Origin of the sequence: Janthinobacterium sp. DSP2-3-3, from assembly GCF_049897325.1 — a bacterium.
Taxonomy (GTDB): Bacteria; Pseudomonadota; Gammaproteobacteria; order Burkholderiales; family Burkholderiaceae_D; genus Janthinobacterium.
In genome coordinates, this window is record NZ_JAFCWA010000021.1 from 1 (window position 1) to 57304 (window position 57304).

49 protein-coding genes and 1 pseudogene (1 of these 50 cut by a window edge) are annotated in these 57304 nt (G+C 63.2%); 26 read left to right on the forward strand and 24 right to left on the reverse strand.

Translation table 11 applies throughout. The annotated features are described in order from the left end of the window. A partial coding sequence (locus tag ACP7DE_RS26915) for a hypothetical protein (protein WP_426074972.1) occupies positions 1-235 on the forward strand: 235 nt, incomplete at its 5' end. Positions 236-354: 119 nt separating this feature from the next. Here the strand turns inward: ACP7DE_RS26915 and ACP7DE_RS26920 are convergent. Then, positions 355-2508: a TonB-dependent receptor gene (locus tag ACP7DE_RS26920; protein WP_426074973.1), complete on the reverse strand. Its 2154-nt coding sequence runs from the start codon at positions 2506-2508 to the stop codon at positions 355-357. 364 nt (positions 2509-2872) lie between these two features. Here ACP7DE_RS26920 and ACP7DE_RS26925 point away from each other — a divergent pair, with 364 nt between their 5' ends. Beyond that, on the forward strand, positions 2873-5104 hold the full coding sequence (locus ACP7DE_RS26925) for an NADP-dependent isocitrate dehydrogenase (RefSeq protein ID WP_426074975.1): 2232 nt from the start codon (positions 2873-2875) through the stop codon (positions 5102-5104). Positions 5105-5199: 95 nt separating this feature from the next. On the opposite strand, the gene ACP7DE_RS26930 is transcribed toward ACP7DE_RS26925, so the two are convergent. The 6 genes from ACP7DE_RS26930 to ACP7DE_RS26955 all read right to left on the reverse strand — a co-directional run bounded on the left by ACP7DE_RS26930 (position 5200) and on the right by ACP7DE_RS26955 (position 16586). Continuing rightward, entirely contained in the window at positions 5200-5643 is a 444-nt protein-coding gene (locus tag ACP7DE_RS26930) for a DUF411 domain-containing protein (RefSeq protein ID WP_426074976.1), read from the reverse strand. A 100-nt stretch (positions 5644-5743) separates the two neighbouring features. Continuing rightward, positions 5744-6121 (reverse strand): hypothetical protein, encoded by a 378-nt coding sequence (locus ACP7DE_RS26935; RefSeq protein ID WP_426074977.1) that lies wholly within the window; start codon positions 6119-6121, stop codon positions 5744-5746. A gap of 47 nt (positions 6122-6168) precedes the next feature. Then, positions 6169-7512: an HlyD family efflux transporter periplasmic adaptor subunit gene (locus tag ACP7DE_RS26940; RefSeq protein ID WP_426074978.1), complete on the reverse strand. Its 1344-nt coding sequence runs from the start codon at positions 7510-7512 to the stop codon at positions 6169-6171. Positions 7513-7547: 35 nt separating this feature from the next. Further along, positions 7548-8333, reverse strand: coding sequence for an efflux RND transporter periplasmic adaptor subunit (locus tag ACP7DE_RS26945; protein ID WP_426074979.1), 786 nt, complete (start codon positions 8331-8333; stop codon positions 7548-7550). After that, a complete protein-coding gene (locus ACP7DE_RS26950; protein WP_426074980.1) occupies positions 8333-10261 on the reverse strand; it encodes a TolC family protein in 1929 nt (642 codons plus the stop codon). Before ACP7DE_RS26950 ends, ACP7DE_RS26945 begins: the two co-directional genes overlap by 1 nt. Positions 10262-10310: 49 nt before the next feature. Continuing rightward, a complete protein-coding gene (locus tag ACP7DE_RS26955) occupies positions 10311-16586 on the reverse strand; it encodes an Ig-like domain-containing protein (RefSeq protein ID WP_426074981.1) in 6276 nt (2091 codons plus the stop codon). Positions 16587-17027: 441 nt separating this feature from the next. On the opposite strand from ACP7DE_RS26955, the gene ACP7DE_RS26960 reads away from it, so the two are divergent. Both ACP7DE_RS26960 and ACP7DE_RS26965 read left to right on the forward strand, forming a co-directional pair. Further along, entirely contained in the window at positions 17028-17501 is a 474-nt protein-coding gene (locus ACP7DE_RS26960) for a GNAT family N-acetyltransferase (RefSeq protein ID WP_426074982.1), read from the forward strand. Beyond that, the gene (locus tag ACP7DE_RS26965; protein ID WP_426074983.1) at positions 17498-19660 is read left to right on the forward strand and encodes an HlyD family efflux transporter periplasmic adaptor subunit; all 2163 of its coding nucleotides are present in this window, start codon (positions 17498-17500) and stop codon (positions 19658-19660) included. The genes ACP7DE_RS26960 and ACP7DE_RS26965 overlap by 4 nt, the downstream gene beginning before the upstream one ends. A gap of 14 nt (positions 19661-19674) precedes the next feature. Here the strand turns inward: ACP7DE_RS26965 and ACP7DE_RS26970 are convergent, their stop codons facing one another. From ACP7DE_RS26970 to ACP7DE_RS26990, 5 genes are all read right to left on the reverse strand, one after another. Continuing rightward, the gene (locus ACP7DE_RS26970; protein ID WP_426074984.1) at positions 19675-20211 is read right to left on the reverse strand and encodes a phage tail protein; all 537 of its coding nucleotides are present in this window, start codon (positions 20209-20211) and stop codon (positions 19675-19677) included. A 13-nt stretch (positions 20212-20224) separates the two neighbouring features. Beyond that, entirely contained in the window at positions 20225-20716 is a 492-nt protein-coding gene (locus tag ACP7DE_RS26975; RefSeq protein ID WP_426074985.1) for a phage tail protein, read from the reverse strand. A gap of 57 nt (positions 20717-20773) precedes the next feature. Next, positions 20774-21247, reverse strand: coding sequence for a phage tail protein (locus ACP7DE_RS26980; RefSeq protein WP_426074986.1), 474 nt, complete (start codon positions 21245-21247; stop codon positions 20774-20776). Between the two features lie 143 nt (positions 21248-21390). Then, on the reverse strand, positions 21391-21549 hold the full coding sequence (locus ACP7DE_RS26985) for a hypothetical protein (RefSeq protein WP_426074987.1): 159 nt from the start codon (positions 21547-21549) through the stop codon (positions 21391-21393). 33 nt (positions 21550-21582) lie between these two features. Then, positions 21583-22941, reverse strand: coding sequence for a diguanylate cyclase domain-containing protein (locus ACP7DE_RS26990; RefSeq protein WP_426074988.1), 1359 nt, complete (start codon positions 22939-22941; stop codon positions 21583-21585). Positions 22942-23189: 248 nt separating this feature from the next. On the opposite strand from ACP7DE_RS26990, the pseudogene ACP7DE_RS26995 reads away from it, so the two are divergent. Together ACP7DE_RS26995 and ACP7DE_RS27000 are read left to right on the forward strand one after the other, a co-directional pair. Continuing rightward, positions 23190-23447, forward strand: a pseudogene (locus tag ACP7DE_RS26995) (PAS domain S-box protein); the annotation flags it as partial. A 52-nt stretch (positions 23448-23499) separates the two neighbouring features. Then, complete coding sequence (locus tag ACP7DE_RS27000) at positions 23500-24621, forward strand: methyl-accepting chemotaxis protein (protein ID WP_426074989.1); 1122 nt, start codon at positions 23500-23502, stop codon at positions 24619-24621. 10 nt (positions 24622-24631) lie between these two features. Here ACP7DE_RS27000 and ACP7DE_RS27005 read toward each other — a convergent pair whose 3' ends face one another. Genes ACP7DE_RS27005 through ACP7DE_RS27015 form a run of 3 tightly spaced genes read right to left on the reverse strand, consistent with a single transcriptional unit; the run spans position 24632 to position 28146 of the window. After that, positions 24632-25750, reverse strand: a complete 1119-nt coding sequence (locus tag ACP7DE_RS27005) for a sulfotransferase family protein (protein WP_426074990.1) — start codon at positions 25748-25750, stop codon at positions 24632-24634. 34 nt (positions 25751-25784) lie between these two features. Further along, entirely contained in the window at positions 25785-26414 is a 630-nt protein-coding gene (cysC, locus tag ACP7DE_RS27010) for an adenylyl-sulfate kinase (protein ID WP_426074991.1), read from the reverse strand. Between the two features lie 28 nt (positions 26415-26442). Then, entirely contained in the window at positions 26443-28146 is a 1704-nt protein-coding gene (locus tag ACP7DE_RS27015) for a methyl-accepting chemotaxis protein (RefSeq protein ID WP_426074992.1), read from the reverse strand. Between the two features lie 422 nt (positions 28147-28568). Here ACP7DE_RS27015 and ACP7DE_RS27020 point away from each other — a divergent pair, with 422 nt between their 5' ends. After that, positions 28569-30194, forward strand: a complete 1626-nt coding sequence (locus ACP7DE_RS27020; protein ID WP_426074993.1) for a hypothetical protein — start codon at positions 28569-28571, stop codon at positions 30192-30194. Positions 30195-30257: 63 nt separating this feature from the next. On the opposite strand, the gene ACP7DE_RS27025 is transcribed toward ACP7DE_RS27020, so the two are convergent. Continuing rightward, the gene (locus tag ACP7DE_RS27025; protein WP_426074994.1) at positions 30258-31622 is read right to left on the reverse strand and encodes an amino acid permease; all 1365 of its coding nucleotides are present in this window, start codon (positions 31620-31622) and stop codon (positions 30258-30260) included. A gap of 189 nt (positions 31623-31811) precedes the next feature. Here ACP7DE_RS27025 and ACP7DE_RS27030 point away from each other — a divergent pair, with 189 nt between their 5' ends. Then, positions 31812-32495 carry a YoaK family protein gene (locus ACP7DE_RS27030; RefSeq protein WP_426074995.1) on the forward strand — a complete coding sequence of 228 codons (684 nt, stop codon included), beginning with the start codon at positions 31812-31814 and terminating at the stop codon, positions 32493-32495. On the opposite strand, the gene ACP7DE_RS27035 is transcribed toward ACP7DE_RS27030, so the two are convergent. Continuing rightward, positions 32492-32944: an acyl-CoA thioesterase gene (locus tag ACP7DE_RS27035; RefSeq protein WP_426074996.1), complete on the reverse strand. Its 453-nt coding sequence runs from the start codon at positions 32942-32944 to the stop codon at positions 32492-32494. The two genes, ACP7DE_RS27030 and ACP7DE_RS27035, sit on opposite strands and share 4 nt — an antisense overlap. A 135-nt stretch (positions 32945-33079) precedes the next feature. On the opposite strand from ACP7DE_RS27035, the gene ACP7DE_RS27040 reads away from it, so the two are divergent. Genes ACP7DE_RS27040 through ACP7DE_RS27050 form a run of 3 tightly spaced genes read left to right on the forward strand, consistent with a single transcriptional unit; the run spans position 33080 to position 35103 of the window. After that, entirely contained in the window at positions 33080-33817 is a 738-nt protein-coding gene (locus ACP7DE_RS27040) for a GntR family transcriptional regulator (protein WP_426074998.1), read from the forward strand. Next, positions 33810-34547: an SDR family NAD(P)-dependent oxidoreductase gene (locus tag ACP7DE_RS27045; RefSeq protein WP_426074999.1), complete on the forward strand. Its 738-nt coding sequence runs from the start codon at positions 33810-33812 to the stop codon at positions 34545-34547. The genes ACP7DE_RS27040 and ACP7DE_RS27045 overlap by 8 nt, the downstream gene beginning before the upstream one ends. After that, positions 34531-35103, forward strand: a complete 573-nt coding sequence (locus ACP7DE_RS27050) for an aspartate/glutamate racemase family protein (protein WP_426075001.1) — start codon at positions 34531-34533, stop codon at positions 35101-35103. The genes ACP7DE_RS27045 and ACP7DE_RS27050 overlap by 17 nt, the downstream gene beginning before the upstream one ends. Here the strand turns inward: ACP7DE_RS27050 and ACP7DE_RS27055 are convergent, their stop codons facing one another. Then, positions 35104-35586, reverse strand: a complete 483-nt coding sequence (locus ACP7DE_RS27055) for a heme-degrading domain-containing protein (RefSeq protein WP_426075002.1) — start codon at positions 35584-35586, stop codon at positions 35104-35106. Positions 35587-35680: 94 nt separating this feature from the next. Between ACP7DE_RS27055 and alkB the strand changes: the two genes are divergently transcribed. The 7 genes from alkB (at position 35681) to ACP7DE_RS27090 (ending at position 42977) form a co-directional block, all read left to right on the forward strand. Further along, a complete protein-coding gene (gene alkB, locus ACP7DE_RS27060) occupies positions 35681-36343 on the forward strand; it encodes a DNA oxidative demethylase AlkB (RefSeq protein WP_426075003.1) in 663 nt (220 codons plus the stop codon). 85 nt (positions 36344-36428) lie between these two features. Beyond that, positions 36429-37364 (forward strand): GTP cyclohydrolase FolE2, encoded by a 936-nt coding sequence (gene folE2, locus ACP7DE_RS27065; protein WP_426075004.1) that lies wholly within the window; start codon positions 36429-36431, stop codon positions 37362-37364. A 33-nt stretch (positions 37365-37397) separates the two neighbouring features. Then, on the forward strand, positions 37398-37565 hold the full coding sequence (locus ACP7DE_RS27070; RefSeq protein WP_426075005.1) for a hypothetical protein: 168 nt from the start codon (positions 37398-37400) through the stop codon (positions 37563-37565). A gap of 99 nt (positions 37566-37664) precedes the next feature. Beyond that, complete coding sequence (blaOXA, locus tag ACP7DE_RS27075; protein WP_426075006.1) at positions 37665-38483, forward strand: class D beta-lactamase; 819 nt, start codon at positions 37665-37667, stop codon at positions 38481-38483. Then, positions 38480-38875 (forward strand): hypothetical protein, encoded by a 396-nt coding sequence (locus ACP7DE_RS27080; protein ID WP_426075007.1) that lies wholly within the window; start codon positions 38480-38482, stop codon positions 38873-38875. Before blaOXA ends, ACP7DE_RS27080 begins: the two co-directional genes overlap by 4 nt. A 74-nt stretch (positions 38876-38949) precedes the next feature. Next, positions 38950-41397 (forward strand): penicillin-binding protein 1A, encoded by a 2448-nt coding sequence (locus ACP7DE_RS27085; RefSeq protein WP_426075009.1) that lies wholly within the window; start codon positions 38950-38952, stop codon positions 41395-41397. 38 nt (positions 41398-41435) lie between these two features. Then, positions 41436-42977, forward strand: coding sequence for a cryptochrome/photolyase family protein (locus tag ACP7DE_RS27090; RefSeq protein ID WP_426075010.1), 1542 nt, complete (start codon positions 41436-41438; stop codon positions 42975-42977). Positions 42978-43004: 27 nt separating this feature from the next. On the opposite strand, the gene ACP7DE_RS27095 is transcribed toward ACP7DE_RS27090, so the two are convergent. The 4 genes from ACP7DE_RS27095 to ACP7DE_RS27110 all read right to left on the reverse strand — a co-directional run bounded on the left by ACP7DE_RS27095 (position 43005) and on the right by ACP7DE_RS27110 (position 45364). Further along, positions 43005-43739 (reverse strand): hypothetical protein, encoded by a 735-nt coding sequence (locus tag ACP7DE_RS27095; protein ID WP_426075011.1) that lies wholly within the window; start codon positions 43737-43739, stop codon positions 43005-43007. Beyond that, positions 43736-44302 (reverse strand): hypothetical protein, encoded by a 567-nt coding sequence (locus tag ACP7DE_RS27100; RefSeq protein ID WP_426075012.1) that lies wholly within the window; start codon positions 44300-44302, stop codon positions 43736-43738. The genes ACP7DE_RS27095 and ACP7DE_RS27100 overlap by 4 nt, the downstream gene beginning before the upstream one ends. A gap of 80 nt (positions 44303-44382) precedes the next feature. Beyond that, entirely contained in the window at positions 44383-44670 is a 288-nt protein-coding gene (locus ACP7DE_RS27105; protein ID WP_426075013.1) for a putative quinol monooxygenase, read from the reverse strand. A 121-nt stretch (positions 44671-44791) separates the two neighbouring features. Beyond that, positions 44792-45364 (reverse strand): FMN-dependent NADH-azoreductase, encoded by a 573-nt coding sequence (locus tag ACP7DE_RS27110; protein WP_426075014.1) that lies wholly within the window; start codon positions 45362-45364, stop codon positions 44792-44794. 162 nt (positions 45365-45526) lie between these two features. On the opposite strand from ACP7DE_RS27110, the gene ACP7DE_RS27115 reads away from it, so the two are divergent. Further along, the gene (locus ACP7DE_RS27115) at positions 45527-45922 is read left to right on the forward strand and encodes a winged helix-turn-helix transcriptional regulator (RefSeq protein ID WP_426075023.1); all 396 of its coding nucleotides are present in this window, start codon (positions 45527-45529) and stop codon (positions 45920-45922) included. A gap of 10 nt (positions 45923-45932) precedes the next feature. Here ACP7DE_RS27115 and ACP7DE_RS27120 read toward each other — a convergent pair whose 3' ends face one another. Both ACP7DE_RS27120 and ACP7DE_RS27125 read right to left on the reverse strand, forming a co-directional pair. After that, positions 45933-46388, reverse strand: a complete 456-nt coding sequence (locus ACP7DE_RS27120) for a GNAT family N-acetyltransferase (protein WP_426075015.1) — start codon at positions 46386-46388, stop codon at positions 45933-45935. A 107-nt stretch (positions 46389-46495) separates the two neighbouring features. Beyond that, the gene (locus ACP7DE_RS27125) at positions 46496-47527 is read right to left on the reverse strand and encodes a helix-turn-helix domain-containing protein (protein ID WP_426075016.1); all 1032 of its coding nucleotides are present in this window, start codon (positions 47525-47527) and stop codon (positions 46496-46498) included. A gap of 208 nt (positions 47528-47735) precedes the next feature. Here ACP7DE_RS27125 and ACP7DE_RS27130 point away from each other — a divergent pair, with 208 nt between their 5' ends. The 7 genes from ACP7DE_RS27130 to ACP7DE_RS27160 all read left to right on the forward strand — a co-directional run. Next, a complete protein-coding gene (locus ACP7DE_RS27130) occupies positions 47736-49745 on the forward strand; it encodes a glycoside hydrolase family 3 protein (protein ID WP_426075017.1) in 2010 nt (669 codons plus the stop codon). Positions 49746-49870: 125 nt separating this feature from the next. Continuing rightward, positions 49871-51679: a DUF885 domain-containing protein gene (locus tag ACP7DE_RS27135; protein ID WP_426075018.1), complete on the forward strand. Its 1809-nt coding sequence runs from the start codon at positions 49871-49873 to the stop codon at positions 51677-51679. Between the two features lie 102 nt (positions 51680-51781). After that, positions 51782-52237, forward strand: a complete 456-nt coding sequence (hpaR, locus tag ACP7DE_RS27140; protein WP_226939756.1) for a homoprotocatechuate degradation operon regulator HpaR — start codon at positions 51782-51784, stop codon at positions 52235-52237. Positions 52238-52579: 342 nt separating this feature from the next. Then, positions 52580-53746 carry a porin gene (locus tag ACP7DE_RS27145; protein WP_426075019.1) on the forward strand — a complete coding sequence of 389 codons (1167 nt, stop codon included), beginning with the start codon at positions 52580-52582 and terminating at the stop codon, positions 53744-53746. 28 nt (positions 53747-53774) lie between these two features. After that, positions 53775-54299 carry a sugar dehydrogenase complex small subunit gene (locus ACP7DE_RS27150; RefSeq protein ID WP_426075020.1) on the forward strand — a complete coding sequence of 175 codons (525 nt, stop codon included), beginning with the start codon at positions 53775-53777 and terminating at the stop codon, positions 54297-54299. 9 nt (positions 54300-54308) lie between these two features. Further along, on the forward strand, positions 54309-55916 hold the full coding sequence (locus ACP7DE_RS27155; protein WP_426075021.1) for a GMC family oxidoreductase: 1608 nt from the start codon (positions 54309-54311) through the stop codon (positions 55914-55916). After that, a protein-coding gene (locus ACP7DE_RS27160) for a c-type cytochrome (RefSeq protein WP_426075022.1) crosses the window boundary here: on the forward strand, positions 55913-57304 show its 5' portion. It continues 24 nt past the right edge of the window; the window shows 1392 of its 1416 coding nt (coding positions 1-1392); the start codon lies at positions 55913-55915; the stop codon falls past the right edge of the window. The genes ACP7DE_RS27155 and ACP7DE_RS27160 overlap by 4 nt, the downstream gene beginning before the upstream one ends.

The following is a 57304-nucleotide window of genomic DNA, read 5'->3' on the forward strand; positions in this document are numbered from 1 at the left end:
GACCAGCTTTACTGCTTCTTCTCGAAGCTCTGGCGTGTATGTTGTTGAGCGTTTCATATGTTCTCCAGTTGGTGAAGTTTGCCAAACAAGAGTGTCCGAAAAAGTCAGGGTACCTCAGAGAGCACTGCGCAGGCAGATGCGCAATGGCATTCACACTGCAGGGGTCGCAAGTTCGAAACTTGCACTTCCCACCAGAATTCGTTTGATATTAAAGGCTTACACTGATGAGGTGTAAGCCTTTTTTTGTTTAGTGCGCAAGAAGTACAGAAGTACAGAAAACGGTCTTGAGGCGCTGTGGATGCCGCGGCCCGCATTCTGTGGTGTGATCTGCCTGCGCCTGGCGGCACCCGCCCGTCAAAAATCCACGGCGGCAGACAGCTGCAAGGTGCGCGGTGCCGACTGCGAGACGGTGCCATACGAGGCCACGCCGGCCCAGTAATGGCGGTCGAACGCGTTCATTAGCCCGCCGCGCAAGGTCGTTGCCTTGCCGGCAATGGCCGTGCGGTAGCGCAAGCCCAGGTCGACCTTGGTCCATGACGGCACCGACTGCAGGTTCGTATGGTCCAGATACTGCTTGCCAGTGTAGCTGACGGCGCCCGTGGCCGTCAGGCCGGACCAGTACGGCAAATCCCATTCGCCGCCCAGGTTGGCCATGGCCGTCGGCACGCCGACGGGGCGCTTGCCCATGGTGGCGGCGCTGTTGGTCTTCACCAGGCGGCCGTCGAGCAAAGTGATGCCGGCCAACAGGCGCACGGCCTTGCTGGCGGCGCCGGACAGGTTCAGTTCCAGTCCCCGGTTACGCTGCTCGCTATCCATGCTGTAGACCTTGCCATACAGCTGGCCGCTGGGTTTGCTGACCTGGAACAGCGCCAGGGTCGCCAGCACCACACCAAAATCGGCCTTGGTGCCCACTTCATACTGCTTGCTCTTGTATGGCGCGAACACCTGGCCCGCGTTGCTGGCGATGTTCGGTGCGATATCGCCCTTGCTCAAGCCCTCGATATAGTTTGCATACAGCGAGACGTTGCGCAGCGGCTTGACGACGATGCCGGCCAGCGGCGTCAGGGCGCCTTGCTTGTAATGCGTGCTCAGTGCGCCCGTGGTGGCGTGGTAGTTTTTCGATTCCACCAGTTGGCGGCGCACCCCCAGGGTCAGTTGCACGCGCTGGTCCAGCATGTCCAAGGTATCGGCCACGGCCAGGCTGGAGAGAGTGGAGGCGGACAGTTTCGGCGCGCGGGCCGGCGCGGCAATGCCGGGATCGGGCACGGCCGCGGGATGGTAGATGTTTGAGGCGATCAGTTTGCCGGAATTGCTGACGCTGCCAAATTTGTCTTGGTAGACATTGCCCATCACGACCAGCGCATGCTCGATACCGCCCGTGCGAAAGCGCGCGCGCACGCCCGTGTCGCCGCTAGCGCGCCGCACGCGAAACTTCCAGTTCATGGGCGTGACCGTCATGTCGCCCGCCGCACTGATGATGGTCGGCGTCTGGTCCGAATAGCGCGAGACGTCGGAACGTGTGCCGCCCACGTCGGCGAACACGGTGAGGTTATCGTTCAGGTCGTATTCGAGCTTGCCCAAGGTGGCCAGATCGTTGGACTTCCACCAACCCCAGGATTGGGTGATGTTGCGCCGGCCATCGGGCGCTGCCGGCACCGGCAGGCGCGCCGCCACGAGGAAGGGGCGCGTGGGAGCGTCGATCCACTGGTATTGTTCGATCACGTCGAGCGAGGCGCGCAGCCGCTGGCCCTGGTAATCGAGGGCGACAGCCGCCACTTCCGCGCGCGACGTTTGGTGGTCGAGCGGCGTCTTGCCCTGGCGGTGCAAGCCATTGAAGCGCACGCCGAAGCGCCGTTCCTCGCCGAAGCGGCGGCTGACGTCGACGGCCGCGCCCAGCTGCAAGCTTGCACCATAATCAAGGGTCAAGCGCGTCAGGTCGCGCGACAAGGAGCGTTTCGGCACGGCATTGACGACGCCGCCCACGCCGCCGTTCGGCGACATGCCGTACAGCAGGGCGGCCGGTCCCTTGAGCACTTCCACGCTCTGCAGATATTCGGTAAACAGGTGGTAATTGGGCGAGACGCCATACACGCCGTCAAATGCCACTTCGCTCAAGTTGCCTTCGTTGAGGGGGAAGCCGCGGATGAAGAAGGAATCCGTGACGCCGCCGATCTGGCCCGTGAATCGGGTGGAGGGGTCGCCGCCCAGCACCTCGGCCAGGGTCAGCGCCTGTTGGTCCAGCATGCGCTGGCTGGTATAGCTGTTGACGCTGAACGGCGTATCGAGCAAGTCTTTTTCGCCCAGCATGCCGGCGCGCGCGCTCTTGGCGATCTGTCCGCCGGCATCGGCTTCCGCTTGTCCGTTGACAAGCACGGTGGCAACCGGGGTGGACGCATCGCTTGTCGCCTGGGCAATCGCCTGCGGCGTCACGCTGGCAACGAGCAGGCCGGCGAGGATCAATCGGGTGGTGTGGCGGGGGAGGGCAGTGTGAACGTGTGGAGTCGGCATCAAGTCAAGGCGTAAAGTTGGTAGAGAAGAAACCGTAGCTACTATACTATAAATGAGAATCATTTCTATTTAAAGTTGCTGAAATACCCAATACTGCCGTGGCCGCATTCATGCCCCGCGCGCGCGTGAAGCCTATTTCAGTACGTAAAATGGCCATCCTGGCCCGGCAGCTTCCAATATTTGCTGTCTTATATAAGATTCGTCGCCATCGGATACACAAACAGCGGCAGGACAGTCTAAAATACGTAGTGGGCAAGCACGGCGTCACCGCCGACACACTAGCTGTCCAAAGCAAGGCTAACCGTCCTGTGTTTGGAATGAAGAAAGTTAACCACCAGGCATCACCGCATACAAGGGAATGAACATGGCAACACAAAAATCCAAAATCATCTACACGCTGACTGACGAGGCGCCGCTGCTCGCGACGTATTCCCTGCTGCCGATTATCAAAAAATTCACCGCGCCGGCTGGCGTGGATGTCGTCGCCACTGATATTTCGGTGGCGTCGCGTGTACTGGCCGAATTTCCCGAATTCCTGACGGATGCGCAAAAAGTCCCGAATACTCTGGCTGAACTGGGCAAATTGACCCAGAATCCAGACACCAACATCATCAAACTGCCGAACATCAGCGCTTCCCAAGGTCAATTGATCGCTTGCGTGCGCGAATTGCAAGGCCGTGGCTACAAGCTGCCAGACTATCCGGAAGACGCGAAGACGGAAGAAGAAAAAGCCTTGAAGGCCCGTTACGGCAAGTGCATCGGCAGCTCGGTCAATCCGGTCCTGCGTGAAGGCAATTCCGACCGCCGCGCACCGAAGGCGGTCAAAGAGTATGCACGCAAGCACCCGCATTCGATGGGCGAGTGGAGCCAGGCATCGCAAACCCACGTCTCGCACATGCATCATGGCGACTTTTACCATGGCGAAAAATCGTTGACCCTGGAAAAGGCCCGCGATGTCAAGATGGAACTGGTCACCGCCTCGGGCAAGACCATCGTGCTGAAGCCGAAGGTTTCCCTGCAAGCAGGCGAAATCATCGACAGCATGTTCATGAGCAAGAAAGCGCTGCTGGAGTTCTACGAGAAAGAAATCGACGATGCCTTCAAGACGGGCGTGATGTTCTCGCTGCACGTCAAGGCGACCATGATGAAGGTCTCGCACCCGATCGTCTTCGGCCACTGCGTGCGCATTTTCTACAAGGACGCGTTCGCCAAGCACGCCGCGCTTTTCGACAAGCTGGGCGTGAATGTCAACAATGGCATGAGCAACCTGTACGACAAGATCGAAACCCTGCCAGCATCGCAAAAAGATGAAGTGCTGAAAGATCTGCACGCCTGCCACGCGAATCGTCCGGAACTGGCCATGGTCGATTCGGCCAAGGGCATCACCAACTTCCATTCGCCGAACGACATCATCGTCGACGCGTCGATGCCGGCCATGATCCGCATCGGCGGCAAGATGTGGGGTGCCGATGGCCGTCCGAAAGATGTCAAGGCAGTCATGCCGGAATCGACTTTCGCGCGTATTTACCAGGAAATGATCGGTTTCTGCAAATGGCATGGCAACTTCGATCCGAAGACCATGGGCACCGTGCCGAACGTGGGCCTGATGGCGCAGCAAGCGGAAGAATACGGTTCGCACGACAAGACCTTTGAAGTGCCGGAAGGTGGCATTGCCAACATCACCGACCTGGAAACGGGCGAAGTGCTGCTGACGCAAACGGTGGAAGAGGGCGATATCTGGCGCATGTGCCAGGTCAAGGACGCGCCGATCCGCGACTGGGTCAAGCTGGCTGTCACGCGTGCGCGCAATTCGGGCATGCCTGCCGTGTTCTGGCTCGATTCCTACCGTCCGCACGAGAACGAAGTCATCAAAAAGGTACAGGTATATCTGAAGGAGCACGACACCAAGGGCCTGGACATCCAGATCATGTCGCAGACGCGCGCCATGCGCTACACCCTGGAGCGCGCCTTCCGCGGCCTGGACACCATCTCCGTGACCGGCAACATCCTGCGCGATTACCTGACCGACCTGTTCCCGATCCTGGAACTGGGCACCAGCGCCAAGATGCTGTCGATCGTGCCGTTGATGGCCGGTGGCGGCATGTACGAAACGGGCGCTGGCGGTTCGGCACCGAAACACGTCAAGCAACTGGTGGAAGAAAACCATTTGCGCTGGGATTCGCTGGGTGAATTCCTGGCCCTGGCCGTGTCGCTGGAAGACATGGGCATCAAAACGGGCAATGCGAAGGCCAAAATCCTCGCGAAAACCCTGGATGAAGCCACCGGCAAGCTGCTGGATAACAACAAGTCGCCATCGCCACGTACCGGCGAACTCGACAATCGCGGCAGCCATTTCTACCTGGCCATGTACTGGGCGCAAGCCCTGGTAGCGCAGAAGGACGATGCGGAACTGGCAGCGCATTTCGCGCCATTGGCAAAAGCCCTGGCCGAGAATGAAGAGAAGATCGTTGCCGAGCTGAAAGCAGTGCAAGGCAAGGAAACGGATATTGGCGGCTACTATCTGCCCGATCCGGCGAAGACGGAAGCGGTCATGCGTCCTAGCGCCAGCCTGAATGCGGTGCTGGACAGCATCTGATGCAGTCCTGACAGGCAGTAAGTTCTTTACCGCTGCCTGATAAAAAACAACGCCGCCGGGAGTGATCCCGGCGGCGTTTTTCATTTCTTTACCGATTATTTGTAATGTTTGTAGACGGTGGTGCTGCCATTGTTTTTGACCAGCAAGACGTCATACGCATCTTTGCGCGGCCCTTCCATGCCTGGCGAACCCATGGGCATTGCCGGCACGGCCAGGCCTCTGGCCTTAGGTTTCTCGCGCAGCAACTGCTTGATCTCGCTGGCTGGCACATGGCCTTCGATGGCGTAGCCATTGACGAGGCCCGTGTGGCAGGAACCGAGCGCGTCGGGAATGCCTGCCAGCTTGCGATATTGCGCCGGCATCTCGACGTTCTTTGCGCGCACGGTAAAACCGTTCGCTTCCAGGTGCTCGATCCATGCGGTGCAGCAGCCGCACGAAGCGCTTTTATAGACGTCGATGACGGGGGCGGCGGCCAAGGCCAGCAGGGGTACGCCCAGCATGGCGGCGCAGACGCCGCGCAGGAGAGTTTTTCGGATCATGGTCTTATCTTTCAAGTACTGAATCAATGGAAGATGGCCGTGGACGCAATGCTCCATGGACATGCTTATGTCGGATGCCGGTGGATGGCGTAGCGCGAAATCAGGCGTGCCGGGGTGGCCGGCGCGGGCCGTCGGGCACGAAACCAGCAGGTAGCGGGGTAGTTGTCATTGTCACGCTTTCCGCGCCGCTGCAGGCGGGAAGAGCGGGGGCGATGGAGGGGGGCACGAGCGCGCCCATGCAGAAGGCGGAACAGACGCCGCAAACGGCATGCCGCTCGCCGGGCGCGCTATCCGCGCCGGCCATGTCGGGCGTTGCCTGGACCTGGTGGCAAGACTGCGCGATGGCGCGCGCCGGCACCTTGTGCGCTACTCCCTGCGCGCCATGTGCACAGGACATGCGCATGCCCGCTGCGGCCGCTTGCAGCGACAGCAGCGTCATCAATATCAGGATCAGCCAGGTCTTGAAGAATCGCATCATCGCTGAAAAGTATACCACGGGGCAGGTGGGCCGGTCTGCGTCCCAGATCAAATGCCCAGCGTGCGGCGGGCCACGGCCAGCGGCTTGCGCAGCACGTGGTAGATCAGCGGCGCCCAGCCGCCGTACAGTTTGGCCGTGCCTTTCAAACCAATGCGCTGCACCGGCTCGCCAGGCGCCAGGTCGGCCTTCAAATGATAGGCGACGACGCCTTCGCCGCTCAGCGTCGGTTCGTAGCTGGACTGGGTCAGCACGCCGGCGACGGTGCCCAGCGGCGCCACGTTCAGGTACAGCTTGACGCTGGCGCCCGGTTCCAGGCTGAGCGCATCGTCGACAGGCAGGCGGATGGCGATCTGCACCTTGGCCGGATCGGCCAGCAAGATGATGCGTTCGCCCGTCTGCACGGGTTTGCCCAGCCAGTCGTTCTGGTCCGAAAACACGGCGATGCCGGCTGCGGGGGCGCGTACCTGGATGCGGTCGAGCATGTCCTGCACGTATTGCGCTTCGGCCGACTTTTCTTCCAGGCGCGCGTTCAGCGATGACAGGTCGGCCTTGCTGGCGCCGTCATTGAATGATTTTTGCGTGGCGCGCAGGTATTCGGCCGCCGCCACCGCGCGTGACTTGGCCGCCACTTCGTTGCGGTTGCGCGCGCTCGTGTCTTCCAGCGCGAACAGGGGCGCGCCCGCCGCCACCATCTGGTTCGGCTTGACAAAAAAGCGCGCCACCACGCCATCTTGCGGCGCGGCGATCAGCTTGGCATCCTTGCCGATGATTTCGGCCGGCGCCAGCACTGTCAGGCGCATGGGGATCAGCGCCACCAGCGCGGCGGCCAGCCACAGGCGCTTGGGTCGGGTTTTCAGTTTCGCCACGCTGCTGCGCCAGCTTGACGGCCGCGCGCGCCAAGCCCACAAGGCTTGCCCGTAAGCGCCCGCGAGGCGCTCGACCAGCGCCGTTTCAGCCTCGCCAGCCGCGTTCTCCAGCGACAGCCACAGGCCGCCGACGCAGCCGCCAACGGGCGTGGGCAGGGCGACCAGCAAGACGCTGTGCGCGACCCATTCATCCCAGCCGGCACGCATGGCTTCCGGCAGTGCGTCGCGCGCCAATTGCCGCGCCTTGCCGGGAGCCAGGGTGGGCGCCACGTGCCGCAGGGCCTGGTTCATCCATTGCCGGTAGGGCGAGTCTGCCGGCAGCTCGGCCAGGCCGGATACCAACTTCAGCGAAGCGATGCCGGCGTCGTCCAGGCGCCACAGCACGGCCTGGCGGTAAGGCAGGATGCGCCAACTGTCGTTAACGGCGATGAATTCGACGGCGTTTTCGCTGCCGGCCTGGCGCACATCCTGCTCGATCTGGAGCAGGGTGCCTATGCTGTGTAAATTGATCGATGATTCTGGCAAAGTGCTTCCTGGTGAGGCGTGGAAAAGGTTGGCGTTCAGCGTTTGGTCGGCGCGAAACTGGCCACGCCGCTCATGCCTGGCAGCAGATTATCGGGATCGCCCAGCACCTCGCCTTCGATTTCAATCGACTGGCTGACGGCATCAACCCGGCCGTTGATGCGCTGCACCTTCGCTTCATAGGCCTTGCCCGTTTCATCGATCCGCAGCGTGAACGGCTGGCCCGGCTTGAGCCAGGACAGCCACAGCGAAGGCACGTTCAGCTGCACCTTGAGCTTGCGGTCATTGACGATCTCGATCAAGGGCTGGCCGATGTTGACGCTGGCGTATTGTTTGGCCAGCAAGCGGGTGACCCGGCCGGCAAACGGCGCGACGATATTGCATTGCCGCAGTTGCGCCTGGTATAGCTGAATTTGCGCCTTGGACCTTTGCGCCGCCGCGCCTGCCTGCTGCACATCGATTTCGGCCACCGATTGCATCGATTGCAGCTTGACCTTCGATTCATAGGTTTGCTGGGCGCCGTAAAACTCGGCATTGGCCATTTTCAGGTGGGCATCCTGTTCATCGCAATTAAAGCGCAGCAAGACTTGGCCGGCCTTGATGGTGCTGCCCAGCTTGACGGAGATCTGCTCGATGCGGCCCGCCATTTGTGACGCCAAGACGCTTTCCTGGTCGGCCGCGACCAGTACCCGTATCGTCTTGTTCGCTTCGGTGGGGGCCGCCTTGGCCGGCGCCACCGGCGCCGCCGCCAGGGCGCCGGCCGACAGCAGGGTCGATAGCACCGCAGCGGCGCCGCCCAGGGTGCAACGGTACAGTAGGCGCATCAATTGCTCGCCTGGCGGCGGCTGGCAGCGTCACCGCGCAGCAGGCTGCTGATCTTGGCGGCGGCCGATTCCGCCGCCGCCTGACCGAACACGGGCCAGGCCGAGGCCACGCTGTCGGGAATGGCCGAGCGGTAGGGGATGGTTGCCAGGGTCACGTCACCGCGCTTGAGCAGCCAGGTCACTTCGACCGAGCGCATGCCGGCGCTGGGCAGGCCCACGCTGGCCGTGGCGCTGATCACGGGCGTGTGCTCGCCGGCCACGCCGGTCACCGCCGCGCCATGTTCGGGCAGGCGCGCGCGCAGCAGGGCGGCCAGGTCCAGGCCGCTGCCGGCCGGGGTGGCGATGCTGCCGAAGGTCACTTGCGGCGCGGGCGGCGCGCTGGCGGCCGTATGGAAGCTGGTTTTGCGCCAATCCTGGTCGGCCTTTGCCAGTTGCGCCGTGAAGGCGCTGACGCTGCTACTTTGCGGCTGCTCGGGCAGCAAGTCGGCACCCACCGAGTTGGCCACGCGGGCGTAGGCGCTTTGCAAATTGGCCAGGGCGACATAACGCTGCATTTCCGACAGCGCGGCCCGCACTTCCGTGCGCAGCAATTCCATTTCCGATTCGGCGCTGGCCTTGGTGGCGGACAAAGTGTGCTGTTCGATGCGGGCGTCGACCTTGGCCGCCTGGCTGCTGACGAAGTAGTCGGCACGCGCTTCCTGGAAGCGCTGGGTGGCGATGCGCACCTGCGTCAGCACGGCCATCGTCAGTGCGATGCGGCGCGTGTCGTCCAGTTGGGCCTGGCTTTCCTGGGCGCGCTTGGTGGCCGGGTAGGCGAAGGCGCGCATCAGGTTCAGCGAGACGGTGCTGCCAGCCTCGCCCCAGGTGTTGTTGAGCAGGAATTTATTGCTGTCGCGGTTACTCGACAGGTTCAGCTCGATGCCTGGCAGGAAGGCCAGCAGGGCCTTGCGTCCTTCCAGCACGGAGATTTTCTTGCGGTAGTCTTCCTCGCGCAATTCCGGCCGGTTGTTCAGCGCCGCCAGGTCGAGCGCGTTCAAATCGTCGAACGGCTGCAGTTTGCTGGTTTCCTGCTCTTCCTGTCCGGCGGACAAAGTCACCACGGCACCGGGGCGCAAATTGATCAGGGCGTTCAATTCGGACTTGGCCAGTATCAATTCCTGGCGCCGCGCCACGATTTGCTGGTGCAGGTCGAGCATGGCGCGCTGGTAGGCCAGCGCCTGCAGCGGCGGCAGCATGCGTTCCGTTTCCATGCGCTCGCTGCGCAGCAGGGCTTCCTTGACGCGATTCAGCAAGACGTCCATGCGCGGCAGCGTTTGCTGGGCGACATAGGCGCGCCAGAACGCCTGGCGCACATCCTGTGAAATATTCTGCACCACCTTGCGTTTGCGTTCTTCGGCAATCATCACTTGCACGGCTTGCTGCTGGGCGCGCACATAGCTGACACCGAAATCGAGCACGTTCCAGGCCAGCACCGCGTTCTGGGTGTTGCGCGTGCGCTCCTGAGCGCCCGAGAACAGATTGCTTTCCACGCCCGTGCTCAGGTCGACCGAGCGCGAACCGGCATCGTTGCTGCGCGAACTGTAGCCTGCCGCCACGGTCAGGCGCGGCAGCATGTCGTACTTGGCCAGGTCGAGTTGGCTCGACGCCATGCTTTGCTCCATCGAGCGCAGGCGGTAATCGTAGTTGTACTTCAGCGCGCGCGCGAACGCTTCATGCAGCGTGACCTCGCCGGTGACAGGTTCGACATCCTTGAACAGGGTCTCCACATCGTTGCGCGCGCGGGCGTTGCGGGTTTCCGCATCGATAGGCTCGGGCAAGACGCTGCAGGCGCTCAGCGCGGCGCCCAGCAGGATGGCCAATGGCAGACGGCGCAGCGTTGCCGGGGGCGCGCTTCGGATGGTGCGGGTGACACTGGTAAGGAAAATCATCAATAGTGCTCCTGGGTTATGAAGTCTTGTCATGTGTTCTTTACACTGCTTATAGTTGCGCCAGGTGGCGCAAGGTGGCACCTGCATCGCGGGAAAAACGTTGCGCTTCGCGCGCCAGTTGCCCGCTCATGGCGCTGGCGCCAGGCGCATCCCGGGGCGCCTCCGGTGTCGCTTCCTGACGCGCATCGAACAGCGCGGCCAGGACAGCGTCAGGCAGGGCCGCCGTGCCGTCCATGGCCGCATCGCCGCCGATGGGCAGGGACAGTCCGAGCGCCAGCAGCAGATCGTTGCCGGACAGGCTGGCCTGCGGCGGCGTGGCGGCCGGCGCCCCGCTGCGCAGCTTGAAGACGGTCTTGACTTCATTACCCTTGGCATCCCTTGCCACCACCTCGATTTCCAGTGTCGTGACTACGCCCGAAGGCGGCGTGCCGCTGAACGTGCCGCTGACCGGATCGAAGCGTATCCAGGCCGGCAGGGGGCTGCCGTCGATGAGGCGGGCGGTCAAGGTCGGCGCGCTGCCGTCTGCGCTGAGAAACGTATCGCGCGGAATCGACAGGTTCAAGCCTTGCTGCGCGTTGATCGATACATTGGCGATTTCCCGGTTCAGCAGCAGCGAGGTACGAATCGGAGGCAGTGGCGTGTAGGCGACGTCAAGCGCTGGTGCGGCGCGGAAGTGTTCATCCTGTTGGCCGCTGGCGGCATCGACCACAGCGGCCAGCGGCGACATGCTGATCTGGCCGAATGCTGCATCCCTGACGGGCGGCGTGGCAACGGGAAGCACTTCCGGCGTTGGCGCCAGCACAGGCGGGGCGGGCAGGGGCGGTCGCGCCGTCACGGGCAGCGGCGGCGCCAGGATATTCAGGCTCAGGGCGGGCGAAGGGTTGCCGCTGTTGCCGGCGGCATCCGTGGCGCTGGCCGTAATCTGGTGCTGGCCAAGGGCTAGTACTGCGCTCAGGCTCCATCTGCCGCTGGCGTCGGCCTGTACCGTGCCTATCACCAACCCATCGCTGCGCACCGTGACGGTGCTGTTGGCTTCGGCATTGCCGCTGAAGACAGGCGCGGTGTTGGTGGTCGATGCGCCACCGCTTGCCAGTTGCGGCGTGTCCGCCGCGGCGGGTGCACTGGCATCGATGACGATGCTCAACGCCGCCGACGTCGCGCTGGCATTGCCGGCGGTGTCCACCGTCTTGGTGGTCAAGGTGTGGCTGCCATCGCCTAAGGTGCTGCTGGTGATGCTCCATGTGCCGCCGGCGGCGACGGTGGAACCGAGTACGGTGACACCGTCGCTGTCGTACAAAGTGACGGTGCTGCCGCTTTCGGCGCGGCCCGTGATGGTCGGACGGCTGGCATTCGTGATGCCGTCGCTGTTCGATGTGCCGCTGTCGCTGGCGCTGTTCAGTACCAGCGTCGTTGGCGCGGCAGCGGTGGCGTTATCGATGGTGATGGCCAGTGCGCTGGAGGCGGCGCTGGCATTGCCGGCGCCGTCCACCGCCCTGGCGCTCAGGGAGTGGGTGCCGCTACCCAGGGTGCTGCTGGTAATGCTCCATACGCCGCCGGTGGCAATTGTCGTGCCCAGCACGGTGACGCCGTCGCTGTCGTACAGGGTGACGGTGCTGCCGCTTTCCGCGCGGCCCGTGATGGTGGGCCGGCTGACATTTGTGATGCCGTCGCTGTTTGACGCGCCGCTGTCGCTGGCGGCGGACAGTTCTGGTGTTGGCGGCGCGGCCGGCGCGCCGCTGTCGATGCTAATGGACAGGGGGCTGGACGCGGCGCTGCTATTGCCGGCGGCGTCCACCGCCTTGGCGCTCAAGGTGTGGACGCCATCGCCCAGCGCACTGCTGGTGATGCTCCACGCGCCGCCGGTAGCGACGGCGGTGCCCAGCACGGTGACGCCGTCGCTGTCGTATAGGGTGACGGTGCTGCCGCTCTCCGCGCGGCCCGTGATGGTGGGACGGCTGACATTCGTGATGCCGTCGCTGTCCGAGGCGCCGCTGTCGCTGGCGGCCGACAACACGGGGGCGGGCGGCGCAGCCGGGGCGCTGGTATCGATGCTGAGGGACAGCAGGCTGGAAGCGGTGCTGGTGTTGCCGGCGGCGTCCACCGCCTTGGCGCTCAAGGTGTGGACGCCATCGCCCAGCGCACTGCTGGTGATGCTCCACGCGCCGCCGCTGGCGACGGTGGTGCCCAGCACGGTGACGCCGTCGCTGTCGTACAGGGTGACGGTGCTGCCGCTTTCTGCCGTGCCTGTGATGACCGGCGTACTGATGCGGGTGATGCCATCCGCATTCGAGGCGCCGGTATCGCTGGCGCTGGAAAGGACCGGCACGGGCGGCGCGGCGATGGCGGTGTCGAGCGTGATCGTCAGCGCACCGCCGGCGGCGCCGATGTTGCCGGCGATATCGGTAACCCTGGCCGTGAAGACTTTGTCGCCATCGGCGCCCAGGTCGCCGCTGGCGACGCTCAGGTCGATATAGCCGTTGCTGATGTCGGTGGCGGTCAACGTTGCCCGTTTCGGCGTGCCCAGGGAAGCGCCGCCCAGCAGCAGCTCGACGATATCATCGGCGGCGGTATTGGTGCCGGCCAGGCTGATGCGCACGGTGGGGGTGGTGACATTCGTGATGCCGTCCGCATGCGAGCTGCCGCCGTCGGAGGCGGCGGCCAGCACGATGGGATTACCCGGCATGCCAGGCAAGGTCGTATCGATGGTGATGAACAGGTTTGTGGACGCGGGGCTGGTATTGCCGACGACGTCAAACGCCCTGGCGCTCAGCGTGTGCTGACCCTGGCTCAGCGCGGTGCTGGTGATGCTCCACACGCCGGCGTTGGCCAGCGTCGTGCCCAGCACGGTGACGCCATCCGTGTCGTACAGCGTCACAATGGAGCCGGTTTGGGCGGTGCCGCTGATGGTCGGCGTGGTGACGCGGGTGATGCGGTCGGCATTCGATATGCCGCTGTCGCTGGCGGCGTCCAGCGCGAGCGCGCCAGGCGCCACGCCCACGGTGGCGATCGTGACCGACAGTTCGCCGGAGGCGGCGCTGACGTTGCCAGCCGTGTCGGTGGCTTTGACGGTCAGCCTATGCTCGCCGTCGGCCAGCGCGCTGCTGGTGATGCTCCACGCGCCGCCTGTGGCCACTGTTGTGCCCAGCACGGTGCCGTCGGTGTCGTACAGCGTGACGGTGCTGCCCGCTTCGGCAGTGCCGTTGATGACCGGCGTGGTGATGCTGGTGATGCCGTCCGAGTTCGATGCGCCGCTGTCGCTGGCGGGGGCGAGTGTGGGCGTGGCGGGCGTGGCAGGCGCGGAGGTGTCGATGGTGATGGAGAGGGCGCCCGAGAGGATGCTGACATTGCCAGCGACATCCACGGCCTGGGCTTTTAAGCTGTGGACTCCGTTGCTCAGCGCGCTGCTGGTGATGCTCCATGCGCCGCCGGTTGCCACTGTCGTGCCAAGCACGGTGACGCCATCCGTGTCGTACAGGGTCACGCTGCTGCCCGCTTCGGCCGTGCCGGTGATGACCGGCGTGGCCACCTTGGTGAGGAGGTCGCTATTCGAGCTGCCGCTGTCGCTCGCGCTGCTGAGTACCGGGGTCGACGGCGCGGCGCTGGTCGTGTCGAGCGTGATCGTCAGCGCACCGCCGGCGGCGCCGATGTTGCCGGCGATATCGGTGACCCTGGCCGTGAAGACCTTGTTGCCGTCGGCGCCCAGGCTGCCGCTGACCACGGTCAGGTCGATATAGCCGTTGCTGATATTGGTGCTGTTCAGGGTGGCGCGCAGCGGCGTGCCGAAGGCGCTGCCGCCCAGCAGCAGCTCGGCGACGTCGCCGCTGACGGCATTGGTGCCGGCCAGGCTGATGCGCACTGTCGGATTGGTGACACTGGTGCGACCGTCCGCATTCGAGCTGCCGCTGTCGGAAGCGGCGGCCAGCACGATGGGGTTGCTGGGCAGGCCCGGTACGGTCGTGTCGAGCGTGATCGTCAGCGCACCGCCGGCGGCGCCGATGTTGCCGGCGATATCGGTGACCCTGGCCGTGAAGACCTTGTTGCCGTCGGCGCCCAGGCTGCCGCTGACCACGGTCAGGTCGATATAGCCGTTGCTGATATCGGTGCTGTTCAGGGTGGCGCGCAGTGGCGTGCCGAAGGCGCTGCCGCCCAGCAGCAGCTCGGCGACGTCGCCGCTGACGGCATTGGTGCCGGCCAGGCTGATGCGCACTGTCGGATTGGTGACACTGGTGCGGCCGTCCGCATTCGAGCTGCCGCTGTCGGAAGCGGCGGCCAGCACGATGGGGTTGCTGGGCAGGCCCGGTACGGTGGTGTCGATGGTCACGCTCAGTGCGGTGCTTTTGGTGCTGCTGATGGAACCGATGGCCGATGTCGTGATGGCATAGACATCGTAGATGCCGTTGGCCAGGCCGCTGGTACTCATGCCGCTGACGCTCCAGCTGCCATTGTTGACTGTGGCGGTGGCGGTGGCGTCAGTGCCGGCGTCGTATACGCCGTTGCTGTTGGCGTCGAGGAAGACGCGCACCGTGCTGGTGGTATCGCCGGCGGCGCTGCTGCCGCTGAAATTCAGGCTGCCCGCGTTGGTGCGGTTGTCGGTGCTGTCGCTGCCGCTGTCGCTGCCGGCCGCCAGGTCAGGCGTGCCGGGGCCGGCGGGCGTCACCGTGACCGTGATGATGCGGTCCACGGTCGTGACGCCATCGCTCACCCGGACGGTAAAGGTGTCGGTGCCGGCGTAGCCCGCTGTCGGTGTGTAGGTGATGGTGCCGCCGGGCGTGATGTCGGCGCTGCCTGAACTGCCGGTGGCGCCGCTGAAGGTGAGGGTGCCGTGCAGCGGTCCGACGGCCTGGGTCCAGGTTTCCGTCTGGCCCACGTCGACATCATTGACGTGCAGCAAACCCTTGATATCGGTGGCGCCCCCGTTCTGGGCCACGGTCAGCGCGGTGGTCGCGCCGACGAAGACGGGCGCCGTGTTGACGACGCCGGCGCTGATGTTGCTCATCGTCATGGATTCAAAATTGATTTCGCTGGCCGAACCGCCATCGCCGCCATGGTCGGTGGTCTTCCACAGGCTGATGGTGATGCTGACCGAGGCCACGTTGGCGTAAGAGTAGGGCGTGCCACTATTGATCAGTGAACTCAGTGATTGGGCCATGGTCGTGAGGGTCAGGGTAGGGCCGGCCATTTGCAAGGTGGCGATGGTGTTGCCGGAAGCATCTGCCAGCACCACCACCAACTGGTCGACGGTACGGGTGTTGAGGCCAGCGCCGCGCGAGGTGACGCTGAAGCCGAAATCCTTGAAGGTGAAGGTCTTGGCGACGCTGCCGCCTTCCGCCTTGAACACGGCAGTGATGACGCCGCCATCGCTCGACGCGGCCGCATTGGCGGCGTACAGGATGGTACCGTCCTGGGCCAGGAAGTCGCTGACTTTCAATTTATCGGCAAGCGGACGTAAACCGCCGCTGGCAGAGCCATAGGTTCCGCCGAAATCATAGGTACCGTCGGCGGTGCCATTGCCGGTCAGCAGCAAACCGGCGTAGTCGGCCAGTGCGCGCTCGCTGATCGCCTTGTCAGCCTCGATCTGTCCCGTGTGTTTTTCCAGGACCCAGTTGCCGCCCAGCGCCGCAGCGCCGGTGGAATCGGTCGAGGCGGCCACATCGGCCCCCGTCAACGCGGCCAGGCGGTTGACGAAGTGCTCGCCCGTGGGATTGTTGGCAACGTTGCATCCAAACAACAGGATGTCGCCGCCGCTGCGCAAGGCGCCACCCCAGGTGGCCAGGGCGCTTTGGTAGTTATCGATATTCGTATCAGAAAGAACGGCGGAGCCAAGCAGTACGCGGCCCGTGCTGCCTTCGGAAATGATCTGGATGCTGTCCAGGTCATGGCGGCCCTTGAGGGCGTCCGCGATCTGTTGCACGCCATCGCGGTTTTTGTCGAGCATGACGACTTCGACGCCCGGTTTCAGGCCGGCCAGCAGCGCTTGCGGATTGCTCACCGAGGCATCGACGAAGACGATGGTGCCGGGGCCGGCCGCCCTGGCGGCAGTCTCGGCGGGTGCGCGCTCGGGCGCCAGCGCTGCGCTGCGGGCCGCTTCGGCAGAAACGCGTCCCGCATCGATGGCCTTGCCGGCGATGGCCGGCTGGTGCAGTCCGCCTGCGGCGGCGTCGTGCGGGTCGGCCAGCGTAGCGGCTGCCGCGCCATCAAAGACGATACGCGTTTCCAGCGCCAGCATGCTGCGCGTCGGGCGCAGGCGCGGTCCTTGCCCGGCAATGGCGCGTGCTGGCGCGGCGGTCATTGGGGACAGGGCGCCGGGGATGTCGTATCGTTTCATCGCTGCTTCCTTTTCATTGTCTGGCCGCCTTGCACCACGTCCGGACAACAGGGGTAGAAGTTTCAAAAGTACTGGATTGGCGCCATCAATATATGGCGCCAAATGGATTTATTTAAATAAATTATCACCAATAATCACGGTTTAATTAAAAGAATATGATTGTGGTCTTATTATTGTAGCTGCTTAGAGGAAATATTTGTAAACTTGAATCGTCATTTTTTGTGCAATATTAAACGCGATGGCGGAGAATGTGAAATATACATTTTGGGTTGCGCATGGATGCCGTATTATGTCTGGCGCAGGTGGATGGTAACTATAACTAGCCCATTGAAAGTAACCAAGATGGTGTTTTTGCATGAACGATAAGCGGGATGCCGGCAGTGTTTTCATCGCTTGCGACCCCATTGCCGCGTGCTTGCCGGCTTGGCAGGGGGCGTGAGCATGGGGCTGCCCAATCTGCTGTTGCGCCCGGCCATATTGGCCGATCAGGCATTTGCCGAGGTTTTGTATTCCTCGACGCGCGATGATTTGCACATGATGGTATCTGATTTAATAATTATTAAATTATTAATATCAATGCAGTATCATGCCCAAGTCGCCGGATATAAGGCGACTTATTCTGATGCGGAGTATTGGATCATTGAAATGCAGGGTGTGGCGGTAGGGCGAGTGGTTATCGATAGCGTAGCCGCTACCTTGCGGATCGTGGATATCAGCGTGTTGCCGGGGGTGCGTCGGCAGGGGTGCGCAGGCGAAGTGTTGCGACGTATGCAAGGCCGCGCCGCCATGGCCGGGCAAGAGATGCGTTTGACTGTGCATCAAAGCAATTCCGCTGCCCGGCGCCTGTATCTGACGCTGGGGTTTTGCGTCGAATCGGAAGACGCATTGAGTGCGCACCTGCGGTGGCACGCATGAAGCTGAGCGATGCCTGCGTCGGCGCGCTGGCCGGGCAGATGTCCGATCCGGCCGATCCGGCCGGCGAGCGTCTGGCGGCCTTGCGCGAAGACCTGTCCCTGCAGCCGGCTTCGCCCGGCGTCGACGGCACGCCGCACTGGCATGTGCACGATGCCGTGCGCAACCGTTTTTTCCGCATCGGCTGGCTGGAATTCGAATTGCTGTCGCGCTGGCGCGGCGGCATGCCGGCGGGCGAGCTGTGCGACGCCGTCGCGCGCGACACCGCGCTGGCGCCGGAGCCCGAGGATGTGCTGGGGGTGCAGCAATTCCTGCAAGCGAACGAGTTGTTGCGCGCCGACACGGTAGGGCTGCGCGCGCACCTGCAAAAAGTGGCGGCGGGGCGCAAGCCGACACTGCTGCAATGGCTGTTGCACCATTACCTGTTTTTTCGTATCCCCCTGGTGCGCCCCGATGCCTTCCTGGACCGCACGCTGGCTTATGTGGAACCGTTGTTACGGCCCGGTTTTTTCATCGCCTGCGGCTTGCTGTCGCTGGTGGGCGTGTGGCGCGTGCTGGATCAGTGGCCCGCCTTTTCCAGTACTTTCCTATATTTTTTCTCGTGGCAGGGCGCCTTGTACTACGGTCTGGCGCTGGCGCTGGCCAAGATCCTGCACGAACTGGCGCACGCCTACACTTGCAAGCATTACGGCGTGCGGGTACCGGCCATGGGCGTGGCGCTGATGATGATGTGGCCCTTGCTGTACACCGATACGTCGGAAGCGTGGAAACTGACGTCGCGCCGCGCCCGCCTGGCCATCGGCGGCGCCGGCGTGGTGGCCGAGTTGTTGCTTGCGGGCATGGCGGCGCTACTGTGGAGTCTGGCGCCGGAGGGCGGCTTCAAGAGTGCGCTGTATATCCTGGCCGCCGTCACCTGGGTCAGCACGCTGGCGATCAACTTGAATCCCTTCATGCGCTTCGACGGCTATTACCTGCTGATGGATTTGCTCGATGTGCCGAACCTGTCCGAGCGCAGTTTTGCGATTGCGCGCTGGCAACTGCGAAAAGTACTGTTGGGCATCGCCGCGCCGTTCCCCGAGCCGCAACTGCGGACGCGGGCCAGTTGGCTCGTCTTGTACGCTTATGCGACCTGGCTGTACCGGCTGATCATGTTCACCGGCATCGCGGCGGCCGTGTATTTTTTCTTCTTCAAGGCCTTGGGGGTGATTTTGTTTGCGGTGGAAATCAGCTGGTTTGTATTGCGTCCCATCTGGAATGAGTTGCGCGCCTGGCGCGATTTGCGCGCGCGCTGGTCGCGTAATGCGGCGCGCAGCGGCTTGGCGTTGCTGGCACTGCTGGCTATCCTGGTCATGCCATGGCGCTCGGACGTGGTCGCCGACGGCTACTGGCAGGCGGACATGCACAGCCAGCTCTTTGCGCCGATGCCGGCGCGCCTGGAGGCGGTGCTGGTCAAGGAGAGGCAGGCGGTGCGCGGCGGCGAAGCCTTGTTCCTGCTCGCCGCGCCGGCGGTGGAAAGCCAGTTGCTGCAGCTGCAAAGCCGCATCGCCGGGCTGGAGCGCCAGATCAATGGCGCCATCGACAACGCCGGCTTGAACGAGCGCGCGCGCGTGCTGGACCAGGAACTGGCGGCGGCGAGGGCGGAATATGCGCTGCAAGGCGCCGAGCTGGGGCGGCTGACCGTGAAGGCGCCGCACGCCGGCGTGGTGCGCGACCTCGATCCCGGCTTGTTTCCCGGTGCATGGCTGGGTACTAGCCATGTCCTGGGCCGCGTGGTGGGTAACGGAGCGGGGCAGGCGCAGGTCTTTGTGCACGAATCGGACATCGGCAGGGTCAAGCTGGGCGCGCGCGCGCGGCTGATGCCGCGCCGCCCCGACGGCGCGGCGCGGGCTGCCACCGTGACGCGCATCGACAGTACCGCCAGCCGGCTCTTGCCGGAACCGATGTTGTCATCCTTGCATGGTGGGCCGATCGCCGCGCGCGGCGGTCCGCATGGCGAGTCGCTGGCCAATGAAGCGTTGTATCGCGTCACCCTGCAGCTCGATGGTGCCGGCGTGGACAGCATGGCGCCCATGGTCGCGCATATCGATGGTGAACGCAGCAGCATGCTGTGGCGTGCCGCGCGCAAGGTCGCCGGCGTGGCGATACGGGAAAGCGGCCTGTAGCAGGCGCTGGCCGCTCAGGGCCTGCTCGGGTATTCGCCGTACAGGCAAATCATGAATTGCAGCGGCAAGTAGGGTTGCATATTGTTGTGCGGCAAGCCGCCTCCGGCAGGCGCCAGCAAGGCCGCATTCATGACGGTATTGACGGCCGTGGCATATTGCGGCTGCGGCACCGGATTGCGGCCGCCGCTGACGTTTTGTGCCCATACCGCATCGTTTGGGCTTAACACCCCGCCTGCGGCGTCCAGGGCCATCGCGCCATGCGTGTGGGTGGGGATCGTGCTCTGTGTCAGCGTAACGGTGCTTGCGCCGCCCTTTTCCGCCAGCGCTCTGGGCGTCAGTCCGACACCCGTTCCCTGGTGTATCGGTGCCATGCCATTCAGGTTGGGCAACATGAAAGTGGTGCTGCCGTTGCCGCCATACTGTGTGCCGATGACCGAATACAGCACACTATTTTGTTGTATCTGCAATGTCGCGCCATCGCAGGCCGCCCAATCATTGGGTATGAACGTGCCGCAGAAAATCCGGATTTCTCCGACAAATGGATCTGCCATGGTATTTGCCCCTCTATGGACGTGGTGGATAAATACCCTGAGTGGCGATACAGAAATTGAGCGCCAGATAGGGTTGCATATTGTTGTGCGGCTGGTTGCCCCCGACGATGCTGATCGCCGCCGGATTGAGCACGGCGTCGGCGGCCGCCGCATAGCCACCTGCGGTATTGGCCCAGGTGGCATTTTTGGGTGACGTCGCATCGACGGCGTTGGTCGATGCGTTCACAATATGCGTGTGTTCCGGCATTTCACTGAGTGCCAAGGTATGGTTTTCTTCGCCGGCTGCCTTGCCTTGAATATAGGTGGTGCCGCCATATACGGGAGCTTTGCCGCGCAGGTCGGGCAAGGCGAAAGTGGATGTGCCATCGCCGCCGTATAGAGTGCCCAGCAGAGAAAACAAGGCGGCATTGCTTTGTACTGACAGCATCTGTCCTTGACATGCCGCCCATCCTTTCGGGGCATAACTCATGCTGAATAAGCGTATCTCACCTAAAAACGGGTCCATAAAGCGCTCTCCTTATCATTTGTTTGGTATGAATAATACTTGTTCGCCCAGGCAGGTTTATGGCCGGATCGGATATATCCCGGCGGTGGCGATGATGAAAGAGACGGCAAGGAAGGGCATCATGTTTTCGTGCGGCAGCGTGCTGCCGACAGCGGAAATGGTGGTCGGATTCATCCTCACCAGGCCGCTGGTAGCGGTAGCATAGTTATTCGTGGCCGCCGCCGCCCACACGCCGTTGGTAGGGCTGGCCAAGGTGCCGGCCGCCTTCTGTGCCGAAGCGGCATGGGTATGTGCCGGTAGCTGCAGCGTTTGCAAGGTGACGCTTTCATTGCCGGCAGCCTGGCCCAGGGGGTGGTTGGCGACCATGTGGATAGGCACGCGGCCGCGCAGGTCTGGCAAGGCGAAGGAAGTACTGCCGTTGCCGCCATAGGTGGTGCCGATCAGTGTGTACAGCACCTCGTTTTCGCTAATGCTGAGCAATTGTCCATTGCACATCAGCCAGTCAGGCGGCGCGTAATTCCCCGAAAACATACGGATTTCGCCTATAAAGCATTCAGACATAAACGACCCCTCTATTTAACAAGATAACGAAGAAGAAAATGCTAATGACTTGTCGCGCTCTGACTTTATCAGAAGTTAAAAAAAATTCCACTTATTTTGTTGCAGTAGACTAATTAATAATTCTTGCTGTTGCGAGCGTTTTTAGATAAGAAATGGCTGGCGCAAAGCGCCATAAAGGAGCGTTGCCACATATTGCCGGTATTGCGTTGGGCGGCAAGCGCTTGAACAAGCGGGCAAGTCAAAAAGAAGTGTCGCATGATGATAGTCGGCATGTGCGTTGCCGTCGCCGTTTCCGTCCGCGCGCCTTATTCCGGCGCGTGCAGATAGTCCGGCGTCAGCGATCGGGACTTGGAGACGTACATGGCGCGGTCGGCGTGGCGCAGCAGCAGTTGCATGTTCTCGCCGTGTTCCGGAAAGTGCGCGACGCCGATGCTGACGCTGATGCGCAGGCGGCGTCCATCGCCGAGCCGCAGCGGGGTGGCCAGCGCCGCGTGGATTTTTTGCTCGATCAACATGGCATCCATCGGCATTGGATTGTTTTCCACCAGCACGACGAATTCGTCGCCGCCCAGGCGGGCCAGGGTATCGGTCTCGCGTATGCAATCCAGAATCCTGCCCGCCACGGCTTGCAGCAGCAAGTCGCCGCAGGCATGGCCGTAGTGGTCATTGATTAATTTGAATCGGTTCAGGTCAATAAACAGCAGCGACAGCCTGCCATCCTGGCGGTGGGCACGCGCAAACGCCGTTTGCAGGCGGTCATGGAACAGGCGCCGATTCGGTAGGCGGGTCAGTTCATCGTGCATGGCCATGAAGCGCATGCGGTTATGCAATTGCTTGCGCTCGATGGCGATGGCGAGTTGCTTGGCGACGAATTGCAGCAAATCCTGCTCTTGCTCGGTATAGGCGGTGCCGCCCTGGCCGCCTTGCAATGCCAGCGCGCCGATGATGCCGCGCGACGCTTGCAGGGGGACGGCGAGCCAGTATTCCAGCAGCTTGCCAGCCACTGCTTGCAGTGCGGGCGGCAAGCTTGCCAGGCGGCCAGGCTCGATCAGTAGCGCGCGGCCATTGCGTTGCACTTCCTCGCACAGCAGGCTGGCCAGCGCCGCATGGGTTGCCGGCGTGTCCTCCTGTGCATGGTGCGCGTGGTGAAAGTGCTGGCCATGCTCGTCCTGCAGGGACACCATCAAGCCGCCGGCGGGCAGCAGCTCGCAGACGATCTGGTGGATGCGCTGCAGCAGGGCCGGCAGCTCCTCGGTCGCATGCGCGGCCTCGGCGATGGCGTACAGCGCGGCTTGCTTCGCCTGCGCCTGTTTCAGCACCGTGATATCGCGCGCCACGGCCACGCGCAGCTGGTCTGTGGCTGACCAGCGGGCCGACCACATGATGTGCGCGAGCCGCCCGTCTTTCCTGATGTAGCGGTTTTCAAAGTGGACCTGGGCATGGCCGTTCATGATGGCCTGGGCTGCGGCGATGGTGCGCTGGCGGTCGGCCGGCGCGACCAGGTCGAGCATGAGCATGCCTATCATTTCTTCCTGCGTGTAACCGAAAATACGTTCGCAGGCGGCGCTGACGAAAACAAAGCGGCCGTGCACATCGACCATGCACACGGCGTCGAGCAGCAAATCGGTGAAGCTGGCAACCGGCGCGCTAATCTTGTGTTTCATATGCTCGTATTCTAGTTGACATTGTCTATGGCATGTTCGTTCTGGGAAATGTTTTCCTCCGGTGGCAGCCTGCCGATCCGGCATCACCGGCGCACTGCCATGCCTGTTATTGACTGAATGAGAATCGATTCGCCATTATTGTCACACTTAACATATTTTGTAAGAGTTTGTTATTCAAAAAGTTGCTTTTGGGCATGGTAAAACTTTAAGATAAAGGTATCTGTGCATGCCATCCATGTCGCCAGTGCATGGTGACGGCATGCGGCCAACCTGTTTGTCTACCAGTCGGTATACGGGCTACAAGCGAGAAACCAAGCGTGCGATTGAACCTGCCAATAAGCGACCGCGAGATCACCCTGAGCGATACCGAGACCATTGTGTCGACCACTAACTTGCAAGGTAATATTACCTACGCGAATCCATATTTCATAGCGATCAGTGGTTACACGGCGCAAAAACTGATGGGCGCGCCACAAAATATCCTGCGCCATCCCGACATGCCGGTGCTAGCGTTTGCCGATTTCTGGGCCACCATCCGCTCCGGCCGTTGCGGCGGCATTGTACGCGCGCATCAAGGCGGAGCGGGCCGACGACATTGCGCTGAGCCAGGGTGCTGTCGTGGGCACGGGCTGGCTGGCCAGGGTGTTGCGTCTGCGCGACATCGCACTGGGCAAGCGCATCGCCTGGAACCTCGGCTTGCTGAGCGCCGTCCTGTTGCTTCAACTGGGCTGGAATGCGGGGCTGCTACCAGTGGCGGCGGGCGCCTGGATCACGGTGCTGTCGTTGCTGTCGCTATGCGCCATCGGCCTGTTCTGGCATTCGCTGCATGGCGCCGTGCTGCGCCCGCTGCAACAGGCGCGCATGGCCTGCGACGTGATGGCGGGCGGCGACTTGACACAGGACATGGGCACGACGCGACGCGACGAGGTGGGGCAGTTGCGGCGTTCGCTGCGGCAACTGCGTGTGAACCTGCATTCCATCGTCGGCGATGTGCGCGGTAACTTTCTGCACATCAGCGTGGCCACCCGCGAAATCGCTGCCGGCAATCAGGACCCGTCGGGCCGCACGGAAGCGCAGGCTTTGTCGCTGCAGCAGACCGCTTCCAGTATGGAAGAGTTGGCGGCCACGGTGCGGCAAAACAGCAGCAATGCGGCGCAGGCCAGCGACATGGGGGGCAAGGCGCATGGCCTGGCCGACAAGGGCGGCGATATCGCCTTCCAGACGAATATCCTGGCCCTGAACGCTGCCGTCGAGGCGGCGCGCGCGGGCGAACAGGGGCGAGGCTTTGCCGTGGTGGCCGGCGAGGTGCGCAGCCTGGCCCAGCGCAGTTCGGCGGCGGCCAGCGAAATCAAGCAATTGATCGCGGATTCCCTGCGCCAGGTGGCGCAGGGTGCCGAACTGGCCGCCCAGGCGGGCTCTAGCAGCGGCGAGATGCTGGTGGCTGTGGAGCGCGTGCACCAGCTGATGCACGAGATCGCCACAGCATCGCGTGAACAGAGCCATGGCATTGGCCAGGTGCGGCAAGCCGTCACGCAAATGGACGCGGTGACGCAGCAGAACGCGGCGCTGGTGGAACAATCGGCGTCCGCCTCGGCCGCGCTGCAGGAGCAAGCCTCGCACCTGGAGCAGGCGATGGCCTTGTTCAAGCTGGAGCGGCGTCAGGCGTTGGCGGGACCTTGAGCGGCCAGGATCAATCGCTGACGACAAACGCGGCCGGGTCGAGTTCGTCGAGTGCGACGATCGCGCCGTTGCCGGGGGTGAGGCTGCTCTCGCTGAGTCGTGCATGCAGCTGGGCCAGATAGTCGGCGCGGCAGCGGCGCAGCACGTAGTCGCGGAAATTGTCCTGTTCCAGGACGCGCCAGGCGCATTCGCGTCCTTGCGCAGAGCGCATGCCCGCCAGCTCGATCAGCGCGGGCGTGATGCGGGCGTCGCCGCGGCTGAGGCGCGTGTAGCCGTAGCGGTCCATATACGGGCCGGTGAGCGTTTCGATGAGATTGATGTCATCGTCCGACAGTTGCTGCTTGAATTTGTCGATGTTGGCAGCAATCGGCGCATAGCAGTTGGCCGACCAGAGCGACGACAACTGCGCAATTTGCCGCGCTTCCGACGAGGCGGCCACGTCCAGCATGTGCGGCAAGAAGGCGATGCCGAGGAAGCCGCATATGGTTTCCAGCGTCTCTTGTTGCCGCGCCAGGAAGTCTTCATAGCGTATCGTCAGCACGCGCTGCGGATAGCGTTGCACGACATGGTCGGCCGCCACATGCGCGGCCAACCAGGTCCTGGCATTGAGCAGCGTGTCGAAATCGTGGATGATGGCGCGGTTCATCGACGCCACTTGCGCGCGCGGATCGCGCACCACGTTCAGGAACAGCATGTCCGGATACAGCTGCACGATGTCGTCGGCGTAGTGCACGCTGTCGAGCGACTTGTCCATGACCACTTGCGCGTGACGGCGTTCGCCGGCGCGCAGCAGCAGTTCCCACGCCACGCGGTGGATGCTGCGCGGCTGGCCACGCAGCGTCTCGAAGATTTCCACCGGATCGAAGACGACCCCTGGCCACTTGACCATGCTGGCCGCCGCCAGGCCCACCACATCGACCACCAGGCGAAAGTAGGCGCGGTCGTCGCGCAAGTCGCCGTACAGGGGCAGCAGCGGCATCATATCGACCAGGTGCAGCGGATACGGTGAATAAAACTGCGGCGACAGGTTCAGGCGCAGGCGCAGGGCATGGCTGCCGCAGCGGCGCAGCGCGATCATCATGACAGGGCGCGGGCGCGCGCCGTCGCCGGGATGGTGCATGGAACTCATCTCATCATTCCTTGAATAAGGCGTTCATATGGCATCAGATAAAGCGCGGGCACAGTTGCTGGAACAGTCGCTCGCAGGACTGTTTCAGCGACAGCGTGGCTGTGTCCAGCGTCAGCGCCGGCGCCAGCGGTGCCTCGTAGGGCGCCGAGACGCCCGTAAATGCCGGAATCAGTCCGGCCCGCGCTTTTTTGTAGAGTCCCTTGGGATCGCGTTCCTCGCACAGCGCGGACGGCGTGCTCACGTAGGTTTCGATAAAATTGTCGGCGCCGATGATCTGGCGCGCCATCTCGCGGTCGCTGCGCAGCGGCGAGATGAAGGCGCAGATGACCATCATGCCGGCATCGTTCATCAACCTGGCCACGACGGCGCCGCGGCGGATGTTTTCCTGGCGGTCGCGGGGCGTGAAGCCCAGATCGCCATTCAGGTGATGCCGCATATTGTCGCCGTCGAGCACGCAGCTCAGGTGGCCCTCCGCCAGCAGCCGCCTTTCCAGCGCGTACGCCAGCGTCGATTTGCCCGCTCCGCTCAGGCCGGTCAGCCACAGCGTCGCGGCCCGCTGGCCGGCCAGCGGGCCGCGCTGTTCCTTGCTGATATGGCCCACATGCGGGAAGATGTGCGCTATCGCCACGCCGCCCGCCGCGTCTATCTGTTCCAGCTTACCCATGCGTTACTCCCCCGTTGCCGGCTCAGCACTATTGCCACTCGATTTCGCGCGGTCTGGCCGCTGCCGGACGCGCCGGCTTTGCCATTGCGGGTGGGCGCCGCATTGCCAGGGGCGGTGGCGGACGGCTTGCCAAGCGCAGTTCCGCATCGCGGCCGCCGGCCATGTTTCCCACGCGGAAGACGCTGACCACGTCGTTCAGGCTGTTGACCTGTTCCTGCATGGCTTGCGCGGCCGCGGCGGCTTCCTCGACCAAGGCCGCGTTTTGCTGCGTGACATTGTCCATTTGCGTCACGGCCATATTGATTTGCTCGATGCCGGCCGATTGCTCCTGGCTGGCGGACATCATTTCAGACATGATGCCGGTGACGCGCCTGACGCTGGCGACCACCTCGTGCATAGTCGATCCGGCCTGTTCGACCAGGCGGTTGCCGGCCTGGACCTTGTCGACCGAGTCGCCGATCAAGTCCTTGATTTCCTTGGCCGCCGCGGCCGAGCGCTGCGCCAGATTGCGCACCTCGGTGGCCACCACGGCAAAGCCGCGCCCCTGTTCTCCGGCGCGCGCCGCTTCGACCGCCGCGTTCAGCGCCAAAATATTCGTCTGGAAGGCGATGCCGTCGATGACGGCGATGATATCGACGATCTTGCGCGCCGAGACATCGATGGCCGCCATGGTGTCGACCACCTGCGCCACCACGGCGCCGCCCTTGGTGGCGACATCGGAGGCCGATTCGGCCAGCCCGTTGGCCTGGCGCGCATGATCGGTGTTGATGCGCACCGTGCTGGTCAGTTCTTCCATGGAGGAAGCGGTTTGCTCCAGCGTGCTGGCCTGCTGTTCCGTGCGCGAAGACAAGTCCAGGTTGCCCATGGCGATTTGTCCCGCCGCCGTGGCGATGGTCTCGGTGCTGGCGTGAACTTGCTGGACGATCTGCGCCAGGCTGTCGCGCATCGATTGCATGGCGAACAGCAGGCTGTGCGTGTCACCGGCGCGGGTGTGAATGGCGACGGCCAGGTTGCCGCTGGCGATCTGCCCGGCAATCGCCGCTGCTTCGCCTGGCTCGCAACCGAGCTGACGCGTCACCCCGCGCGTGATCAGCACCGCGGCCAACAGACTGGTGGCCAGTGCCAGCGAGCCAATGATCAGCATCACCAGGCGCGCCTGGCTGTAGGCAGCCTCGGCATTGATAGACGCTTCGTTATTCTGCTTTTCTTCGACGGCGATCAAGGCGCGCAGCAATTCCCACCATTGCTTTTGCACGGGGCGGAACTCGTAGCGTAACAGCTTGTAGGCATCGTCCTGCTGCTGGTTCAGCGCCAGCGTGGCGGCCCTTTGAATAAAGGGGGCGGCCAGCTCGCTTTGTCTGCGGATTTGTTCAAGCAGGTTTCTTTCTTCGTTAGAAGTTCCTGCCCGTAAGGCGAACATTTTGCCCAGTTTTTGCTGGGCGGCATCGTATTTTTTTTCCTGTGCCGCGATGCGCGTGACTTCGATCTGGATTTCCTTGTCCTCTTTCAGCAAAATCAGATTGCGCATCGCCAACGCCCGTTCGGTGACCGTCAAATCCATGCTTTGGGCCAGGCTGGTTTCGACGTTGTTGACCTTAGTGGTTTCATCCATGCGGTCCTGGATTTGCCGCATGCTGGTCAACCCCAGCGTGATGACCAGCAACAGGAACATGGCGACCAGGCCGAAGCCCAGACTGAGCCGTTTGGCAATTGTTAAGTTCATGAATTTCATACTGCCTCCTTAAGGCCGTACTTCCTGTTCCGAATAAGCAAATGCGGATTTATCACGAAGCACCCAGCGATCATAGTGATTGCTGGTAGATGAAAAGTCACACATAGTCACTTTCATCATTTGAGCAACAGTATAAATTTACTTGCGGCAACAGTTCCAAAGTGAGTTAGATGGCGCGCACGCGCTGGCGCCGCCACTGGGGCGGAGCATGATTTCTATCAAGAATGAAAAATTTCATGCCATATTGTGCTCATGATTTCACATTTCACGTCGTTATAGCGGTGTCTGTCTGGCACCTGAAGCGGCGTGTATCTCACGTCTGGCTGAAACTGGGCTAGCTTGACGGTTGATTGTTATCAAAAACCGAAAGTTATGAATATCTTACCCATGCACCACTACTCGTTTAGCAAGGCATAACGACCATGACCTCCGTCTCCTCGATCCCGAGCTGGAATCCAAGCCCGTCCCGCGCGCCTGCCGCTACGGCAAGCAGGGCGGACACGCCCTCATCCCCGGCGCCGACCCCTTCCGCCATCGTCGCCTTCAGCGGCCCGCCGGCCGTGTCATCTCTCGTGCCTTCGCCGAAGATATGGGAAAGCCCGTCGCGCGATGGCGTCAGCGAGCAAATGACGAAAAACTTCTCTTCGCACACGTTTGGCGGCCGCTTCGGCGGCCTGGGCGCGACCTTGCTTGAGCAAATCAAGAGTGGCGTGCGCAATGTGTCGCAGGCGGTGCAGCAATCACCGCCGCGCATGGAGCCCAATACCTACAGCGAAATCGGGGCCTTGCCGCCGTCCAGCCTGCACGGCAATGGCGAAGACAGGGTCACTCTCAGCATCACCACCAGGAGCGGCGTGGAGGTCAAGTTGTCGCTCGACAGCCAGGACGATGGCCTGGCCGTGCGCATGAGCACGAGCGGCGAACTCAGCGAGGCCGAGGCCGACGCGCTGGGCGGCCTGGCCGACGCGTTCCAGGAAGCCATCGATGGCATGGCGAAAGGGCAGCCGAAGATCAAGTTGAGCGGCCTGATGCAATTCGACCAGGACGTGCTGGCATCGGTGAATTTGCATGCGGAAGTGAAAGTGCGCACCGAGCCGCAAAGCACGCAGACGCTCGATTTCCAGGCCGACAGCGCTCAGCGCAAGGTCAGCTTCAGCGGCGTGGCCGGATCGCTGGACGTGAAGGTGGACGCCAGCAAACTGAATGCCCTGGGCAGCAAGGAACAGCAGGCCAAGGCCATGAGCAGCTACATGAAGCAGATCGGTCAGGCCGCTTCGCGCGGCCATGGCGATGCCGGACTAATGTCCATGTTCAAGGATGCGTTTGGCGCCATGCACAGCAACGCCGCCGCGCCGCAAGACGTGCCCGGCGTGCCGGAAGCGGGCAAGTGGCGCCTGGCGGCCGAGGACAAGGCGATCTTGACGGGCCTGGCGGACTTCAGCGCTTCGGTGTCGCAAACGCCGAAATTCAGCAATCCCATGCGCTCGGCGGAAAAGGATGGCTTCAACTATGAACTGTCGCAAAAGACGACCCTGGCCGGCGCCAGCCAGGACGAGCGCTCGATCCGCCAGCAGCAGCAATCGAAGCTGAGCGCCAGCTTCCACCAGACGTTGATCCCCGGCGTGCCGCTGCGCTTGACGGAAGCGAAGGAATCGCAGAACTACACTTACCACCAGATCGAAGACACGGCCAGCAGCGATGCGCAACTGGCCTACAAGGAAGGCAAGCTGGTGAAGGCCAGCCTGCGGCAGGCGGCCAGCCAGTCGACGCAGGTCATGAAATATGTGCTGGGCAAGCTGGAATCGGACACGACCACACCGACCCAGCATTCGGTGCAGCGCGACCTGTTGGCGCTGCTGGGGCCTTACAAGACGGGCGCCACGGACCAGAATGCCGAGGAAAAGGCCGCGCAGCGCAAGCAGGATTTGCTGACACTGAACGACGACATCATGCTGCAATCTTATCCCGGCCAGATGATCAGCTTGTGGCAGGCGGACGTCCTGCCCGAGGAACAGGACGCGGCAACTGGCGCAGCAGCAGGCGCCTAGCGACCATGAAAAAGCCCGCCTTTTTGCGAAGACGGGCTTTTTCTTTGAGGCGAAGGGGGCGCGTTACGCTTTGGCCTTGCTTTGCCTGATCCAGTAGCCGACGCCCAGCGCCGCCAGCCACACGGGAATCAGGTAGACGGAAATGCGCAAGCCCGGCGTCAAATACATGATCACCAGGATGCCGGCCAGGAAGACCAGGCACAGGTAGTTGGTGAACGGGTAGCCCAGGCTCTGGAACAAGGTCGTCTTGCCTTCCAATTTCTTTTGCGCGCGGAAGCGCAGGTGAATCCAGCTGATCATGGCCCAGTTGATGATCAGTGCCGAGACCACCAGGCCCATCAGCACTTCGAACGCTTCGCCCGGCATGAAATAATTGACCACCACGCAGGCACCCGTGGCCAGGGCCGACACGCCCAGCGCCGCCAGCGGAACGCCACGGCGGTTCAGGTGCAGCAGGGCACGCGGCGCATTGCCTTGCTTGGCCAGGCCGAACAGCATGCGCGTGTTGCAGTACACGCCGCTGTTGTAGACGGAGAGGGCGGCCGTCAGCACCACCACGTTCAAGGCCGTGGCCACCAGGTTGCTGTCGAGCGCATGGAAGATCAGCACGAAGGGGCTGCCGCCGGTGACGACGTTTTGCCACGGGTACAGCGACAGCAAAATGCCGAGTGCGCCAATGTAAAAGATCAGGATGCGGTAGATGGCCTGGTTGGTGGCGCGCGGAATCGTCGTGCTCGGGTCGTCCGCCTCGGCCGCCGTGATGCCCACCAGTTCCAGGCCGCCGAACGAGAACATGATGACGGCCATGGCCATCACCAGGCCCTGCCAGCCATTCGGAAAGAAGCCGCCGTGCTGCCACAGGTTGGCCACCGACGCCTGCGGGCCCGCCTCGCCGGAGGCGAGCAGGTAGGCGCCGAAGACGATCATGCCGATGATGGCGACCACCTTAATGAGGGCGAACCAGAATTCCATTTCGCCAAACGCTTTGACATTCAACAAACTGATGGCGTTGATGGCGCAAAAGAAGATGAGCGCCGAAACCCAGGTGGGCACGCCCGGCCACCAGTACTGCACGTAGATGCCGACGGCCGTCAGCTCGGCCATGCTGACCAGCACATACAGTACCCAGTAATTCCAGCCCGACAGAAAGCCGGGCAGGTGGCCACAGTATTTATCGGCGAAGTAGCTGAAGGAGCCGGCGACGGGTTCGTCGACCACCATCTCGCCCAGCTGGCGCATGATCAGAAAGGCGATGACGCCGGCGATGCCATAGCCCAGCAGGACCGAGGGGCCGGCCATCTTGATGGTTTGCGCGATGCCCAGAAACAGGCCGGTGCCGATGGCGCCGCCCAAGGCGATGAGCTGGATGTGGCGGCTTTTCAGGCCGCGCTTGAGCTCTTGTGGTTCGGTATTCCCGACTGCCGTCATATGTTTTATCCTGTTTTTACGGGGCTGAGGTCGCTGATTCTAAAGCATGCACGCGCAAAGCAGGAGCGAAATGCATGTTGCACTGCGGGGGCGCAAGAAAAGCCTTGCATCTTCGCCCAACGGCGCGCTAAACCTCTGCCGCCCGCCACGGCGGCACGGTATCATGATGGCAAATTTCAAGGAGCGTGTATGAATCTTGCGCAGCGCAGCCGTTTGCAGGGCATCAGCCTGGGCTTGTTGGCCGGCTATGTCGATACTTTGGGCTTTGTCGCCTTGTTTGGCCTGTTTACGGCCCATGTGACGGGCAACTTCGTGCTGATTGGCGCGGCGCTGGCCAACGCGACGCATGCCTCGATCGCCCTCAAGCTGCTGGCGTTCCCTGCGTTTATTCTGGGCGTGGCGGCGGTACGGCTCTTGAGCGTGGCGGCCGAACGCCGCGGCGGACCGGCGCTGCGCCTGGCGCTGCTGCTGGAGCTGGCGCTGCTGCTCGGTTTCATGGTGTTTGGCGTGCTGGCCGAACCGCTGGGGCCCGAGCCAGGCGCGCTGGCCATGACGGCCGGCCTGTTCGGCGCGGCGGCCATGGGCACGCATAGCGGCATCAGCCGCCTGCTGCTGGCGCACCTGGCGCCCACGTCCATGATGACGGGCAATGTGACACAATTGGTGATCGACACGGTCGACGTGCTGCGCGGCGCGGCCGACGGCGCCACGCGCGAGCGCTGCGTCAAATTCTTCTGGCCCCTGCTGGGTTTTGCCGGGGGCGCCATCCTGGCCGCGTTTGCCTACCTGGCCGTGGGCTTTGCCGCGCTGGCCGTGCCGCTGGCCATTTTGCTGGTGCTGATCGCGCTGGAGCCGGCGCGCCTGGCGGCCTAGTCCTGCGTGCTCTGGCGCGCCGCGACGATGGCCGGTTCGTACACGGCCAGAAACTCGGGCGGCAGGCGGCGCGCGCGGCCGCTGCTCAATTCGATGCAGATCAAGTCCCAGCGCCCGCGCACGACAGTGGCGCCGTCGCTGTCGCGGATCAGCTGGAAGCGCCGTTCCATGCTGGAGCGGCCGTCGCTGGCGCACAGCCAGGTGGCCAGGGTCAGCGCTTCGCCGGCCCTGGTGGGCAGCAGATAATCGTATTCGCCGCGGCGGATCGCCATGGCCCGGTCCAGGCGCCGGTAATCGTCCAGGTCCAGCCCCAGGGTGGCCGAGTGGTGCCAGGCGATATGCTCGCACCAGCGCACATACACGGCGTTGTTCGTATGCTGCAAGCCGTCGATGTCGCCCGCTTCTGGCGTGACGGGCAGGGTGCAGGCGTGCGGATAATCCCAGTTCAAGTGCGATCCTTTCAATGCGGTGGCCGCTGATTGTACGTTCTTGCCGTGTTTCCTGTCTGCGGCGCATACGGGGAGAACACTGTTTTTCATGTTGATGTATGATGCATCATAATTCCCGACTCTCAAAAAATACATATGAGCCACTCCCTGGACAGCCTGGTGCACGTCAACCTGGGCAAATCCGTGTATGCCATGCTGCGCGAAGCGCTGGCGGCGGGGCGCTTCCAGCCAAACGACCGGCTGCGCATCCGCGAGCTGGCGCTGCAGCTGGGCACCAGCGTCACGCCCGTGCGCGACGCCATGCTGCAACTGGTGCAGGAAGAGGCGCTGGTGCTGCGCTCGCCGCGCGATTTCCGCGTGCCCGTGCTCAGCGTGGCGCGCTACCTGGAAATCCGCGCGCTGCGCCTGGAACTGGAAGGACTGGGCGCGGCTGAAGCGGCGCAGCGCATCGACGACGCCACCTTGGCCGATCTGGAACGCCTGTTACAAGCGAATGAAGACGCCATCGCGCGGCACGACCTGGCGGCGGCCCTGCAATGCAACCAGGCGTTTCACCTGGGGCTGGCGCAGGCGGCCGGCATGCCGACCTTGAAACGCTTCGTCGACCACCTGTGGATGCAGACGGCGCCCCTGATCGCCGCCGGCTACGCCAGCTTTTCGCCCGACATGCGGGTCGGCCACCATCACGCCATCATCAGCGCGCTGCGCCAGCGCGACAGCGCGGCCGCGCGGCGCGCCATCGAACAGGACATTCTCGACGGCGGGACGCAGATGCTGGCCTATGTCATGCGCCAGGAGCGCATCCACGCTGCAGGTATTGCAGAACAAAACGCAGAACAAAACGCAGAACAGGACAAGGAAGAACATGACTGAACAGAAAACCGCCATCGTCACGGGCGCCAGCCGCGGCATCGGCCACGCCGTGGCCGAACGCTTCCGCAGCCTGGGCTGGCGCGTCATCACCGTCTCGCGCAGCCCGATTCCCGGCGGCTGTCCGCGCAGCCAGGAGCACAACACGCATGTGTGCATGGATTTGTCGGACCTGAGCCAGATCGGGCAGATGGTCGAGACGCTACGCCCCATGCTGGGCGACTCGAAACTGCATGCGCTGGTCAACAATGCGGGCGTGTCGCCGAAGGGGCCGGGCGGCTCGCGCGTCAATTCGCTGACCACCGACATGCAGACCTGGCAGGAAATGTACAACACGAATTTCTTTGCGCCGCTGGCGCTGACGCGCGGCTTTGCGCAGGAATTGTCGAACGCACATGGCGCCGTCGTGAACCTGTGCTCGATCGCCGGCTACCGCGTGCACCCGTTTGCCGGCTCGGCCTACGCCAGTTCAAAGGCGGCCCTGGCGTCGCTGACGCGCGAAATGGCCAACGACATGGCACCGCTGAACGTGCGCGTCAACGCGATTGCGCCGGGCGAAATCGATACGGCCATCCTGTCGCCTGGCACCTCGCACATCGTCGACACGCAAATCCCGCTGCGCCGCCTGGGCACGACGGCCGAAGTGGCCGATCTGGTGGAATTCCTCTGCAGCGAGCGCGCCTCGTACATCACGGGCGCGGAAATTCCCATCGACGGTGGCCAGCGCATTTAAGAAAAATCATGACCCAGCATATCGGCATCGTCGGCTGTTCGGCCGACGGGCAGCCCTGTGCTACCGCACGATTTGCGAAGAGGGCGCGCATGCGCTGGGAGCGTATGAACACCCGCAAGTCACGCTGCACACGCCGCCGCTGGCGCGCCATGTGGAGTGCCTGAAGGCGGGCGACCTGGCCGGCGTGGCCGAACTGATGCTGGCGTCGGCGCACAAGCTGGCTGCGGCCGGCGCCGATTTCCTGATCTGCCCCGACAACACCATTCACCAGGCCTTCGAGCTGATGGCGCCCCGTGCGCCGCTGCCCTGGCTGCATATCGCCGACGTGGTGGCCGGCGAAGCGGCCGAGCGCGGTTGTCGGCGCGTGGGTTTGACGGGCACGTGCTGGCTGGTCGACAGTGCCGTGTATCCGTGCAGCGAGATCAACCGCATCCTCATGGAGGCGCTGGTGCAGGGCGTGGTCAGGCCGTACAGCGTGGCGCGTTTCCAGGCCATCATCGGCGGCTTGCAAGAGCAGGGCTGCGACGCGGCCTTGCGCCGGGCGCTGGCCGCCTGACTATTTGTCCCGCTGCGTGTCCAGCTGCGCCTGCAGCGCGGCCACCACCAGCGCGTGGTCGTCGGCCTGCGCCAGGCCGGAAACGGTGACCGTGCCGACCAGTCCCACGCCGCGTATCAGCAGGGGGAACGCGCCGCCATGGCCCGCGTACTCGATGTCATCGAGATATTTCACGTCTTCGAAGGTGCTGCCGCGGCTTTTATGAGAAATGCCCATGTAGTAAGAACTGCGGCAAAAGCGCTGCACCGTATTGTTCTTGCGACGTATCCAGTCCGCCTGGTCCGCCGTGGCGCCCGTCATGGCGTAATGAAACAGCACCTGGCCATTGCGCGTGATGTTGACGGTGACGGCCTTGCCCCGCTTGCGCACTTCTTCGACGATCCACAGGCCCACGGCCAGCGCCGTCTCGTTGTCGAAGCGTTCGAACTGCAGGGATTCTTCCTGTTGCGCGAGGGTGTGCAGCAAATCGGCATAATGATCCATCGTCAGGGAGTCAAGTAGTGGCTGGAAGCGCTACTGTAGCGCAGCATGGGGCTGCCGCGCGCGCTTTTTCCATAGCGCGGCTAAAATAGGTGGCATGAACCTGTCCCTGTTTGCCGATGAAGACCAAGCCCCGGCCGCTCCCGCGCCGCTGGTGCCCGGCTCGTCCGCGTCGGTCCTGCTGCGCGGTTTTGCGCTGCCATATCTGGACGAGGTGCTGCCGGCATTGGACGCCATCGTGCTGGCGGCGCCGCTGCGCCACATGGCCACGCCGGGCGGCTTGCGCATGTCCGTTGCCATGAGCAATTGCGGTACTTTGGGCTGGGTCACGGATGGACGCGGCTACCGCTATGCGCGGCTCGATCCTGCCAGCGGCCGTCCATGGCCGCCAATGCCGCCCGTGTTTCTGCGCCTGGCGCAGCAGGCGGCGCTGGCGGCCGGCTATCCGGGCTTCACGCCCGACGCCTGCCTGGTCAACCGCTATGCGCCCGGAGCGCGCATGGCGCTGCACCAGGACCGCGATGAATGCGATTTCAATGCGCCCATCGTCTCGGTCTCGCTGGGTTTGCCCGCCACCTTCCTGTTCGGCGGGGCGGAGCGGGCCGACAAGGCGGCCCGCATCGTCCTGTTGCATGGCGACGTGGTGGCATGGGGCGGCGCCGACCGCCTGCGCTTCCACGGCGTGGCGCCCCTGAAAGAGGGCGAACACGCGGTGCTGGGCGCGCAGCGCATTAATCTGACGTTTCGCAAGGCCAGTTGATCCGTCAATATGCATCAATAATGCAAGACACTTGCAAATGTGATTGTTTTTCTTCATGATATGCAACTTGTTTGCATATGGAGCCATGACCATGAAACGCGATTCTCTTTCCACGCCCCTGCCCGACGTGGCGGCCGGCCCCCATCTGGGCAGCCCCATGCCGCTGGACTGGGTCGGCATGCAGGGCATCGCCTTGCCCTTGTGGCTGGAAGAGGGTGGGCAGGCGCAGCAGGTCCATGCCTGGGCCGACGTGCAGGTGGACTTGCCCGCGCCGCACGTCAAGGGCATCCATATGTCGCGTTTGTATCTGCTGCTCGATGCGTTTGCCGCCGCGCAGCCGCTTGATGCGGGCGCGCTGGCGGACGTGCTGCGGCGCATGGTGGACAGCCACGCCGATTGCGGCAGCACGCAGGCGCGCCTGACGCTGGCATTTCCCGTGCTGCGGCGCCAGCCGGCGCTGCTGACGGCGGGGCTGTCTGGCTGGAAGTCGTATCCCGTGCGTCTGCGGGCGAGTGTTTCTCCGCAGGGCTTTGCCCTGTCCCTGACGGTAGAAATCGGCTATTCGTCGACCTGTCCGTGCTCGGCGGCGCTGGCGCGGCAATTGCTCGCCGACGCCTTTGCGGCGCAATTTGGCGAGGGCAGCATCGACGGTGGTGTCGCCGGCGCCTGGCTGCGGGAACACGCCAGCCTGGCCACGCCGCACAGCCAGCGCAGCACGGCGACGGTCAGCGTGTCATTGACGGAGCAGGCGGAACTGGATCTGTTTCCCCTGATCGACCTGGTGGAGGCCGCGCTGGCGACGCCCTTGCAAACGGCCGTGAAGCGGGCCGACGAGCAGGCGTTCGCGCGATTGAATGGTGCTAACCTAATGTATGTGGAAGACGCGGCCCGCCGCGTGCAGGCGGCGCTGGCGCCACTGGCGTCACTGGCGTCACATTATGCGCAGGCGCGTGTTACCGTACGGCATATGGAAAGCTTGCATGCGCACGATGCCGTGGCGCAGGCGGGCCAGCTTGCCTGAGTTTTGCACTCAACCACCGTGGAGGAAGACAGCATGCCGGAGAACATCGCGCAGGAGCCTGGCGAAGGCAGCCTGGAAGAGGAAGTGGAACGCGAACGGCGCGAACATGCGCTGATCGACGAGGAAAAGCTGGGCATGGACGAGCTGGAAGAAGAGCATTGGAAGCGGGAGCGCCAGCCGGGCGCGCCGGCAGGGCGCTAGCGTCAAGGCGCCGAGTCTAGGTGCTGTATCAGCGCTGGCATCGCGTCGCGCTGCCCGGTACAATTTCGCTTTGTCCTACTCCCCCAGCCCCGGAGGCCCATGAAATATCGCGCATTCTTCCCGTTCATCCTCGGCTTGACAGGCGCCGTCCTGACTGCCTCGCAAGCCCGGGCCGCCACCATCTGCACCGCCATGGCCGACGCCAAAACGGGCGCCGTCTTGCTGCAAGAGGGTAATTGCATCGACCGCGTCACCCCCGCATCGACGTTCAAGATCGCGCTCAGCCTGATGGGCTACGACGCCGGTTTCCTCAAGGATGAGCACAAACCGACCCTGCCATATCGCCAGGGTTATGTGGACTGGGGCGGCGAAGCCTGGCGCCAGGATACGGACCCGTCGCGCTGGATGCAGTATTCCGTCGTCTGGTATTCGCAGCAGATCACGCAGGCGCTGGGTGCAGAGCGCTTCCAGAAATACGTCAAGGCTTTGCGCTATGGCAATGCGGACGTCTCGGGCGACCCGGGCAAGGACAATAGCCTGGCGCGCTCGTGGATCAGTTCTTCGCTGAAGATATCTCCGCTGGAACAACTGGGCTTCTTGCGCAAACTGGTCAATTATCAGCTGCCCGTGAGTAAGCAGGCGATGCAGGAAACGCACCGCTTGACGCGCCTGGCGGACGTGGAGGGCTGGCAAGTGCATGGCAAGACGGGCGCGGCCTTCCCACGCAAGGCCGACGCCAGCTTTGACGAAGCGCATGGCTATGGCTGGTTCGTGGGCTGGGCCAGCAAGGGCGAGCGCAGCATCGTGTTTGCGCGCCTGGTGCAGGACGAGCAGAAGGGCCTGCCATCGGCGGGCTTGCGCACGCGCGACGCCTTGCTGAAAGAATTGCCGGCCCTGCTGGAGCAGGCGCAGAAGTGACGGCCAGCATCGTCGCCGCCACCTTCATCGCTTCCGAGGGAGAGTACCTGGAAGCCGTCATCGAGGTGGGCGGCCAGCGCCTGCACGTGATGGACGAGTTCGGCGGCGCACAGATGGCCGCCGGCACGCAGTTCCAAGCGGGACTGTCGCCCATGCCCAGCGAGCGTGACGACTGGGACGCCATCTTCCGCGCCAACCCGGGGCGGGAAAAGCGCCTGCTGCGTCTCGACGGCTGGCGCTACCTGGCGCTGGGCGTCGTGACGCAGGTTGACCCCGTCATCTGCGACTGCGGCTTGCTGCAAGTGGAAAACCCGTTTACGACCCATGACGTGCGTTGCGTGGGGGCGTATGTCGGTGTCACGCTGGCGCGCCTCGATGCTTGCCTGGCGTAAAATCCGGCCCGCTTTGTTGCCCGCCCTATATACTTGCTGAAACGGATCATCCGGCATCAGACAAGGTTACAAGCATGGCATCAGGCATGGAGCAGTTTCAGGAAAAAGCACGACAGGCGCTGGCACGGGCGCGCACGCTGATCGTTCGCGTAGCGGGCGTGGCGTGGGCCAAGGCGGTGGCGCTGTACCGGCGCGGCCACGCTCACTTGATGAGCTTGCCGCCCGTGCGGCGCGCGCTGGTGCTCGGCCTCTGGTCGTTCCTGGCCGTGCTGGCGCTGCTGACTTTATACATGCTGCTGCTGATCCCCTTGACGCCCAGCATCCACGACTTGCGCCAGGCGCGCGCGGCCGCACCGAGCACCATCGTCAGCGCCGATGGCAAGGAACTGGCCCGCTTCGACCAGGGTTTGCAGGAACGGGTCTCGTTAAAGCAGATTTCGCCGAACGTGATCAGCGCCTTGATCTCGACGGAAGACCACCGTTTCTACGAACACCACGGCATCGACTTCACGCGTACGGCTGGTGCCATCTTGCATACTGCGGGTGGCAACCCCCAGGGCGGTTCCACCATCACGCAGCAACTGGCGCGCAATATGTTCCCAGAGGAGATAGGCCGCTCGCGTAACCTGAACCGCAAGCTGAAGGAGTTGATCACGGCCCTGAAGATCGAGGCCACCTACAGCAAGACGGAAATCCTGGAAGCCTACCTGAATACCGTGCCTTTCCTGTACAACACCTACGGCATCGAAATGGCGGCCCGTACCTACTTCGATAAACCCGCTTCGCGCCTTGATATCCTGGAAAGCGCCACCCTAGTCGGCATGCTCAAAGGCACGAATTACTACAACCCCGTCGGCAACCCGGAACGCTCGCTACAGCGGCGCAACGTGGTACTGGGCCAGATGCGCAAGCATGACGTCATCGACGAGGCGCGCTATAAGCAGTTGATCAAGCGTCCGCTGCGCCTGCATTTCGAGCGCCAGAGCGAACGCGCGCAGTCGGACAGCCATTTCACGGCCTATGTGCGCAAGTGGCTGATCGACTGGGCCGACGAGAACGATTACAACCTGGAACTGGACGCCCTGGTGGTGCACACCACGCTCGACCACGATTTGCAGCAGGCGGCCGAGCGGGCCGTCGAGCGCCAAGCCAACGCCTTGCAGGCGATCGCTGATGTGGAATGGAGCCGCGCCGGCGTGCCGTCGTCCACTTCGACGGGCATGTATGCGGGCATGCAGGGCGGCAGCGTGCCGTTCGATTATTTCTGGAAGTCGCATCCGGCCCTGCTGGACGCCTTCGTGCGCGAGTCGGGCGACTACCGCAAGCTGACGGCCGCCGGCGGAACGCCGGACGACGCGCTGGCGCAACTGAAGGGCGACCGCGCCTTCATGGCGGCCCTGCGCAAGTCGAAGACGCGCCTGGAAGCAGGCTTTGCGGCCATGGACCCGGCCACGGGCGCCGTGCGTGCCTGGGTGGGCAGCCGCGACTTTGCGCGCGAACAGTTCGACCATGTATCGCAGGCGGCGCGCCAGCCCGGCTCCACCTTCAAGCCCATCGTGTATGGCGCGGCGCTGGAAAAGGGCCTCAGCCCTGACCACGTCTACCGCGATGAAGTGATGGATATCAAGGCGGCCGATGGCACCAAATGGCGTCCGACGGACATGAGCGGCACCACGGGACGCGACATGACCATGCGCGATGGCCTCGTGTACTCGAAAAACACCATCACGGCGCAAGTGATGCAAGACGTGGGCTTGCCGACTATCATCAAGTTGGCGCGTGCGTTGGGCATCCGCGACAGCAAACTGGAAAAAGTGCCGTCGCTGGCGCTGGGCACCAGTCCCGTCACCTTGCTGGAAATGGTCAACGCCTATGCCAGCATCGCGGCCCAGGGCGAGGCGCGCCTGCCATTCGTCGTCACTCACATCACCGACCGCGAAGGCAAGGTCATCGCCCGTTTCGGCGAAGACAAACCTCAGCGCGCCATGCAGGCGGCATCGGCGGCCACCCTGACCGACATGATGCGCGGCGTGATCGACCGTGGCACGGGCACGGCCATCCGCAGCCGCTTCGGCATCCGCTCCGACGTGGCCGGCAAGAGCGGCACCACGCAAAACAATGCGGACGGCTGGTTTATTTTGATGCACCCGGAACTGGTGGGCGGCGCCTGGGTGGGCTTCAACGACGCGCGCGTCACCATGCGCAGCAATTACTGGGGCCAGGGCGGCCACAACGCCGTGCTGGTGGTGGGCGACTTCTTCAAGACGGCGCTGGATACGGGCAAGTTGTCGCGCGACGCCATCTTCCCCGGCGGCAAGCCGCCACCGCCGGTGCGCCACGTCGAACCGGTCGAGGAACCACAGGACGAACCGGTGGAAGAGCCGGGAGATATGCTGCAGGAAGGCGCGCCGCCAGCGCCGCTGGCCGTGCCGGCCGAAGGCGACGGCGGGCAGGAGTCGCATGGCAAGGCGGTGTCGGAGCCGGCTCCCGCACTGCCGCCGACGCCGGTGCCGCAAGGATAAGCCCTCCATAGCGAATTCAACCATTGCAAAGAATAATCATGACCTCACCGAAGCCCACACTGCGCCTGATACTCGGCGACCAGCTCAATGTCCAGCACCGCTGGTTCACCGAAGTCGATGACGCCACCATCTATGTTTTGATGGAAGTGCGGCAAGAAACCGATTATGTGCTGCATCATGCGCAGAAAATCCTGGCAATCTTCGCCGCCATGCGCGAGTTGGCACGCCAGTTGCGCCAGCTCGGCCACACCGTGCATTACATCGCCATCGACGACGTGGAAAGCACGCGCTCGATACCGGAGAATATCGAAGCGCTGCTTGTCCGTTATGACGCCGGCGCCTTCGAGTACCAGGCACCCGACGAGTGGCGCCTTGACCAGCAGCTTTATCAGGCTAGTCGACGCTCGGCCATCCCCTGGCTGATGGTCGACAGCGACCATTTTTATACGGCCCGCAACGAGGCCGCCGATATTTTCGCCGGACGCAAGCAATGGCTGATGGAGTTTTTCTACCGGCAGATGCGCAGCACGCATCAGGTGCTGATGGAAGACGCGAAAAAGCCCGTGGGCGGCCAATGGAACTTCGATCACGATAACCGCAAGCCTTGGCGCGGCACGCCCGCCGAGCCGCAAGACCCGCGCACCTTGCACGATCATGGGAAATTATGGGAATCCATCGTCGCTGCCGGCGTGAAAAGCTTCGGCGCGCCCCAAGCCGAGCGGTTGCCTTGGGCGCTGAACCGGGATGAGGCGCTGCAGCAACTCGATGCCTTCATCGAGCGGGCCTTGCCGCACTTTGGCGATTTCCAGGATGCGATGAGCAGCAAGGCATGGCGCTTGTTTCATTCCCTGCTGTCGTTTGCGCTGAACGTGAAAATGCTCAACCCGCGCGAAGTCGTCACCAGGGCGCAGGCGGCGTATCACGCCGGCCATGCTCCCTTGGCCGCGGTCGAGGGTTTCATTCGCCAGATACTGGGCTGGCGCGAATATGTGCGCGGTGTTTACTGGGCCCATATGCCGGGCTATGCCGAGAAGAATTTCTTTGGTCACACGCGCCCGCTGCCTTCATGGTTCTGGGACGGCAAGACGAAGATGCATTGCCTGTCGCAGGCGATCACCCAGTCGCTGGAACAGGCGCACGCGCATCACATCCAGCGCCTGATGGTGATCGGCAATTTCGCACTGTTGGCCGGCCTGGATCCTGCCAGGGTGCATGGCTGGTACCTCGGCATCTATATCGATGCCTTCGAATGGGTGGAGCTGCCCAATACCGTCGGCATGAGCCAGTTCGCCGACGGCGGCCTGCTGGCCACCAAGCCCTATGTTTCCAGCGCAGCGTATATCGACCGCATGGGCGATTATTGCAAAGGCTGCCATTACGACAAGAAAGCGCGCATCGGCGAGCGTGCCTGCCCCTTCAATGCCCTGTACTGGGATTTTTTCCATCGCAACGCGGACACACTGGAACGCAATCCCCGCATCGGCATGGCATACCGCCAGTTGGAGAAAATGGACGCGGCGGCGATCGCGGATTTCCGGCAGCAGGCGGCCACGATGCTGGCCAGGCTCGACTCCCTGTGACTCAGGGCAATCTGGCCCGGCACGCGTTTAGAGGGTATTGCGCCGCAAGCCCGCTTCCCGCACGAACACTTGCAGCGCGGGCATGGTTTGCCGGTGCAGCGTTTTCAATTCCGCTTGCAGCTTGGGCGTGATGGCCAGGCTGCCGTCCGCTTGCTGGCGCACGGGCAGGCCTAGCGCTTGCGCCATTTCCACCGGGTAGTTCGTGAAGTCGCCGTACGGGCGCTTGCCGTCGACGGACGGGGTGGGCCAGTAGCCTTCGGCCAAATAGTCTTCCGCGCCCATGGCCAGCATTTCCTGCGGCATCCATGATTGTTGCCGCAGCAGTGACACATGCCGGGCAGTCAAGGTGAAGGGCGCCTTGCCGTTGGCATAGCTGCCCGGTTTCAGGTCGGCCATCTGCACGAAGTGGGGCAGCATTTGCGACGCTTCCATCAGGCGTTGCGCGGCCAGCGCCGCATCCTTGCTGGCGATGACTTGCATGGCCAGTGCCAGGGTATCGCCCTGGCCCAGCGGGTACGCCGGATTGAGCATGGGCGCGCCGCTTTCCACGGGCGACCAGCCGATGTTGAAACGACGTATCAGCGCCAGGTGCTGCACATGGAGCACCTTGGGCAGCGGCGAGTCGAGGGTGGCCAGGATGCGCTGGCGCACGGCATGGGGCAGGCCGCCGTCGGCCGCGCGCGCGAGCACGGGCGAGCACAGCAGGGCGCCGGCGAGGCGCAGCAACTGGCGCCGCATGGGTTGGATCCGGCGCGACATCATGGCGTCGTCAAGTCTTGACGCTGGAATTCGATGCGGTTTTCCTGGTAGTCCCACTTGGTGTAGGGCCCGAACACGCGTCGGTTTTCCTTGCTGTCGGCATTCGATTGCTCGCGCTTCATGCGCCGCACGAGGGCGGTGTCGACGAGTGGCGCCGTCGTTGCGCTGAACACTTCGTGCCGTACACTCTGCTTGGCGTCGGCGCCGCGCGAAATGATGGTGAGCTTGTGTGAAATGGGATCGAAGTAGAGGCGCATGGCGAAGGTGTTCATATCTTGCAGATACAGGCCATCGTCGCGCCACTGGGCATAGAAATAGTCGCCGCAGACGGCCTTCGGCTCGCGTTTCCATTCGCAGGCGAGCAGGATCAACAGGTGATGCTCATCGAGCTGCTTGATTGAAACACGGGCCTTGGAATAGCCCCAGGTGCTGGGCGGCACGGTCGTCGACGAGAGCAGATTGTACTCGCCCATCAGCTTGGGCATGGGCGCTTGCGCGGCGGCGCCGGCGCAAACGGTGAAGGCGGCCGCCGCAAGGGCGCCGTGTATCCAGGAAAAGGGTGTCATGATGGCGCCATAAAAAAAGTTGCCATATTATAAGTGACAACTTTCTTTGGGGAACGCGCGATTGCACGCGTCCGAGCGCGTTACTTCAGCTTGCTCAACTCCGCTATGTCGATCTTGACGACTTTGTCGCCCACGGCGGCCACCAGCGCCTTGAAGTGGGGCGTCGTGTCATGCGCCGTCAGCGCGGCCTTGTCGGTCCATTCTTCCAGCATGATGAAGCGGGTGGGGATTTTGTTGTCCAGGTGCAGCTCGTAGCGCAGGCAGCCGCTTTCGGTGCGGCTGGGCGGTACGACGGCTTCCAGGGCGGCGCGCACGGCGTCGATATGGTCAGCTTGGGCATCGATGGTGGCGACGACGATCAGGGTCATGGTGGTCCTTGTAAAGTGGTGGGGCGGGTGCAGCTTAGCGCATCCTGGACTTTCATGCCCGCCCTGTCCAGTCTGGTTGCGCCGAAACAGTTTCCGCCGCAGCCAGAGAATCAAGCTAAACCTACGCCGCCTGCAGCGCCCCGATCTGCTCGAAGGCGCCCGTCAATGCCTGCGCCCTGGCTGCGTCGCTGACCTTGACGCCTTCGGCGCGCACGATGTCGAGCTGGGTGATGCCGAGGAAACCGAGAAAGGCGCGCAGATGGCTTTCCTGGTGTTCCAGGCTGGCCATCGGCGTGTCGGCGCCGTAATAGCCGCCGCGCGTCGAAGCGATGATCACGCGCGTGGCTCCCAACAAGCCTTCAGGTCCGTTGGCGCCGTACTGGAACGTCTTGCCGGGCACGGCCAGTGCATCGAGCCACGATTTGAGCTGGCTGGGGATGGCGAAATTGTACATGGGCGCGCCGATGACGATGACGTCGGCGGCCAGCACTTGCTCCAGTGCGCCGGCCAGCGCTACGCCGTCGGCATCGCTGGGGGCGGCAGTGAATTGCGGCAACGGTTGCGCGGCCAGGTCGCGGTAGTGGACGCTGGCGCCAGGCGCGGCCGCTTGCAGGCGGGCGACGATGGCGGCGGACAGTTGACGGCTGACGGAATGCTCGCCGAGGACGCTGGAATCGATATGCAGGATGTTCATGGTAGCCTTCTTGGATGGTATGATCGGGTGGTATTCTTTTGTAACCGAGGTAAATATAGTGACTATCAAATGAACGCACAAGAAGGCACTTTTTCCACACTGGGGCACATGGATGTGACTATTGGCGACGCCGCTGCGCAGGGGGCTGCGCTGGAGCAGCGCATGCGCGACGAGGGCGGCCATGCCGGCGTGGCTGACTCGTGCCGGCCGATCACGGATATCCTCACGCGCGTGGGCGACAAATGGAGCGTAATGGTGGTGATGTTGCTGGGCAATGGCACCAAGCGTTTCAACGAGATGCGCCGCCTGATCGGCGGCATTTCCCAGCGCATGCTGACCTTGACCTTGCGCGGTCTGGAGCGCGATGGGCTGGTGACGCGCACCGTATTCCCCACCGTGCCGCCGCGCGTCGACTACGCCTTGACGGACCTGGGCCGCTCGCTGTTGATCCCCATCAGCGCGCTGGGCGCCTGGGCTTACGGTCACCGCGACGCCATCGATGCGGCGCGGCTGGCGTTTGATGCCAAGGCCGATGCGGGCACAGCGCCAGGCAGCTAGGCCAGCTCAGTCAGGCCAACTGAATCACGGCCAGCATGTCATTGCCATCGGCATCCATGCCTTTTTCCACGAATCCCATGCTGGCATAGAATTTTTTCGCATTGGCATTGCCGGGCTTGTAGCAAATTTCGATGCTGCGCGCGTCCGGGCGGGCACGGATTTCCGCCAGCGCCAGGGCGAGGGCAACCCTGCCATGACCTTGTCCCTGGCGCCGGTGATCGATCATGAAGCGCCAGATCTGGTAGTGACCGGGCGGATCGTCGTCGTCGGGCGAGACGAACATCAGGAAACCGATTACCTCCTCATCGCCATACACGGCGCGCGTATGCATGGTGGTGGGGTAAAAGCTGGCCTCCGCAATGGAATAATCGTTGCTGGCCAGATAGTCGCGCTGCTTGGGCAGCAGCGGCAGTTCGCTGATGATGTCAAAATTGTCGGCCGTGACGGGGCGCAGGCTGATGGGCATGTTCGAAGGTATTAACAGGCAGGACTTGGCACTATGCGTAAAAATTATTCAATAGTCAATGCTGTTCCATCGCCCGCCTTCCGCCGCCGCATGCTGCATATGCCTGTCTAGAGTCCGGCCGCATCCTGCCGGTAGCGCGCTGGCGGCAGTTCGAACTGCTGCTTGAAAAAGCGGGTGAACGCGCTTTGCGAGGAAAAGCCCAGGCGCTCGCTGATGTCCGCTACGCTGATGTTTGTTTCGCGCAGCAGGCGGCGCGATTCGCGGCTCTTGGCGCGCAATTCCAGCGCGCGGAACGAGGTCTGCTCCTGCTGCAGCTGGCGCTGCAAGGTCCAGCGGTTCATCGCCAGGCCGTCGCATAGGGCCGGCAGCAGCGAGGCGCCGTCCGTGTCGACCTGCTGGCCGAGTAAATCGATGATGGCTTGCTCCACGCGGGCCGAAAACAGCTGCGCCCCTTGCAACTGCTGCAATTGCCCCTGGGCATGCCGCAGCGCGTGCGGCGCCAGCATGGCGTTGAACTGGGCGAAGGGCCGGTCCAGCGCCGGCGCGTTGAACGTCAGCGTGTTGCGCGCTTGGCCAAAGGTGGCGGCGGCGCCGAAGCACTCGGCAATGGCGGGCGCGAACCACGGCGCCTTGCCCTGGAAACTGGCATGGAAGGCGGTGGCAGCGCCATCGTCGTAGGCGCGCGCGACCAGCGACAGCATGCGGAAATTGGCCAGCGCCTGCATGGCGCCCCCTAGCGGGCAAAACTCGGACAGGTATTCGATTTCGACGCGCGTGCCATTCTCGCTCATCAGCATGAAATCGAATTCGCCGATCAGGCCCCGCAAGTGCAGCAGCTCGTGCAGCGCGCTGCGCAGGGTGGGGCGGTTGAAACAGACGTGGGCGATGCCCGAGTAATGCGCGAACCAGTGCGTCACGTCGAGATCGAGAATGGCCCGGTGCTGCGGCAACTGTTGGGCGTAGGTCGTCATGCGGCGGTGCCGCTCGGCGTTGATGCGGCCGCCTGGCTCGTTCAGCTGCGCCGGCGTGATGCCCGTCCGTTGAAAGAAGTCGGCCGGGTCGTGGCCATCGGCCTGCATGGCGCGCGCGCATTGCTGCGCGATGCGGTTCGAAACCGTGCGCGTATCGGGTTTGTGCAAGGGTGTCTCCTGCTTGTTGTAGTAATTTTTCACAAATATTAGCACTTTGTAAGAGATTGTTGGTTGTTGTGCCATCTAACCAAAAATTGTTCTCGCGGGTATAAAACGCGTGCTGCGCGGTCAAGAAACTCACGCATTCTCACGCTATATTGTTTTCGGCCGGCCTTGCTGCCGCGCCTTGATACCTACAAAAACAGTCTTGGAGATAATGATGAATTGCACTTTGAAACCGATGGCCCGCGTGGTCGCCGGCTGCGTTGCCACGCTTGCCCTGGCCGCCTGCGGCAACGACACCGCCAGCGAGGAATACAAGCAGCCCGTGTTTGGCGCCACTACCTACAATCAGCTCAAGGTCGACGGCTATGCCTTCAAGGACATGAACCGCAACGGCAAAATCGATCCGTACGAAGATTGGCGCCTGTCGGCCGAGGCGCGCGCCGACGACCTGTTGTCGCGCATGAGCCTTGATGAAAAAGCGGGCCTGATGATGCATGGCACGGCGCCCACCGTGTCCGACCCTTCCGGTATCGGCCTGGGCGGCGCGTATGACTTGACGGCGCTGCAAGACCTGATCGTCAAGCAGTACGTCAATACGTTTATTACCCGCATGGCGGGCGATACGGCCAACATGGCTGCCCAGTACAACAAGGTGCAGGCCCTGAGCGAGACCTCGCGCCACGGCATCCCCGTGTCCATCAGCACCGATCCGCGCCACCATTTCCAGTACACGGTGGGCGCCAGCGCCGGTACCAAGGGTTTTTCCCAGTGGCCGGAAACCCTGGGCCTGGCCGCCATCGGCGACGATGCGCTGGTGCGCCGTTTCGGTGATATCGCGCGCCAGGAATACCTGGCCGTCGGCATCACGCAAGCCCTGTCGCCGCAGGCCGACCTGGCCACCGAGCCGCGCTGGTCGCGCATCAACGGCACCTTCGGCGAAGACGCCGACCTGGCCAAGCGCATGGTGCAGCACTATATCGAGGGCTTCCAGGACGGGAATACGGGCTTGCATGACGGCAGCGTGGTGGCCGTCGTCAAGCACTGGGTCGGCTACGGCGCCACGAAAGAAGGCTTCGACGGCCACAATTACTATGGCCGTTACATGACCTACCCGGGCAACAACTTTGCCTATCATGTGAAGCCGTTCGAAGGGGCGTTCACGGCCAAGGCGGCCTCCGTCATGCCGACATACGCTCTGCCTGATGGGAACATCATCATCGATGGCATCACCCTGGAACAGGTGGCGGCCGGTTTCAGCAAGACCATGCTGACGGATCTGTTGCGCGGCAAATACGGCTTCGAGGGCGTGATCCTGTCCGACTGGGGCATCACTTCGGACTGCGACGCCAACTGCCGCAACGGCACAGCGCCCGGCGTCGCGCCTTCCTTCATCGGTTTCGGCACGCCGTGGGGCATGGAAGACGCCACCAAGGCCGAGCGCTACGTGAGGGCCGTGACGGCGGGGATGGACCAGTTTGGCGGCGTGACGGAAGCGCCATACCTGACGCAGGCCGTGCAGCGGGGACAGTTGACGGAAGCGCGCATCAATGCGTCGGCGCGGCGCATCCTGATCCAGAAATTCAAGCAAGGCTTGTTCGAGCATCCGTTTGTCGATGCGGCGAATGCGGCGGTCACGGTGGGCAAGGCGGACTTCATCGAAGCAGGCCTGGAGGCCCAGCGCCGCTCGCTGGTCCTGCTGGAAAACAAGGACAAGGTCTTGCCGCTGGCGACCAGCATCAAAAAGGTTTATTTGTACGGCATCGATGCGGCCGTGGCGAAACAGTACGGCTACACGGTGGTCGCCACGCCGCAGGAAGCGGACGTGGCCCTGCTGCGCGTGGCCGCGCCGTATGAAACCCTGCATCCGAACTACATCTTCGGCAGCATGCAGCACGAAGGCCGCCTCGATTACGTGGACGGTAATGCCGACTACGAAGCGATCAAGAACGCGGCGAAGAACGCGCCGAAGACGGTGGTGACGGTCTACCTGGACCGCCCGGCCATTCTCGGCAACGTGCAGGACAAGGCCAGCGCCATACTCGCCAACTTTGGCGTGAGCGACAGCGCGCTGTTCGATGTCTTGACGGGCAAGGCCAAGCCGCAGGGCAAGCTGCCGTTCGAACTGCCATCGTCGATGGCCGAAGTGCAGGTGCAGAAATCGGACGTGCCGTATGACACGGCCCATCCGCTGTACAAGTTCGGCTACGGGCTGGCGTACTGACAGGAGCGGGACGGGCCGCCCGGCGCGGCCTGTCCCCGCCCGATTGACAGTACCCTGGCGCTCGCCGATACTGGCCGCTTCGTTTGCCGTTTTGTTCGCCGCTTCTGCCAGGAAGGAACCCCCCGATGTGCCTTAATCCGAAATTGCACCAGACCGTACTTGCCGCGGCGCTTGCAACCGCGCTGGCCATGCCCGCCATGGCGGCCGTCCCTGCAGCGCCCAATGCAGCATCGGCCTGGGTCGAGGCCAGCAACCGCAACACTGCCATCGTGCTGGCGGCGCAGGCGCAGTTCTCGCCCGAAAATGCCTCCGATACGGGCCTGGCCCAGTACGATGGCCTGGCCGCCGACCTGGGGCCGAAAATCACGGAACGTTATGTGACGGCCATGCGGCAGGCGCGCGCGCAATTGCAGCAAAAGCTGGCGGCGGAAAAAGATGAACGCATCCGCCAGGATCTGCAAATCCTGACGCAGGCCGTCGACGCTGAAATCAGCGGTGCCCGGCTGGACGCCAAATACACCTTGCCGTGGGTCGATGTGCCGCAAATGGTCTTTGGCAGCATGCAAAGCCTGCTGCAGGAACAGCGCCCGGCGGCGCGCCGCGCCAAGGCGCTCGAACGTCTGCAGCGCTACGTGGGCCAGTTCCCCGGCAGCACGCCGATCACGACGCAGGCCAAGGCGCGGTTCACGGAAAAGATCGGCAAGCCCGGTCTGGCGGGACCCGTGCGCCTGCAGGTGGAGCAGTCGCTGGAAAACGTGCCAACGTATATCGCCGGCATCCGCAAGCTGTTTGCCGACATGCAGATCGCGGGCGCCGAACCTGCGCTGGCCGCCATGGAACAGCAGTTGAACGCGTATGCGGCATGGGAGAAGCAAGTGGTGCTGCCCCTGTCGCGCACGGATTTCCGCATGGCGCCCGAGCTGTACGCGTTTCGCCTGAAGCAGGTGGGCATCGATATCGAACCGCGCGCGCTGGTCGAACGGGCGCAAGTGTCTTACCTGGAAACGCGCGCCGCCATGCAGGCGCTGGCGCCCGTGGTGGCGGCCAAGCTGGCGTTGAAAGGCGTCGACGGCACGGATTACCGCCAGGTGCTGCGCGCGCTGAAAGTAGACGCCATCCCGAACGAGCAGCTCGAAGCGCACTACAAGGGCGTCAATACGCAGCTGGAAGAGCGTATCCTTCAGCAGCGCGTGGTCGATATTCCCGCGCGCGCCATGACCATGCGCCTGGCGTCCGCCGCCGAATCGGCGGCCCAGCCGGCGCCGCATATGCGTCCGCCTCCGCTGATCGGCAATACGGGAGAACACGGCCAATTTGTCCTCCCCGTCAGCAATCCGGCCGCCAGCGGCAAGGGCGAAGCGTATGACGATTTCAATTTCGCGGGCGCCGCCTGGACCCTGAGCGCGCACGAGGGCCGTCCCGGCCACGAGCTGCAGTTCAGCGCGATGGTGGAGCGGGGCGTGTCGCAGGCGCGCAGCCTGTACGCGTTCAACAGCGTCAACGTGGAAGGCTGGGCGTTGTACGCGGAAGCGGAGATGATTCCCTACGAGCCGGCCGAAGGCCAGTTCATCGCGCTGCAGTTCCGCATGCTGCGCGCGGCGCGCGCCATGCTCGACCCGATGCTGAACCTGGGGCAAGTCACGCGCGAAGAAGCGGGTCGCATCCTGACGGATGAAGTGATGCTGTCGAAAGCGATGGCGCGCCAGGAGCTGGACCGCTATACCTTCAATATGCCGGGCCAGGCGGGCAGCTATTTCTATGGCTACACGCGCATCCTGCAGCTGCGCGCGGAAACGGAGCTGGCACTGGGCACGCAATTCGACCGTATGGCCTTCAACAACTTCCTGTTGGGCCAGGGTTTGCTGCCGCCTGGCCTGCTGGCCAAGGCCGTGCGCGAACACTTCATCCCCGAGCAGAGAAAAGCCAAGGGCTGACGTCGTGGCATCAAGCGCGGCGGGGAAAGGGAATTTTGCCGCTATTGTCCTCGGGCGAGTCGTATAATTACACTCATTGTGTTGGCCACCCTGGAGTTCCACTTGCAGCTACCGATCCGTTATCCGAACATGCCGCAACTGCTGCTGAAAGCCCGCGACAGCCTGCTGCAGCATTTCCGCCCCATCCTCAATCACTTCGGCGTAACGGAGCAGCAGTGGCGCATCATGCGCGCCTTGAATGAAAGCCCGACCCTGGAACCGCGCGAGCTGTGCGAGATCTGCCAGATTTCCAGTCCCAGCATGAGCGGCATCCTGGCGCGCATGGAAGAAATCGGCTTGATCGGGCGCAGCAAGTTCGAAGGCGACCAGCGCCGCCGCAAGGTGCACCTGTCGGAAGCGGGCGCCAGCCTGCTGCTGCAGATGGGTAAACTCATCGACTTGCAATATGCCCACCTGGAAGCGGCCTACGGCAAGCAAGTGTTCGAAGACATGCGCCGCACGCTGGAAGCCTTCATTGCCCTGGAAACCCTGCCGGTGGCGCCCGCCATCCTGCGCTAAATCCCCGTCCTCCCCCCATCTTCTCCCTGCCTGAGCATTGATCGGGCGCGTGTTTCTCAACACGCGCCGCCGCCGCTTTTGCCATGCCTGTTCCGCGCATTGCCGCATTCTGCCGGGATTAAGCCCGTGCGCCTGCCAGTTTTGCTATAAGAGTACGCCTTATAGTAAATCACTTACATGTTAGTAAATAAGCGTATAATTTGTGACACTTGATTCAGATCAAGAAGAACAGCGGATGCCCCCTCGCTGGATGGGGCGGCAACGCGGCGCCACAGCCAGCATTGCGCCATCGCGGCGAAAATACTTATCGTACGTACAATAAAATAAAAAAGTCAGGAAAAAATGAACACTATATGCATGTGCGCTGCGGCGCTGGCCGTCTCCACGCTCATAGTCGCAAACGTTTGCGCCCAAAGCAATGTCACTATTTACGGCGTGGTCGATGCGGCGACCGCCTACGCGAGCAACCAGGGCGGCAAGTCGAACACCTACATGCGCAGCGGTAACTTATCCGCCAGCAAGATCGGTTTCCAGGGCGTGGAAGATCTGGGCGGCGACTTGAAGGCGCTGTTCTTGTTGGAAAACGGCTTTGAAAGCGATACGGGTGCGCAAAGTTCCGCCAGCTCCCTGTTCAACCGCCAGGCCTACGTGGGTTTGCAATCGACAGCCTACGGCTCCTTGACGGCCGGCCGCCAGTACACGCCATACTACCTGCTGGTGGGTTCGCTGGCGTCGAGCAATGTCTTGACGGGCGCGACCGGCGCCCATCCTGGCGACATCGACGGACTCGACACGACCGTGCGCATCAGCAATTCCGTCACCTACAGCATGCCCGCCTGGCGTGGCTTGCAGGCCAGCGCGCAATACGGCTTTGGCGAAGCGGCCGACGGCAATGTCGTGGGCAGCAGCTTCAGCGCCGCCGTCAAGTACAGCACCTTGCCGGCTGAATTCGCGCTCGGCTATCTGAAATTGAAAAATGGCGCAAATGGCGCCGGCTGGAGCGATAACGCCTCGGCCAGCTTCGGCATCTCGGCCATCAACCGGGGCTACGCTTCGGCCGAAAGCATAGCATTCATCGCCGCCAGCGCGCGCTATACCATGGGCAAGTGGATGGTGGGTGCCAATGCCAGCAATGTGCAATACCAGGCCGGCAGCCATTCCATCTTCCGCGACACGGTCATCTTCAATACGGCCGGCCTGATCTCCAGCTACCAGCTGACGCCACAGTGGTTCCTGGCCGCCGGCTACAGCGACACTTTCGCCAGCCACGCCAACGGCGTGTCGGACCGCGCGCGCTACCGCCAGCTGTCGTTCGAACAGACGTTTGCGCTGTCGAAGCGCACCGCGATCTACCTGATCGAAGCGCGCCAACTGGCGCGCGGCCAGACCCTGGGCCAGGACGGCGCCATCGTCAAGGCCGTCGCTTCGGTCGGCGATTCGCAAAACGGCACGCCGTCGTCGAATGGCGGGCAGACGGTGGTGATGGTCGGTCTCAAGCATTCTTTCTGAACGGTTGTTGAACTCACGGGAGCTTCAATTGGACGCTACACATCACAAGGAGGGCCGCGGCCCTCTCAATCCCGGCCGCCGCATGGTGCTGGCCGGCTTGCTGTCGGCTTCGGCCGCGGCGCTGATTCCCTGGGCGCTGGCCGAACCGGTCGCCAATGCGGAGCAGGGCGCTTTTTTGGGTGTGTCGGCCATGCTGGTCGGGCGCCCGGTGCTAGACCCGGTGCTGGCCAGACGCCTGTATGACGCGCTGGTGGCGCAGGACGCCGCCTTCCCGGGGAAGGTGCGCGCGCTGCTGACCTTGATCAATGCGCAGGGCTTGCAGACGACCGGCTTGCAGGAAGCGCTCGATGCGCTCGATCCCGCCCAGTCGCCGCTGGCGGCCCTGCCGCGCCAGATCGCCAGCGCCTGGTACCTGGGTATCGTCGGCACGGGAGAGGCGGCCGTCTGCGTCGCCTACGAACAGGCTTTGAGCGCGGCCGTCGTGGCCGACGTGCTGAAGCCTCCCACGTATTCCTACGGCGCTTATGGCAGCTGGGCCAGAAAACCAATTTAAGGAGCCATCATGGCTGAAGAACTCTCTGCCGATTACCTCGTGATCGGCTCCGGCATCATCGGCTCCCTGGCCGCGCGCAAGCTGGCGCTGGCCGGCGCTTCGGTGCTGATCCTGGAAGCGGGTCCGCGCGTGTCGCGCGGCGAAATCGTCGCCCGTTTCCGCAACACGACGCGCCGCAGCGACTGGATGTCGCCGTATCCGTCCGTCGCCACGGCGCCGCATCCGATCTACCAGCCGAACGATAACGGCCACCTGGTGCAGGCCGGCCCGTACCCGTACCCGGCCGAATACATCCGCCAGTTCGGCGGTACTTCGTGGCACTGGGCCGCGCAGGCGTGGCGCAACGTGCCGAACGACTTCCGCATCCATACGCTGTACGGCGTGGGCGTGGACTGGCCCATCAGCTATGCAGACCTGGAGCCGTTTTACCAGGAAGCGGAAGACATCATGGGCGTTTCCGGGGCCGAGAACACGGGTTCGCCGCGCCAGCAGCCATTTCCGATGGAATCCGTGACGGAGCCATACGCCATGCGCCGCATCCGCGAACGCCTCGACCCCTCGTTCAATGTGGTCGGCAACACGGTGGCGCGCAACAGCGTCAGCTACGCTGGCCGCCCGGCCTGCTGCGGTAATAACAGCTGCCAGCCGATCTGCCCCATCGACGCGCAATACCATGGCGGCATCGCCGCGCAGCAGGCGGAAGACGCGGGCGTCAAGATCCTGTGCAACGCCAACGTCTACAAGCTGGAACACGACGCGCAGGGCTGCATCACGGCCGCGCTGTACTATGACGTGGACAAGAACAGCCATCGGGTCACGGCCAAGACCTTTATCCTGGCTGCCAACGGCATTGAAAGCCCCCGTTTGCTGCTCGTTTCCGCCTCGGACAAATACCCGAATGGCCTGGCCAATAGTAGCGACATGGTGGGCCGCAACCTGATGGACCACCCGAGCACCTCGATCACCTTCGATGCCGATGAAGACCTGTGGCTGGGCCGTGGCCCGCAAAGCCCCAATTCCATCAACACCATGCGCGATGGCGATTTCCGCAGCCAGCATTCGCCATACCGCCTGGACTTCACGAACATTTCACGCGTGGATGGCGCCACCAGGGAATTGATCGGCAAGGGCATCTTTGGCGCGGAATTCGAACAGCAGCTGCGTTTCCGTTCGGCGCGCGAAATGAGCTTGAAAAATGTGCTGGAAGTGCTGCCGAATCCGGAAAACCGCATTGCCCTCAGCAGCGAAAAGGACGCCATGGGCATCCCCAAGCCGCAGGCGCATTATGCGATCGACGACTACACGAAGCGTGGCCACGAGCGTTCGAAGCAGGACTTCGAGCAGATCGCCAAGCTGATGGGCGGCACCAATCTGCGCCACAGCAAGGAAGGCGTGTTTGCCAACAACCAGCACATCTGCGGCACCCTGTCGATGGGTTCCGACCCGGCCAAGGCCGTGTGCGACCAGTGGGGTCGCACCTTCGACCATGCCAACCTGTTCCTGTGCAGCACCGGCGTGCTGCCCACATCCGGCACCTGCAATTCGACGGAGAATGGCCTGGCCGTGGCACTGCGCACCGTCAAGCATATCCTCGACGAACAGGGAGGAACAGCATGATGGCGACTTTCAGAATGGCGGCTGGCGCCGCGCTGCTGTTCCTCGTGTCCTTGCCGGTGCTGGCGGCGGACGCCCCCGGCGCCGATGTACAGGCCATCGAACGTGGCCGCTACCTGGCCACGGCCGGAGACTGCATCGCCTGCCACAGCGTGCCGGGCGGCAAACCAATGGCGGGCGGGCTGGCCCTGGCCACACCGCTGGGCGCCATCGTCGCCACCAACATCACGCCGTCGAAAACGCATGGCATCGGCAACTACACCTTGCAGCAGTTTTCCGATGCGCTGCGCCGCGGCGTGCGGGCCGACGGCGCGCACCTGTACCCGGCCATGCCCTACACGGCTTATGCCAAGGTAACGGACGACGACACGGCTGCCCTGTACGCCTACTTCATGCATGCGGTGGCAGCGGTGGACACGGCGCCGGCAACACAGACGGACTTGCCGTTTCCGTTCAATATCCGCCTCTCGATGGCGGGCTGGAATTTGCTCTTCCTCGATACAAAACCGTTCGTGGCCGATACGTCGAAAAGCATGGAGTGGAACCGCGGCGCCTACCTGGCGCAAGGGCTGGCCCACTGCACCACCTGCCACACGCCGCGCAATGCGCTGATGGCCGAGCAACTGTCGAAAGAGCTGGGCGGCGCGGACCTGGGCACCTGGTATGCGCCGAACATCACCTCGGACGTCAACAGCGGCATCGGCAGCTGGAGCCAGCAAGACCTGGCCGACTACCTGCGCACGGGCCGCGCAGCGCACCGGGGCCAGGCGGCCGGACCGATGGCCGAAGCCATCGACCATAGCCTGAAGCACTTGAGCGATGCAGACTTGAACGCCGTGGCGCATTACCTGAAAAGCGTGCCGGCCATCCGCGACAAGGCGGACACGAAGCCGGTGACGCAATGGGGTCAGGCGGGCGACGCGTTGAATGCCATACGCGGCGTGCCGCTGCCGCAAAACCTGAACAAGATGTCGGGCGCGCAGCTGTACGATGCGCAGTGCGCCAGCTGCCACCAGGCCAGGGGTGAGGGCAGTTTCGATGGCAGTCTGCCGCCGCTGTTCCACAACTCGGTGACGGGCCGCAGCAACAGCAATAACCTGGTGATGGCGATACTCGATGGTGTGGAACGCCAGGATGGCAAGGGCAGTCATGCTGCGGGCCACGCTGTCAACCATGTCATGCCCGCCTTCCGCCAGAGCCTGTCGGACGAGCAGATCGTCACCTTGGGTAATTACGTGCAGAAGATGTACGGCAATCCCGCCATCAAGGTGACGGCGGAACAGGTGACCACCCTGCGCGACGGCGGCGCGCCGTCGAACCTGATCGGCTTGGCCCGCGCGGCCATCATCGTCGGCGTGCTGGTGCTGCTGGCCTTGCTGGTATGGTGGCGC

Excerpts from the sequence above, each read along its gene's own strand:
- ACP7DE_RS26920 (WP_426074973.1), bottom strand. The coding sequence starts at position 2,508 with ATGCCGACTCCACACGTTCACACTGCCCTCCCCCGCCACACCACCCGA.
- ACP7DE_RS26925 (WP_426074975.1), top strand. The coding sequence starts at position 2,873 with ATGGCAACACAAAAATCCAAAATCATCTACACGCTGACTGACGAGGCG.
- ACP7DE_RS26930 (WP_426074976.1), bottom strand. The coding sequence starts at position 5,643 with ATGATCCGAAAAACTCTCCTGCGCGGCGTCTGCGCCGCCATGCTGGGC.
- ACP7DE_RS26935 (WP_426074977.1), bottom strand. The coding sequence starts at position 6,121 with ATGATGCGATTCTTCAAGACCTGGCTGATCCTGATATTGATGACGCTG.
- ACP7DE_RS26945 (WP_426074979.1), bottom strand. The coding sequence starts at position 8,333 with ATGCGCCTACTGTACCGTTGCACCCTGGGCGGCGCCGCTGCGGTGCTA.
- ACP7DE_RS26950 (WP_426074980.1), bottom strand. The coding sequence starts at position 10,261 with ATGATTTTCCTTACCAGTGTCACCCGCACCATCCGAAGCGCGCCCCCG.
- ACP7DE_RS26955 (WP_426074981.1), bottom strand. The coding sequence starts at position 16,586 with ATGAAACGATACGACATCCCCGGCGCCCTGTCCCCAATGACCGCCGCG.
- ACP7DE_RS26960 (WP_426074982.1), top strand. The coding sequence starts at position 17,028 with ATGGGGCTGCCCAATCTGCTGTTGCGCCCGGCCATATTGGCCGATCAG.
- ACP7DE_RS26965 (WP_426074983.1), top strand. The coding sequence starts at position 17,498 with ATGAAGCTGAGCGATGCCTGCGTCGGCGCGCTGGCCGGGCAGATGTCC.
- ACP7DE_RS26970 (WP_426074984.1), bottom strand. The coding sequence starts at position 20,211 with ATGGCAGATCCATTTGTCGGAGAAATCCGGATTTTCTGCGGCACGTTC.
- ACP7DE_RS26975 (WP_426074985.1), bottom strand. The coding sequence starts at position 20,716 with ATGGACCCGTTTTTAGGTGAGATACGCTTATTCAGCATGAGTTATGCC.
- ACP7DE_RS26980 (WP_426074986.1), bottom strand. The coding sequence starts at position 21,247 with ATGTTTTCGGGGAATTACGCGCCGCCTGACTGGCTGATGTGCAATGGA.
- ACP7DE_RS26985 (WP_426074987.1), bottom strand. The coding sequence starts at position 21,549 with ATGCCGACTATCATCATGCGACACTTCTTTTTGACTTGCCCGCTTGTT.
- ACP7DE_RS26990 (WP_426074988.1), bottom strand. The coding sequence starts at position 22,941 with ATGAAACACAAGATTAGCGCGCCGGTTGCCAGCTTCACCGATTTGCTG.
- ACP7DE_RS27005 (WP_426074990.1), bottom strand. The coding sequence starts at position 25,750 with ATGAGTTCCATGCACCATCCCGGCGACGGCGCGCGCCCGCGCCCTGTC.
- cysC (WP_426074991.1), bottom strand. The coding sequence starts at position 26,414 with ATGGGTAAGCTGGAACAGATAGACGCGGCGGGCGGCGTGGCGATAGCG.
- ACP7DE_RS27015 (WP_426074992.1), bottom strand. The coding sequence starts at position 28,146 with ATGAAATTCATGAACTTAACAATTGCCAAACGGCTCAGTCTGGGCTTC.
- ACP7DE_RS27020 (WP_426074993.1), top strand. The coding sequence starts at position 28,569 with ATGACCTCCGTCTCCTCGATCCCGAGCTGGAATCCAAGCCCGTCCCGC.
- ACP7DE_RS27025 (WP_426074994.1), bottom strand. The coding sequence starts at position 31,622 with ATGACGGCAGTCGGGAATACCGAACCACAAGAGCTCAAGCGCGGCCTG.
- ACP7DE_RS27030 (WP_426074995.1), top strand. The coding sequence starts at position 31,812 with ATGAATCTTGCGCAGCGCAGCCGTTTGCAGGGCATCAGCCTGGGCTTG.
- ACP7DE_RS27040 (WP_426074998.1), top strand. The coding sequence starts at position 33,080 with ATGAGCCACTCCCTGGACAGCCTGGTGCACGTCAACCTGGGCAAATCC.
- ACP7DE_RS27045 (WP_426074999.1), top strand. The coding sequence starts at position 33,810 with ATGACTGAACAGAAAACCGCCATCGTCACGGGCGCCAGCCGCGGCATC.
- ACP7DE_RS27055 (WP_426075002.1), bottom strand. The coding sequence starts at position 35,586 with ATGGATCATTATGCCGATTTGCTGCACACCCTCGCGCAACAGGAAGAA.
- alkB (WP_426075003.1), top strand. The coding sequence starts at position 35,681 with ATGAACCTGTCCCTGTTTGCCGATGAAGACCAAGCCCCGGCCGCTCCC.
- folE2 (WP_426075004.1), top strand. The coding sequence starts at position 36,429 with ATGACCATGAAACGCGATTCTCTTTCCACGCCCCTGCCCGACGTGGCG.
- ACP7DE_RS27070 (WP_426075005.1), top strand. The coding sequence starts at position 37,398 with ATGCCGGAGAACATCGCGCAGGAGCCTGGCGAAGGCAGCCTGGAAGAG.
- blaOXA (WP_426075006.1), top strand. The coding sequence starts at position 37,665 with ATGAAATATCGCGCATTCTTCCCGTTCATCCTCGGCTTGACAGGCGCC.
- ACP7DE_RS27085 (WP_426075009.1), top strand. The coding sequence starts at position 38,950 with ATGGCATCAGGCATGGAGCAGTTTCAGGAAAAAGCACGACAGGCGCTG.
- ACP7DE_RS27090 (WP_426075010.1), top strand. The coding sequence starts at position 41,436 with ATGACCTCACCGAAGCCCACACTGCGCCTGATACTCGGCGACCAGCTC.
- ACP7DE_RS27095 (WP_426075011.1), bottom strand. The coding sequence starts at position 43,739 with ATGATGTCGCGCCGGATCCAACCCATGCGGCGCCAGTTGCTGCGCCTC.
- ACP7DE_RS27100 (WP_426075012.1), bottom strand. The coding sequence starts at position 44,302 with ATGACACCCTTTTCCTGGATACACGGCGCCCTTGCGGCGGCCGCCTTC.
- ACP7DE_RS27105 (WP_426075013.1), bottom strand. The coding sequence starts at position 44,670 with ATGACCCTGATCGTCGTCGCCACCATCGATGCCCAAGCTGACCATATC.
- ACP7DE_RS27110 (WP_426075014.1), bottom strand. The coding sequence starts at position 45,364 with ATGAACATCCTGCATATCGATTCCAGCGTCCTCGGCGAGCATTCCGTC.
- ACP7DE_RS27115 (WP_426075023.1), top strand. The coding sequence starts at position 45,527 with ATGCGCGACGAGGGCGGCCATGCCGGCGTGGCTGACTCGTGCCGGCCG.
- ACP7DE_RS27120 (WP_426075015.1), bottom strand. The coding sequence starts at position 46,388 with ATGCCCATCAGCCTGCGCCCCGTCACGGCCGACAATTTTGACATCATC.
- ACP7DE_RS27130 (WP_426075017.1), top strand. The coding sequence starts at position 47,736 with ATGATGAATTGCACTTTGAAACCGATGGCCCGCGTGGTCGCCGGCTGC.
- ACP7DE_RS27135 (WP_426075018.1), top strand. The coding sequence starts at position 49,871 with ATGTGCCTTAATCCGAAATTGCACCAGACCGTACTTGCCGCGGCGCTT.
- ACP7DE_RS27145 (WP_426075019.1), top strand. The coding sequence starts at position 52,580 with ATGAACACTATATGCATGTGCGCTGCGGCGCTGGCCGTCTCCACGCTC.
- ACP7DE_RS27155 (WP_426075021.1), top strand. The coding sequence starts at position 54,309 with ATGGCTGAAGAACTCTCTGCCGATTACCTCGTGATCGGCTCCGGCATC.